At 44.4% G+C, this 57,671-nt stretch carries 52 protein-coding genes, 1 pseudogene and 1 riboswitch (2 of these 54 running past the window's edge); of the genes and pseudogenes, 33 read left to right on the top strand and 20 right to left on the bottom strand.

What is annotated here, in order from left to right; all coding sequences use genetic code 11:
• The 6 genes and pseudogenes from ACFP56_RS04725 to ACFP56_RS21765 all read left to right on the top strand — a co-directional run.
• Window positions 1-123, top strand: partial view of an ABC transporter substrate-binding protein gene (locus tag ACFP56_RS04725; RefSeq protein ID WP_379231644.1) — the end only. It extends 1,161 nt beyond the left edge of the window; 123 of the gene's 1,284 nt are visible here — the last part of the coding sequence; the start codon falls outside the window, past its left edge; the stop codon is at window positions 121-123.
• 119 nt (window positions 124-242) lie between these two features.
• Window positions 243-2,234, top strand: coding sequence for a beta-galactosidase (locus ACFP56_RS04720; RefSeq protein ID WP_379231642.1), 1,992 nt, complete (start codon window positions 243-245; stop codon window positions 2,232-2,234).
• Window positions 2,235-2,459: 225 nt separating this feature from the next.
• Entirely contained in the window at window positions 2,460-3,968 is a 1,509-nt protein-coding gene (locus ACFP56_RS04715; RefSeq protein WP_379231640.1) for a glycoside hydrolase family 43 protein, read from the top strand.
• Window positions 3,965-6,346, top strand: a complete 2,382-nt coding sequence (locus tag ACFP56_RS04710; RefSeq protein ID WP_379231638.1) for a GH36-type glycosyl hydrolase domain-containing protein — start codon at window positions 3,965-3,967, stop codon at window positions 6,344-6,346. The genes ACFP56_RS04715 and ACFP56_RS04710 overlap by 4 nt, the downstream gene beginning before the upstream one ends.
• Before the next feature lie 71 nt (window positions 6,347-6,417).
• On the top strand, window positions 6,418-8,745 hold the full coding sequence (gene yicI / locus ACFP56_RS04705) for an alpha-xylosidase (RefSeq protein WP_379231636.1): 2,328 nt from the start codon (window positions 6,418-6,420) through the stop codon (window positions 8,743-8,745).
• Between the two features lie 251 nt (window positions 8,746-8,996).
• Window positions 8,997-9,699: pseudogene (locus ACFP56_RS21765) on the top strand (Fic family protein).
• A 138-nt stretch (window positions 9,700-9,837) separates the two neighbouring features.
• Here the strand turns inward: ACFP56_RS21765 and ACFP56_RS04690 are convergent.
• The gene (locus tag ACFP56_RS04690; RefSeq protein WP_379231629.1) at window positions 9,838-10,119 is read right to left on the bottom strand and encodes a hypothetical protein; all 282 of its coding nucleotides are present in this window, start codon (window positions 10,117-10,119) and stop codon (window positions 9,838-9,840) included.
• A gap of 247 nt (window positions 10,120-10,366) precedes the next feature.
• Here ACFP56_RS04690 and ACFP56_RS04685 point away from each other — a divergent pair, with 247 nt between their 5' ends.
• A complete protein-coding gene (locus ACFP56_RS04685; RefSeq protein ID WP_379231627.1) occupies window positions 10,367-12,241 on the top strand; it encodes a glycosyl hydrolase family 18 protein in 1,875 nt (624 codons plus the stop codon).
• A gap of 175 nt (window positions 12,242-12,416) precedes the next feature.
• On the opposite strand, the gene ACFP56_RS04680 is transcribed toward ACFP56_RS04685, so the two are convergent.
• Complete coding sequence (locus ACFP56_RS04680) at window positions 12,417-13,127, bottom strand: DNA alkylation repair protein (RefSeq protein ID WP_379231624.1); 711 nt, start codon at window positions 13,125-13,127, stop codon at window positions 12,417-12,419.
• Between ACFP56_RS04680 and ACFP56_RS04675 the strand changes: the two genes are divergently transcribed.
• A complete protein-coding gene (locus ACFP56_RS04675; protein ID WP_379231622.1) occupies window positions 13,126-13,332 on the top strand; it encodes a hypothetical protein in 207 nt (68 codons plus the stop codon). The genes ACFP56_RS04680 and ACFP56_RS04675 overlap by 2 nt on opposite strands.
• Here the strand turns inward: ACFP56_RS04675 and ACFP56_RS04670 are convergent.
• Together ACFP56_RS04670 and ACFP56_RS04665 are read right to left on the bottom strand one after the other, a co-directional pair.
• The gene (locus ACFP56_RS04670) at window positions 13,311-14,153 is read right to left on the bottom strand and encodes a CPBP family glutamic-type intramembrane protease (protein WP_379231620.1); all 843 of its coding nucleotides are present in this window, start codon (window positions 14,151-14,153) and stop codon (window positions 13,311-13,313) included. The genes ACFP56_RS04675 and ACFP56_RS04670 overlap by 22 nt on opposite strands.
• Window positions 14,154-14,174: 21 nt before the next feature.
• Complete coding sequence (locus ACFP56_RS04665) at window positions 14,175-14,747, bottom strand: TetR/AcrR family transcriptional regulator (protein ID WP_379231618.1); 573 nt, start codon at window positions 14,745-14,747, stop codon at window positions 14,175-14,177.
• 226 nt (window positions 14,748-14,973) lie between these two features.
• A riboswitch (TPP riboswitch) is annotated at window positions 14,974-15,080 on the top strand.
• Between the two features lie 35 nt (window positions 15,081-15,115).
• Between ACFP56_RS04665 and ACFP56_RS04660 the strand changes: the two genes are divergently transcribed.
• Window positions 15,116-15,280 carry a hypothetical protein gene (locus ACFP56_RS04660; protein ID WP_379231616.1) on the top strand — a complete coding sequence of 55 codons (165 nt, stop codon included), beginning with the start codon at window positions 15,116-15,118 and terminating at the stop codon, window positions 15,278-15,280.
• A 17-nt stretch (window positions 15,281-15,297) separates the two neighbouring features.
• Complete coding sequence (thiC, locus tag ACFP56_RS04655) at window positions 15,298-17,058, top strand: phosphomethylpyrimidine synthase ThiC (RefSeq protein ID WP_379231614.1); 1,761 nt, start codon at window positions 15,298-15,300, stop codon at window positions 17,056-17,058.
• 108 nt (window positions 17,059-17,166) lie between these two features.
• On the opposite strand, the gene ACFP56_RS04650 is transcribed toward thiC, so the two are convergent.
• Window positions 17,167-17,652 (bottom strand): carboxymuconolactone decarboxylase family protein, encoded by a 486-nt coding sequence (locus ACFP56_RS04650; protein WP_379231612.1) that lies wholly within the window; start codon window positions 17,650-17,652, stop codon window positions 17,167-17,169.
• 173 nt (window positions 17,653-17,825) lie between these two features.
• Here ACFP56_RS04650 and ACFP56_RS04645 point away from each other — a divergent pair, with 173 nt between their 5' ends.
• Window positions 17,826-18,692, top strand: coding sequence for a sigma-70 family RNA polymerase sigma factor (locus ACFP56_RS04645; RefSeq protein WP_379231610.1), 867 nt, complete (start codon window positions 17,826-17,828; stop codon window positions 18,690-18,692).
• Window positions 18,693-18,768: 76 nt separating this feature from the next.
• Here ACFP56_RS04645 and ACFP56_RS04640 read toward each other — a convergent pair whose 3' ends face one another.
• Entirely contained in the window at window positions 18,769-19,443 is a 675-nt protein-coding gene (locus ACFP56_RS04640) for a DUF1129 family protein (RefSeq protein ID WP_379231608.1), read from the bottom strand.
• Entirely contained in the window at window positions 19,440-19,772 is a 333-nt protein-coding gene (locus ACFP56_RS04635) for a PadR family transcriptional regulator (RefSeq protein WP_379231606.1), read from the bottom strand. Before ACFP56_RS04635 ends, ACFP56_RS04640 begins: the two co-directional genes overlap by 4 nt.
• Window positions 19,773-20,040: 268 nt before the next feature.
• Between ACFP56_RS04635 and ACFP56_RS04630 the strand changes: the two genes are divergently transcribed.
• The 11 genes from ACFP56_RS04630 to ACFP56_RS04580 all read left to right on the top strand — a co-directional run bounded on the left by ACFP56_RS04630 (window position 20,041) and on the right by ACFP56_RS04580 (window position 31,406).
• A complete protein-coding gene (locus tag ACFP56_RS04630; RefSeq protein WP_379231604.1) occupies window positions 20,041-20,772 on the top strand; it encodes a LytR/AlgR family response regulator transcription factor in 732 nt (243 codons plus the stop codon).
• A gap of 2 nt (window positions 20,773-20,774) precedes the next feature.
• Window positions 20,775-22,100: a GHKL domain-containing protein gene (locus ACFP56_RS04625; RefSeq protein ID WP_379231602.1), complete on the top strand. Its 1,326-nt coding sequence runs from the start codon at window positions 20,775-20,777 to the stop codon at window positions 22,098-22,100.
• An 88-nt stretch (window positions 22,101-22,188) separates the two neighbouring features.
• Window positions 22,189-22,836: a YhfC family glutamic-type intramembrane protease gene (locus ACFP56_RS04620; RefSeq protein ID WP_379231792.1), complete on the top strand. Its 648-nt coding sequence runs from the start codon at window positions 22,189-22,191 to the stop codon at window positions 22,834-22,836.
• 28 nt (window positions 22,837-22,864) lie between these two features.
• Window positions 22,865-23,254, top strand: coding sequence for a DUF3887 domain-containing protein (locus tag ACFP56_RS04615; protein ID WP_379231600.1), 390 nt, complete (start codon window positions 22,865-22,867; stop codon window positions 23,252-23,254).
• A gap of 265 nt (window positions 23,255-23,519) precedes the next feature.
• Window positions 23,520-24,539 carry an SDR family NAD(P)-dependent oxidoreductase gene (locus tag ACFP56_RS04610; protein ID WP_379231598.1) on the top strand — a complete coding sequence of 340 codons (1,020 nt, stop codon included), beginning with the start codon at window positions 23,520-23,522 and terminating at the stop codon, window positions 24,537-24,539.
• Window positions 24,540-24,710: 171 nt separating this feature from the next.
• Complete coding sequence (locus tag ACFP56_RS04605; protein ID WP_379231596.1) at window positions 24,711-24,932, top strand: FAD-dependent oxidoreductase; 222 nt, start codon at window positions 24,711-24,713, stop codon at window positions 24,930-24,932.
• Window positions 24,933-24,948: 16 nt separating this feature from the next.
• Window positions 24,949-25,854 carry an FAD-dependent monooxygenase gene (locus tag ACFP56_RS04600; protein ID WP_379231594.1) on the top strand — a complete coding sequence of 302 codons (906 nt, stop codon included), beginning with the start codon at window positions 24,949-24,951 and terminating at the stop codon, window positions 25,852-25,854.
• A gap of 262 nt (window positions 25,855-26,116) precedes the next feature.
• Window positions 26,117-28,555, top strand: a complete 2,439-nt coding sequence (locus ACFP56_RS04595) for an EAL domain-containing protein (RefSeq protein ID WP_379231592.1) — start codon at window positions 26,117-26,119, stop codon at window positions 28,553-28,555.
• 297 nt (window positions 28,556-28,852) lie between these two features.
• Entirely contained in the window at window positions 28,853-29,248 is a 396-nt protein-coding gene (locus ACFP56_RS04590; RefSeq protein ID WP_379231590.1) for a hypothetical protein, read from the top strand.
• A 119-nt stretch (window positions 29,249-29,367) separates the two neighbouring features.
• Window positions 29,368-29,637 (top strand): 30S ribosomal protein S14, encoded by a 270-nt coding sequence (rpsN, locus tag ACFP56_RS04585; protein ID WP_379231588.1) that lies wholly within the window; start codon window positions 29,368-29,370, stop codon window positions 29,635-29,637.
• 632 nt (window positions 29,638-30,269) lie between these two features.
• Window positions 30,270-31,406: a DUF2264 domain-containing protein gene (locus ACFP56_RS04580; RefSeq protein WP_379231586.1), complete on the top strand. Its 1,137-nt coding sequence runs from the start codon at window positions 30,270-30,272 to the stop codon at window positions 31,404-31,406.
• Between the two features lie 189 nt (window positions 31,407-31,595).
• Here ACFP56_RS04580 and ACFP56_RS04575 read toward each other — a convergent pair whose 3' ends face one another.
• Window positions 31,596-33,293 (bottom strand): SGNH/GDSL hydrolase family protein, encoded by a 1,698-nt coding sequence (locus ACFP56_RS04575; RefSeq protein WP_379231584.1) that lies wholly within the window; start codon window positions 33,291-33,293, stop codon window positions 31,596-31,598.
• Window positions 33,294-33,530: 237 nt separating this feature from the next.
• Here ACFP56_RS04575 and ACFP56_RS04570 point away from each other — a divergent pair, with 237 nt between their 5' ends.
• Entirely contained in the window at window positions 33,531-34,703 is a 1,173-nt protein-coding gene (locus ACFP56_RS04570; protein ID WP_379231582.1) for a Gfo/Idh/MocA family protein, read from the top strand.
• Window positions 34,696-35,769: a Gfo/Idh/MocA family protein gene (locus ACFP56_RS04565; protein ID WP_379231580.1), complete on the top strand. Its 1,074-nt coding sequence runs from the start codon at window positions 34,696-34,698 to the stop codon at window positions 35,767-35,769. Before ACFP56_RS04570 ends, ACFP56_RS04565 begins: the two co-directional genes overlap by 8 nt.
• Window positions 35,770-35,847: 78 nt before the next feature.
• Here the strand turns inward: ACFP56_RS04565 and ACFP56_RS04560 are convergent, their stop codons facing one another.
• Window positions 35,848-36,720, bottom strand: coding sequence for a helix-turn-helix domain-containing protein (locus ACFP56_RS04560; protein ID WP_379231578.1), 873 nt, complete (start codon window positions 36,718-36,720; stop codon window positions 35,848-35,850).
• A gap of 386 nt (window positions 36,721-37,106) precedes the next feature.
• Here ACFP56_RS04560 and ACFP56_RS04555 point away from each other — a divergent pair, with 386 nt between their 5' ends.
• Window positions 37,107-38,021, top strand: coding sequence for an SDR family oxidoreductase (locus tag ACFP56_RS04555; protein ID WP_379231576.1), 915 nt, complete (start codon window positions 37,107-37,109; stop codon window positions 38,019-38,021).
• An 86-nt stretch (window positions 38,022-38,107) separates the two neighbouring features.
• Here ACFP56_RS04555 and ssuD read toward each other — a convergent pair whose 3' ends face one another.
• From ssuD to ACFP56_RS04530, 5 genes are all read right to left on the bottom strand, one after another.
• Window positions 38,108-39,235: an FMNH2-dependent alkanesulfonate monooxygenase gene (gene ssuD / locus ACFP56_RS04550; RefSeq protein ID WP_379231573.1), complete on the bottom strand. Its 1,128-nt coding sequence runs from the start codon at window positions 39,233-39,235 to the stop codon at window positions 38,108-38,110.
• Between the two features lie 23 nt (window positions 39,236-39,258).
• Window positions 39,259-40,101 carry an ABC transporter ATP-binding protein gene (locus ACFP56_RS04545; RefSeq protein WP_379231571.1) on the bottom strand — a complete coding sequence of 281 codons (843 nt, stop codon included), beginning with the start codon at window positions 40,099-40,101 and terminating at the stop codon, window positions 39,259-39,261.
• Between the two features lie 41 nt (window positions 40,102-40,142).
• The gene (locus ACFP56_RS04540) at window positions 40,143-41,222 is read right to left on the bottom strand and encodes a taurine ABC transporter substrate-binding protein (RefSeq protein ID WP_379231569.1); all 1,080 of its coding nucleotides are present in this window, start codon (window positions 41,220-41,222) and stop codon (window positions 40,143-40,145) included.
• Window positions 41,223-41,245: 23 nt separating this feature from the next.
• Window positions 41,246-42,052 carry an ABC transporter permease subunit gene (locus tag ACFP56_RS04535; protein ID WP_379231567.1) on the bottom strand — a complete coding sequence of 269 codons (807 nt, stop codon included), beginning with the start codon at window positions 42,050-42,052 and terminating at the stop codon, window positions 41,246-41,248.
• A gap of 147 nt (window positions 42,053-42,199) precedes the next feature.
• Window positions 42,200-42,745 (bottom strand): TetR/AcrR family transcriptional regulator, encoded by a 546-nt coding sequence (locus ACFP56_RS04530; RefSeq protein WP_379231565.1) that lies wholly within the window; start codon window positions 42,743-42,745, stop codon window positions 42,200-42,202.
• Window positions 42,746-43,013: 268 nt separating this feature from the next.
• Between ACFP56_RS04530 and ACFP56_RS04525 the strand changes: the two genes are divergently transcribed.
• A complete protein-coding gene (locus ACFP56_RS04525) occupies window positions 43,014-43,643 on the top strand; it encodes a TVP38/TMEM64 family protein (protein WP_379231563.1) in 630 nt (209 codons plus the stop codon).
• Between the two features lie 261 nt (window positions 43,644-43,904).
• Window positions 43,905-44,645 (top strand): aminoglycoside N(3)-acetyltransferase, encoded by a 741-nt coding sequence (locus ACFP56_RS04520; protein ID WP_379231561.1) that lies wholly within the window; start codon window positions 43,905-43,907, stop codon window positions 44,643-44,645.
• Between the two features lie 23 nt (window positions 44,646-44,668).
• Here the strand turns inward: ACFP56_RS04520 and ACFP56_RS04515 are convergent, their stop codons facing one another.
• Entirely contained in the window at window positions 44,669-45,091 is a 423-nt protein-coding gene (locus ACFP56_RS04515; protein ID WP_379231559.1) for a collagen-like protein, read from the bottom strand.
• Between the two features lie 240 nt (window positions 45,092-45,331).
• On the bottom strand, window positions 45,332-46,204 hold the full coding sequence (locus tag ACFP56_RS04510) for an AraC family transcriptional regulator (RefSeq protein ID WP_379231557.1): 873 nt from the start codon (window positions 46,202-46,204) through the stop codon (window positions 45,332-45,334).
• Window positions 46,205-46,363: 159 nt separating this feature from the next.
• Between ACFP56_RS04510 and ACFP56_RS04505 the strand changes: the two genes are divergently transcribed.
• From ACFP56_RS04505 to ACFP56_RS04495, 3 genes are all read left to right on the top strand, one after another.
• Window positions 46,364-47,875, top strand: coding sequence for a tagaturonate reductase (locus ACFP56_RS04505; RefSeq protein ID WP_379231555.1), 1,512 nt, complete (start codon window positions 46,364-46,366; stop codon window positions 47,873-47,875).
• Window positions 47,872-49,386 (top strand): UxaA family hydrolase, encoded by a 1,515-nt coding sequence (locus tag ACFP56_RS04500; protein WP_379231553.1) that lies wholly within the window; start codon window positions 47,872-47,874, stop codon window positions 49,384-49,386. Before ACFP56_RS04505 ends, ACFP56_RS04500 begins: the two co-directional genes overlap by 4 nt.
• A gap of 227 nt (window positions 49,387-49,613) precedes the next feature.
• On the top strand, window positions 49,614-49,781 hold the full coding sequence (locus ACFP56_RS04495; RefSeq protein WP_379231551.1) for a hypothetical protein: 168 nt from the start codon (window positions 49,614-49,616) through the stop codon (window positions 49,779-49,781).
• Between the two features lie 30 nt (window positions 49,782-49,811).
• On the opposite strand, the gene ACFP56_RS04490 is transcribed toward ACFP56_RS04495, so the two are convergent.
• Window positions 49,812-50,630 (bottom strand): helix-turn-helix transcriptional regulator, encoded by an 819-nt coding sequence (locus ACFP56_RS04490; RefSeq protein WP_379231549.1) that lies wholly within the window; start codon window positions 50,628-50,630, stop codon window positions 49,812-49,814.
• A gap of 211 nt (window positions 50,631-50,841) precedes the next feature.
• Between ACFP56_RS04490 and ACFP56_RS04485 the strand changes: the two genes are divergently transcribed.
• Both ACFP56_RS04485 and ACFP56_RS04480 read left to right on the top strand, forming a co-directional pair.
• Window positions 50,842-51,954: a rhamnogalacturonan acetylesterase gene (locus ACFP56_RS04485; protein ID WP_379231547.1), complete on the top strand. Its 1,113-nt coding sequence runs from the start codon at window positions 50,842-50,844 to the stop codon at window positions 51,952-51,954.
• An 83-nt stretch (window positions 51,955-52,037) separates the two neighbouring features.
• Entirely contained in the window at window positions 52,038-53,720 is a 1,683-nt protein-coding gene (locus ACFP56_RS04480; RefSeq protein WP_379231545.1) for an alpha-L-rhamnosidase-related protein, read from the top strand.
• A 221-nt stretch (window positions 53,721-53,941) separates the two neighbouring features.
• On the opposite strand, the gene ACFP56_RS04475 is transcribed toward ACFP56_RS04480, so the two are convergent.
• The 3 genes from ACFP56_RS04475 to ACFP56_RS04465 all read right to left on the bottom strand — a co-directional run bounded on the left by ACFP56_RS04475 (window position 53,942) and on the right by ACFP56_RS04465 (window position 56,524).
• The gene (locus ACFP56_RS04475) at window positions 53,942-55,015 is read right to left on the bottom strand and encodes a serine hydrolase domain-containing protein (protein ID WP_379231790.1); all 1,074 of its coding nucleotides are present in this window, start codon (window positions 55,013-55,015) and stop codon (window positions 53,942-53,944) included.
• A 139-nt stretch (window positions 55,016-55,154) separates the two neighbouring features.
• Window positions 55,155-55,424 carry a CD3324 family protein gene (locus ACFP56_RS04470; protein ID WP_379231543.1) on the bottom strand — a complete coding sequence of 90 codons (270 nt, stop codon included), beginning with the start codon at window positions 55,422-55,424 and terminating at the stop codon, window positions 55,155-55,157.
• Between the two features lie 230 nt (window positions 55,425-55,654).
• Window positions 55,655-56,524: a helix-turn-helix domain-containing protein gene (locus ACFP56_RS04465; protein WP_379231541.1), complete on the bottom strand. Its 870-nt coding sequence runs from the start codon at window positions 56,522-56,524 to the stop codon at window positions 55,655-55,657.
• 135 nt (window positions 56,525-56,659) lie between these two features.
• On the opposite strand from ACFP56_RS04465, the gene ACFP56_RS04460 reads away from it, so the two are divergent.
• Window positions 56,660-57,671: the 5' portion of a Gfo/Idh/MocA family protein gene (locus tag ACFP56_RS04460; protein ID WP_379231539.1), read on the top strand. It continues 281 nt past the right edge of the window; only the first 1,012 of its 1,293 coding nucleotides appear in the window; its start codon is at window positions 56,660-56,662; its stop codon lies beyond the right edge, outside the window.

Genomic DNA, 57,671 nt, shown 5'->3' with positions numbered 1-57,671 from the left:
GGTAAATACCCGGATGGCGTGACTCAAGAATTTGGTAGCGTGATTCAAGAGTTCTTGGCAGGTCAAGTAGATGCACAGAAATGGACAGAAAATATGCAAGCTGCTTGGGATAAACTTAAATAATTAATTTTATAGTTAGGTTACATTAGGCTGTTCCAACGAAATCATTCGATTCTTAGGAACAGCCTTTATGTAAGTAATGATAGCCATTGGTGAACAGTCAGAAATGGAGGGCTTAGGTGATGAACAATCAGATGCAGGTAGGCGTCGTTTACTATCCAGAGCAATGGGATGCAGCTAGATGGGAAGCAGATATTAAGCAAATGGCGGAAGCCGGTGTAACCGTTGTACGATTGGCTGAATTCGCATGGTGTCGAATGGAGCCAGCACCAGGTCAATTTACATTCGAATGGTTGGATGAAGTCATCGACTTGTTTGCTCAGCATAAGATAGCCGTTATTCTCTGTACACCGACCAATACACCTCCTCGTTGGCTGACAGATCAGCATCCGGATGTTCTCCCGATTCAAGCAAATGGGATGACGACGCATGCTGGTGTCAGAGGTCATCGCTGCTTCAATAGTGCGTCCTTAAATTATTATGCATCAGTAATTATTCATCAGATGGCTATGCGTTATGGCACGCATCCAGCAGTGATCGGTTGGCAACTCGATAATGAATATTGGATGCTGGATTGTCACTGTCCTAGCTGCAATACGTTATTCAGGCAATGGTTAATCCAAAAATACGAAACCGTCAGCAGGCTAAATGAAGAGTGGGGGACAATTGTCTGGAGCGGAGAATACAGCGATTGGCAGCAAGTTACGGTTCCATATGGGGGCTCTCGCTTTCAAAACCCATCCTATCTACTAGACTTTGCTAGGTTTCAATGGGATATGATGGAGCTGTTTCAGAGGGAACAAATCAATCATATACGTCAATATAGCAAGCATCAGTTTATTACTCATAATTTTCACACCTACCCACAACGAGTAAATCTACACCAGCTTGGGCGTGAACTGGATGTTGCCTCTTTTGATTATTATCCGAATACAGATCCTCAAAAGCAAGCAACCGGTCCGTATAGCGGAGCGTTGGCGCTGGATGTAACGCGAGGGATCAAAAGAAAAAATTTTTATATTATGGAACAGCTTAGCGGCTCACCAGGCTGCTGGTTTCCATCATGGCGAGCACCTTATCCAGGGTTTATTCGGGCTTTTGCTTGGCAGGCAATCGCAAAAGGGGCGGATAAGGTATTGCATTTTCGCTGGCGTTCTGCAACGGTTGGAGCGGAGCAGTTTTGGCAAGGGTTAATTGATCCTAGTAATGTGCCAGGACGAAGATTGCGAGAGTTTTCGCAATTCGCACAAGAAGTGAATCGCTTGTCAGCTAAGTTAATCGATACGACCTTTAAGCATCAGGTCGCGATAGTAATGTCGCATGAAAATATGGAAGCCATGCGCATACAGCATCAATCGGATTATTATGAACATATAAAGGATTATCACCGCACATTGACCAAACTAGGTATTGGCTGTGATGTGATAGAAGCGGGAGTATCACTAGAACAATATAAGCTAGTCATCGTTCCTAGTTTATATATTACACACGAAGAGACCGCGAATAGGCTGGAGCAGTTTGCACAAGCTGGAGGTACAGTGGTATTAACCTTCCGTTCTGGAGTGAAATTGGTGAATAACCAGCATGTTGAAACGATGCTGCCCGGATATTTGCAGAAAAGCTCAGGTATTTATGTCGAAGAGTATGATGCGATTGGACAAAGTACCCAGACGATTCGGGATGAAGATGGAGAGACCTATAGCAGCTCCATCTGGTGCGATATTGTCAGCTTACAGGGTGCAGAAGCGATTGCTTGGTACGAGGATGAATTTTATAGCGGCACACCAGCGGTAACCTGCAATCAAGTAGGCAAAGGAAAGGTGTATTATGTAGCAACGCACCCAGAGGAAGCTTATCTTCGTAAGCTTATGTCTCGATTGGCTATGGAGCAGCATATTAACTACAACGCTAACCTGCCAGAGGGAGTGCAGGTGATCGAACGTTTTGGCAAAAGCAGCAGGTACCTCTTTATTCTGAATCTTAGTAGAGCGAGTGTAACCTTGCCGCTTGATTGTGCTGGCTACAGCCTGCTACGTGAAGAGACGAATGAGCAGCAGCTAGAGCTCGCGCCTTATGAATTAGATATTGTGGAAATTCCTTTATCGGTTGGCTGATGCTACAAAAAAGTTTTAGTATGCTTTCGAAGCAACTTTTTTGTTTTTTTCAAAGTCTATATATGAAGCAACAAAAAAGTTTTAGTATATGCTTTCGAAGTAACTTTTTTGTTTTTTTTCAAAGTCTAAACAAAAAAGTTTTAGTATATGCTTTCGAAGTAACTTTTTTGTTTTTTTTTCAAAGTCTATATATGAAGCAACAAAAAAGTTTTTAAGAGGTGTAAAATGAATTTTCAAAATCCCATTATTCCGGGCTTTTATCCGGATCCTAGCATTTGTCGTGCTGGTGATGACTATTATATTGTAACGAGCTCTTTTGGATATTACCCGGGGATTCCAATCTGGCATAGTAAAGATCTCGTGCATTGGCGGCAAATTGGTCATTGCTTAACGAGAGAAAGTCAACTGCAGCTAGAGGAAGCGAGAATTTCAGAAGGTGTTTGGGCACCAACCATTCGTTATCATGAAGGACGCTTTTACATGGTTACGACAAATGAAAAGAAATGTGGCCATTTCTATGTGTGGACAGATGATCCTGCGGGCGAGTGGTCAGAACCGATCTATGTCGATCAGTCAGGTATCGATCCATCTCTCTTTTTCGATGATGGCAAGGTTTATTTTACAAGTACGGGTACAGAAGAAGGTATTGGGATTTATCAATGCGAAATTGATATTGAGACAGGTGAGAAACTAACGGATACGAAATTTATTTGGCAAGGAACTGGGGGGAAATTTACAGAGGCTCCTCATTTATATAAAATCAACGATTACTATTATTTAATGTGTGCGGAAGGCGGAACAGAGTACGGTCATACTGAGGTTATCGCACGTAGTAAATCACCGTATGGGCCATTTGAGTCATGTCCGTATAATCCGATTCTTACACATCGCAGCTCAGGTCGAAACATTCAATCTACCGGACATGCTGATCTTGTCCAAGCAGCAGATGGTAGCTGGTGGGCGGTGTTCCTAGGTGTTCGTCCAGTCTCTTATCCGTATCGTCATCACATTGGTAGAGAAACATTTTTAGCACCTGTCCACTGGACGGATGATGGGTGGCCAATTATAGGAAATCAAGGCACGGTTGAGCTAGAGGAGCTAGCTCCGAATCTACCATTTGTAAAATGGGAGCAAAGCTCTAAGCGAGATGATTTTATAAGTACGTCCCTCGATGATTGCTGGACATTTATCCGTAGTGGCGTACACACAACATGGTCCTTATCGGAGAGAGAAAGCTATCTGACGATTACGGGCTCTTCCGATCGTTTAACAAGTAGAGGGTATCCTGCATTTATTGGACGCCGGCAACAGCATCATCATTGCGAGGTTACGGTGAGTATGGAATATAATCCGCGTGATGACGATGAAGCGGGACTAACTGTATTTATGGATGATCGGCATCATTATGATCTTGCATTGACGAAGATTAATGGTCACATGCAGCTCGTCTTGCGCAGGCAAATTGGCAGCTTAATCGATGAAAAATATTCGGAACCACTTGCTGCAACAGATGTGGAGCTAAGAATAGAAGCAACACCGACAGACTATTTCTTTTATTATCGGGAAGGCAATGAGCAGTGGAACAAGATAGGTGAAGGGGAAACTCGCTTACTATCTACAGAGGTTGCTGGCGGATTTACAGGCGTATTTATCGCGATGTACAACTACTCACGTTATAACACAAATGCATATTTTGATTGGTTTGAATATGACAGTAAGGAGCAGATCACATGATAGAAACAACAAAAGATGAGCAGTACATTATTTTGAACAGCCCGGTCGTGATGCCAAAAGCATCAGGCTTCCTATGGAACGACCATATGATGATGGATGTTAATTGTAGAGGGTATACGGTTTCACAATTTATGCAGCCTGAACCAGCGAAATATTCGCATGCCCCTAATCTGGAAGCAAAAACATTTATGCAGCCAGAGCAGCCTTATTATGCTCACCATCCAGGGCGCTTTGTGTATATCAAGGATGAGGAAAGCAATGAGCTGTTTTCGGCTCCGTATGAGCCTGTACGCGCTAAGCCAGACGAATATCAATTTATTGTTGGAAAGCATGATATCTCCTGGAAGGTCGTATTTAACGAGATCGAGCTAAATATGTCGCTTTCCTTATCACCAGATGAGCCGATTGAAATGTGGAAGGTGACGGTTAAGAACAACTCGAATAGACCGCGTAAAATTAGCATATATCCATCCTTTACGATTGGATATATGTCATGGATGAATCAGGCTGGTCAATACGAAGCGGATCTACAGGGGATCGTTTGCACTTCGATTACGCCTTATCAGAAATATACGGACTACGAAAAAATTAAAACCTTAAAAGATATGACGTTCTTATTAGCAGATAAAGCGCCACTTAGCTGGGAAGCGAATTGGGAGGTGTTCGAGGGAGAAGGAGGCATCCATGCTCCATCGGCGATTGAAGGTGAAACGTTAAGCAATAGTGACGCTCGCTATGAAACACCTGCTGCTGTGATGCAATACCGCTTATCCTTTGAGGCGGGAGACGAGGAGCAGCTTCGCTTCCTATTCGGTCCTGCGCATAACAAACAAGATATTGCGGCGATACGCGAGAAATATTTTGTACAAAGAAATGCAGCAGGAGAGGACGGTTTTGCTGTTGCACAGCAAGCCTATAAGCAGTATATCGAGCGTGGTGCAGGTAATATCACGATTCAAACGCCAGATTCTTCCTTTGATCAATTTGTGAATCATTGGTTGCCGAGACAAATTTATTATCATGGTCAGACGAATCGTCTAACGACAGATCCGCAAACTCGAAACTATTTGCAGGATAATATGGGAATGAGCTACATCGATCCTGCGACGGCACGACAAGCTTTTCTAACTGCGATGAAGCAGCAGGCTGCAAGCGGTGCGATGCCAGATGGAATTATTTTGCACAAGGATGCAGAGCTGAAATATATCAATCAAGTGCCGCATACGGATCATTGTATTTGGCTGCCGCTTAGCCTAGTAACGTATTTAGATGAAACAAACGACTATTCGATATTAGAGGAGCTTATTCCATTTCAGGATGATCCAAAGCCAGTCAGCGTGTTTGAGCATATCGTGCGCGCAATGAATTGGTTAATCCAGACAAGGGATGAACGCGGACTCAATTACATCGAGCAAGGCGATTGGTGCGATCCGATGAATATGGTTGGCTACAAAGGTAAGGGCGTATCGGGGTGGCTAACGATCGCTTCCGCGTATGCATTCCAAGTATGGGCAGAGATCTGTGACAATGCTGGACAGCCAGCTGTTGCAGAGCAGTTCAGAACAGAAGCAAACAAAACAAATGAAATTGTGAATGAACATTTGTGGGACGGAAATTGGTATGCCAGAGGGATAACCGACGATAATGTTAAGTTCGGCATTCATACCGATGTTGAAGGGAAAATTTATATCAATCCTCAGGGCTGGTCGCTGATGAGCGGAGCAGCTGATGCAGAAAAACAGCCGAAAATCTTAAAAGCGGTTGAGGAGCTGTTAGAAACGCCTTATGGTGTCGAGAAATTAGCACCGTCCTTTACAAAAATGCGTGAGGATGTAGGGCGTGTAACACAAAAACATCCGGGTAGCGCGGAAAATGGTGCGGTGTATAATCATGCGGCAGCATTTTATATTTTTGCTTTATACCAAGTGGATCAACAGGATAATGCATACCGACTGTTAAGAAAAATGATTCCTGGTCCAGATCTGGCTGATATTATTCATCGTGGTCAGCTGCCAGCCTTTATTCCTAACTATTATCGCGGAGCTTATCGTCAAATTCCTCGAACTGCTGGTAGATCGAGTCACTTGTTCAATACAGGTACAGCAGCCTGGGTTTATCGCTGTATTATTGATGGACTATTCGGGGTGAAGGGAAGTAAGGATGGACTATCGATTCAACCTCAGCTTCCATCTGACTGGCAAACGGCATCGATTCAGCGCCAATTTAGAGGTGCGGCGTTTAATATCGTAATCGAGCGCCATACGGATGTACGGGAAATGGCGATTTATGTGGATGAGCAAATGATAGAGGGCCACACTGTTCGAAATATTCAAGCTGGTGAAAAATATGAAGTGCTTGTAAAGCTACCGCAAAAATAATTAAGTAGTTCGATAAAGAAATACAGCTTCGTTTATAGCTGTAACAACGTAGATAAAGGTGGAGAGACACTATGAAGTTTACTGATGGGAACTGGATGATTCGTGAACAATATGAGGTAATCAGTGCAGTAGAGCCCTATGATCATATTATTGAAAATAATAAGCTGACTGTTCATGCTTCTCCTCGACAGATACTCATTCGCTCGAATACATTGAATACACCGCTGTTAACCGTTCAATTTCATTCGCCAAGACCTGGAATTATCGGTGTGAAGCTGATTCATTTTGACGGAATAGAACCACGTGGACCACACTATATATTGACTCCGGAGACGGGCGATTACGTACAAATCGAAGAAACGGACAATGAGCTTATCTTTACGAGTGGTTCGTTACGTGCTCATGTACAAAAGGGTGAAGAGTGGAATATTTCCTTCTATCGAGGAACAAAGCGTCTGACAGGCAGCCGTGTGAAGTCGATGGCCTACATTAAAGAAGGTAACGCAAAGACCTATATGCGTGAGGAATTAGACTTAGGCGTAGGTGAGCTGGTTTACGGATTAGGGGAGCGTTTTACTTCTTTTGTGAAAAATGGTCAAGTGGTTGATATGTGGAACAAGGACGGTGGCACAAGCTCTGAGCAAGCCTACAAAAATGTTCCGTTCTATATAAGCAATGAAGGCTATGGGGTTTTTGTTAATCATCCTGAGCTGGTTTCCTTTGAGGTTGCATCGGAAAAAGTGAAAAAGGTGCAGTTTGCTGTAGAAGGGGAATCGCTGGAATACTTTGTGATTGATGGTCCAGAAATGAAGGATGTATTAGTGAAATATACAGACTTAACTGGCAAACCAGCTTTGCCTCCAGCGTGGTCTTTTGGCTTATGGCTGACCACCTCATTTACGACTAGCTATGATGAAGAAACGGTTAATTCATTTATTGATGGGATGGCAGAAAGAGATTTGCCGTTAAGTGTATTTCACTTTGACTGTTTCTGGATGAGCGGTTTTCACTGGACAGATTTTACGTGGGATAAACAAACGTTCCCTGATCCAGTAGGGATGCTGCAGCGCTTGAAGGAAAAAGGGGTTAAAATCAGCGTATGGATTAACCCTTATATTGCTCAGCGCTCTAAGCTGTTCGCTGAAGGTAAGAAGCATGGTTATTTGCTTAAAAAACCGGATGGCAACGTGTGGCAGACAGATATGTGGCAAGCTGGAATGGGAATTGTCGATTTTACGAATCCAGCCGCTTGTGAATGGTTTGCCCAATATTTACGCGATCTAATCGATCAAGGCGTCGATAGCTTTAAAACGGATTTTGGCGAACGCATTCCAACTGAGGTTATGTACTACGATGGCTCAGATCCGCAAAAAATGCACAACTACTATGCGTATTTGTACAATAAAGTTGTCTTTGACGTATTGGAGGAAAAGCTTGGCAAGGGGCAAGCGGTAGTATTCGCTCGATCTGCAACAGCGGGTGGTCAGCAGTTCCCTGTTCATTGGGGAGGGGATTGTAACTCCGATTATGAGTCGATGGCAGAAAGCTTGCGTGGCGGCTTGTCATTAGGATTATCTGGATTTGCCTATTGGAGCCATGATATCGGTGGTTTTGAAAATAAGCCGCAAGAGGATGTATTTAAACGCTGGTTGGCGTTTGGCTTACTTTCAAGTCATAGTCGTCTTCATGGAAGCAAATCGTACCGCGTGCCATGGGTATATGATGAGGAAGCAGTAGACGTGACACGTTATTTCACGAATTTGAAATGTAGACTGATGCCTTATTTGTATCAATCTGCAGCACAGGCGCATGAACAGGGGATTCCGATGATGCGTGCAATGGTGCTAGAATTCCCTAATGATCCTGCAGTAGAGTATATTGATCGTCAATATATGCTGGGAGACCATTTACTAGTAGCCCCAGTCTTAAGCGCAGATCATACTGTAAAATATTATTTGCCGGATGGAAAGTGGACTCACCTACTAACTGGTGAAGTGGTTGTGGGTGGAAAGTGGTTTAAAGGAGAGTATGACTTCTTTAGTTTGCCTCTATATGTCCGTCAAAATGCAATCGTGGTGCATGGAGCGAATGAAACCCGTCCAGATTATGACTTTGCATATGATGCGACGATCGCGATCTATCAGCTAGAGGATGGAAAAAACATCGCAACGACGATTCATAACGTAAACGGAGAAGTAGAAGTTAACGTGAAAGCGACGAGAGAGCAGGATACAATAAAGCTCGACATTGCTAGCAGCGGCAAGCCGTTCTCGATTCGAGTTTATGATGATAAGCAGGTTACAGCGATCACTGGAGAAGCAGGAGAACTAATCGACGGGATTGTTCGCATTCCAGCTGGAAGACAACAAGTAAGCTTAACGCTGCAATTATCTAGCTAGCTCTTAAATTTACCTTCAACATGTAGTTAATAAAGAAGGCCCATATAGCTTGGAACTGACCACGTCTGTCAGTTCCATCGTCTATTGGGCTTTTTTTGTTGAATTTAATTAAATATGCGATGAATGATGGAGCTGGATCAGGCTTAGTCGTTTTGTATGCCTAAACTTAAAAATGGAGATCATGATTAACGTACATGTAATAGTAAGATGATATATAATGAGGTATGATTGTAGTTATGGGGGTGTGAGCGTTGTTTAGTAAAATAGATGCGAAAAAGTTGTTGCTAGATAACAAAAGACCGTTACCTGAATATACTTTAAAAAGTTTGCGAGAAAAAATTTACTAGAGTGGACGTATAACACGAATGCGATCGAAGGTAATACGTTGACATTGAGTGAAACTAAGGTTGTATTGGAAGATGTAACTGTTGGTGGCAAAACTCTACGTGAGCACTTGGAGGTTATTAATCATCAACAAGCTATTTCTTATGTAGAGGACATCGTCCGTAAAGAAGAACCAATGTCTCAATGGCAAATAAAGAACATACATCGACTTATACTAAAAGGAATTAATGATGACTATGCGGGTGTGCATCGCGATCAACAGGTGCTTATAGCAGTTATCAACTTAATAGTGAAATGGAAGCATTAATGAATTGGTATAAGAATGAAGCTAGTACGCTTCATCCAATTGTACGGGCAGCTATGCTGCACGCTATTTTTGTAGGCATACATCCCTTTATCGATGGAAACGGACGAACATCCCGATTATTATTGAACCTAGAGCTGATGAAGGATGGATATCCTCCTATTATAATAGAAGTAAAGCATCGTTTAGCTTACTATGAGTCATTAGATGAGGCAATTGCTAAAAAGAACTATACGGATTTCATAGATCTTGTTGCTTTAGCTACAGAAAATTCTTTGGATCTATATCTGAGTGTATTAGATTAAATGGATACTATTGCTTGAAACTATTAGTCGTTAACATTGAGCTTATAAAAATATCCCTCCTAATCGTTAAAATCGGGAGGGATATTCTTTCTGTAGCTCTAGAACGTTTGGAACAAAAGCTGTCTAATGGTAATAAACCTAACCCCTCCTCCGCAATTTCCGAACAAGACGATTTACAAACCGATCAAGCAAAAAGCCAGCTAAAAACCATGTGAGGAAATTGCATACATAAAAAAACAGCATCGCATACTTCCCCCAAACACTCCAGTTCGAATAAAACCACTCATTTATAATGATTATCGGTGGTGTCGTGAAGTAGAGCAGCAGGTTTTTATCGTCCCAGCCTAGCATATTTTGCGTAATGATCAAGATTGATAGTAGAGCAAACCAAAAACGAAATGATTTTATTAGTTTTATCATTGATTCACCACTCCTAACATTCCTATTCTATCATCCTGTCTATGAAATAAATTTATCCCTGACAAGCGAATATTCCCCCTGTTCAATACTAGTAAGAATAAAGCAAAATAGATTTATAGACAAGAAACAAATGTATAGTAATCCAGTTATATACATGTTGGTTCTGTCTTATGCATTTGAAACCATTCACTACATCTTAGAGGTCTCTTTAGAAATGCTTTGTCAAATCGAAGGGAGAGATGTTTGTATGAATTTGGTTAATCGAAGAAGAAAATGGTCTGCTCGCATGATGCTGATGTCGGTGCTGCTACTGATTGTTGGCGCTTTTGGACCGACGGCATTTGCCTCGAGCGCAACCACACAGCAAGACAATGGCTACAAGATCGTTGGTTACTTTCCTTCCTGGGGAGCCTATGGTCGCAATTTCAACGTTGCGGATATAGACGCTTCCAAACTAACCCACATTAACTACGCATTCGCAGATATTTGCTGGAACGGCATACACGGCAATCCTGACCCAACCGGTCCTAACCCACAAACTTGGCCATGCCAAAATGAAGCTGGTCAAACAATCAATGTTCCTAACGGCACGATTGTGCTTGGCGATCCGTGGATTGACGCACAAAAATCATTTCCCGGAGACACATGGGATCAGCCAATTCGCGGAAACCTGAACGAACTGATAAAGCTAAAGCAGCAGCATCCTCATTTGAAAACGATTATTTCAGTAGGCGGCTGGTCGTGGTCGAATCGCTTTTCTGATGTAGCGGCATCTGATGCAACGCGAAAAGCATTTGCCCAATCGGCAGTTGATTTCATCCGCAAGTACCAAATGGACGGCGTCGATCTTGATTGGGAGTACCCGGTAAGCGGCGGCCTTCCTGGCAATAGCTATCGTCCAGAGGATAAGCAAAATCATACGCTTCTACTGCAGGAAGTACGAAATTACTTGGATGCGGCGGAAATTGCAGACGGCAAAGAATACACGTTAACGATTGCTTCTTCTGCTTCGCCAACCTATGCACAGAACAATGAGCTGGCTGCGATTGCCAACATCGTCGATTGGATCAACATTATGACCTATGATTTTAATGGCGGTTGGAGCAATCAAAGTGCGCATAACGCGCCACTGTATCTTGATCCCGCAGCCGTTGCAGCAAATGTGGAAAATGCAACGACGTTCAACGCTGACAGTGGAGTACAGGGGCATCTGAATGCAGGTGTTCCAGCTGAAAAAATCGTGCTCGGTCTTCCATTCTATGGCCGTGCATGGGCAGGATGTGCGCCTGGGGCAGCTGGTGATGGTCAGTATCAGCAATGTTCAGGCATCCCTGCTGGAACATGGGAAGGCGGCGTATTTGATTACGGTGATCTAGCTGCCAACTATGTCAATAAGAACGGTTTTGTTCGATACTGGAACGACGTGGCGAAGGTTCCATATCTATATAACGCGACTTCCAGAGTATTCATCAGCTATGACGATCCAGATTCGTTCACGCATAAGGTTGATTACATCAAATCAAGAGGCCTCGGTGGCGGCATGTTCTGGGAGCTCTCCTCCGATTGTCGCGTGAGTCCGCAGTATAGCTGCAGTGGAACGAAGCTGCTCGATGTGTTAGCGGAGCAGCTGAACAATGGTGAAGGCCCAGGCCCTGGCGGTCCTGGTACGGGTGATCCAGACACAACACCGCCAACTGTTCCGACAGGCTTGACGCTTACAGGTAAAACGGCTAATTCCGTATCTCTAAGCTGGACAGCTTCAACAGACAACAGAGGAGTAACAGGCTATCAGGTGTTTAGAGATGGCGTGCTAGCATCAAGTGTGGCTGGTACCAGCACAACGGTTACGGGTCTGAGCAGCAATACGACCTATGTATTTACAGTAAAAGCACGTGATGCGGCAGGCAATCTATCGGACGCAAGTGCTCCGTTAAGCGTTACGACAGAAGAAGCAGTAACGCCAGCTTGTCCAGTAGCGGAATGGGGAGCAGCTAATGTTTATACCAGTGGCAACCGAGTTGTCTACAACGGTATCATCTATGAAGCGAAATGGTGGACGCAAGGCGATCGTCCTGATCTTTCCGGCGAGTGGGATGTATGGAGAGTGATCGGGCCTTGCTAAATAAGGTGGCAATATTGGCATAGCTGTGGCTGTGAACCGGGACTATTCTAGCTAAAAGGACCCTGAAAGTTAAAAGTGAAAAAACGGGATAAGCAAAGCTAAACCTTGCTTATCCCGTTTTTTGTTGTTTAAGATGTGCCAGAAGATGCAGCTTTCGTTGGCTGATTTCTCGGTGTTACCTGCTTTTTAAACTTAAATAATACTCTTTTGTGCTTTTATCAAACTTCTCGATTGCATATCTTAAAGTGACTCTTGGCATAGTAGCGGCATATTTGTCTAGGAAAGCCTTTAATTTCTCTTCATCTTTTTTTCCAGCTTCACGAATAAAACTGCCAACGGCCTTGTTAATTAAATCCTCTTGATCATTTATTAGCAACTCAGCAATGGCATATGTATCTTCTATGTTGCCTTTTCGAATAAAGCTATGTGTACTAACGATAGCTGTTCTTCGTTCCCATATGTTAGAGGATTTTGCCAACATGTATAACTTATCCTTAGGTTTATCCAGCAAATACGTTCCGATAACAGAAGGAGCAGCGCGATCGACGAAATCCCAGTTGTTGATTCGATCATGTCTTCGGATATATAGCTCATACAGTGCCTGTCTATGTTCGCCAGTTATCTTATTGCTCTTGGCCTGAAAATCCATTATGCTTACGGCACCCATTCTCACTTCATAATACTTACTCTCTAAAAGTTGTTCGATTTCATCTAAAGGCATATTCGAGTAGAGTTTGGCAGTTCGGAATACAGTTTGCATGTTTAGACCTAAGCACTCCGTGCTTTCATCTGAATCTTTAAAGAATTTCTTCATTTTTTCTATGTCCGCTTCATTCTGATGCTGCTGTAATTCAAGTACAAAACGTTCAGCGGTATGATTATCCATGATTATTTTCTCCTTTCGGTTGATTAAGTATCGTGTTGCTGTTATCGTGGTCTATTTCATTCATTTTCTCCCAGATACGATAGAAAGTACAGATCAGCAAGCAGCTTTCGAGGACATGATCAGCTTTTTTGATGATACCGCCTCATTATCATATCCGGCGCAAGAGAAATCAAAGCTGGATAATCAGCAGGCGTTTTTCGGATAGTCTCGCCGCAAACGAACAGCACGAATGAGCAAGCCAACCACCACATACAGCAAAGTAGCTGCAATTCCAGTTATAGGGGAAATCCATATTTCTTTTCCGCTGGCAATCGTAATGTATCCGTCAATAACGAGCGGGTTAAGCAGCGAATCCTCGACTGCGTGCATCAGCACTCCCGGCCAGATCGAGTTCGTTACGCGGAACAGCTCGACAAACATAATTGACCATGCAATCATCGACACAATCGCAACTAGCGCAAATAGCAGCTTGTCTACTGGCAGAACGCTGTACATCATATGCTTAGGCAAGAAAAATAAATAGTAAGGCAAATGCCACAATCCCCATACCAATCCGGCAATCAGATAAATGCTCCAGTCCTTCATTCCTTTCTGCACCAGCTTGGCAGTCAAGTAGCCGCGCCACACAAACTCTTCGAATATATTTTTTATAAATTGCCCAAATAGCAAGCTGATAAATACTCCCGCTAATGCTTCTATGCGCAAATTAGTTAGTTCGACCCAGCCCGCAGCATAGCCGATCAGCAGTACTAGTGCTGTAACAACCGGGTAGACAAGCACTGCTACAATATACCACTGCCAGCCTTGCTTAAGGCGCGGTGTCAAGCCTGCCGCTTTCCAGCCTTCCCCGGCAAATACACGCAACGCGACTACGGTCAGCAGCGGAAATAGCAGCCATAGCCCCATGCCGAGCGTATTGCCCTCCGGCTGGTCGTCCAGAAAGCTGTCTACGAGCACACCGAGCCAGCCGCTAGCAAGCACGGCTGCAACGAATACCGTTAAATTTCTTACGCTCTTTCTTTCCATTCCCGACACCTGCCCTCTCGTTTACTTTCTTAAAATATCAATTATCCATGCAGCCTGCGGTTTCGGATGCTGAGGCTGTAGTGCCAAATGCTGGGCAATTCCTTGTATCGAATTCCAGAACGTTAGTGACAACGCAATGGGGTCACCATCCTTAAATTGACCTAACTGCTGCCCTTGCACAATGACGTCTTTACTTAATTCCACGATATTGCGGGCATCGAGCAGCTTATTAACCTTTTCAGAAATATCGCGTTGAAAGAAGGCATTTTCCATTAAGATAAACATTTTGGCTGAAAATGTGCTCTGCTCCAGCATGGACAGCAATTCCTCCACCAAAGCTTGCAGAAATGGAAGTGGCTGCTTCATCGCCGCAGCAAAATCAATATCCATTCGCTGACAGCCAATCATAATCAACTCCTCATAGATGTGCTGCTTGGAAGTAAAATAATGAAACATCAGCCCGGAGCTAATGCCTGCCGCCTTGGAAATTTCACGCGTCGATGTCCCGTAATAGCCTCTTGCAACAAATAAATCAAGTGCTGTTTGCAAGATTTGCAGGCGGCGCTGATTGTATTGCTCTTGCTTGCTAACCAAGTTCCATCCTCCTTCGCCAAAACGTTTCAAGTTTTATCATTAACCAACAAAGCTGTATATGATGAAAATCCATAAACAGCACGAAGCTTGACCCTATATTAAGCAAATGCTCAACATTAAGCATTTGCTTAATATCATAATTGGAGTTTCGCTTACTGTCAATCATTTCCGTAAAAAATCTAGAAACAGTTGACAGTGTAGGATAAGAGTAGGTAAAATTTAATGAGGAAACCACTAGGGGCGCCCGTCAGGGCTGAGATTAAGCGAGTAGGCTTTTGTCCCTTTGAACCTGATCTGGACAATACCAGCGTAGGAAAGTGGAATGGTACAGCATGCAGAACATACTGAACGGATGGTGGTCATAGCTCTTGATGGGCTTATTTCATGCTATTTCTGTTTGGCTATGTTTAGCTGTTGTTGATGTAACCATTTGCTGCCGCCCGAGCTGGGCGGCTTTTTTTATGCTGCCTGGAGCGGAGCGTGCTGCTGCGTATATTTTCTTGTCAGAGCCTTCTGGTGGAGCTTCCATCTAATTATAGGAGGTAATATTATGGCAATTATGACTAATCCGTTACCAGGCAGCCGTAAAGTGTATGTGACTGGTTCCCGTGAGGACATTCGCGTTCCGATGCGAGAAATTAAACTTGAAGACACTGTGCGTGGTGAGCTTCGCGAATCCAATGATCCGGTGCTTGTGTATGATGCCAGCGGCCCTTATACCGATCCAGATTGCGTGATTGACATTGAAGCAGGTCTTCCCGCTGTGCGTCAGGCATGGATTGAGGAGCGTGGAGATACGGAGCGATACGAAGGACGTGAACTAAAGCCAGAAGACAATGGATTTACAACAGCTGAGCGTGCCAAGGAAAGAGGAGCTGCAATCGCTCAGGGACTGGTACGACAGCCGCTGCGAGCAAAACAGGAAAGCAATGTGACGCAGCTGCATTATGCGCGAAAAGGCATCATTACGCCAGAGATGGAGTTTATTGCATTACGTGAGGGCATGTCCCCTGAATTTGTTCGCGATGAAGTAGCAGCGGGGAGAGCAATTATCCCAGCTAATATTAACCATCCAGAAAGCGAACCGATGATTATAGGTCGTCATTTTCATGTGAAGATCAATGCTAATATTGGAAATTCTGCAGTCGCTTCGTCGATTGATGAAGAAGTGGAGAAAATGACGTGGGCTACCCGCTGGGGCGCAGATACGATTATGGACCTGTCTACGGGGAAAAATATCCACACAACACGCGAATGGATTATCCGCAACTCGCCTGTTCCAGTAGGGACGGTTCCACTCTATCAAGCACTGGAAAAGGTCAATGGAGTAGCAGAGGATTTAAGCTGGGAAATTTATCGCGATACGTTGATTGAGCAAGCCGAACAAGGCGTTGACTATTTTACGATACATGCAGGCGTATTATTGCGTTACATACCGCTAACGGCTAAGCGCGTGACAGGGATTGTATCGCGCGGCGGCTCGATAATGGCTGCATGGTGTCTTGCGCATCATCAAGAAAACTTCTTGTACACGCATTTCGAGGAAATATGTGAAATTATGAAGATGTATGATGTTGCCTTCTCTCTAGGAGATGGGCTTCGCCCAGGTTCAATTGCAGATGCGAACGATGAAGCACAGTTCGCTGAGCTGGAAACACTTGGTGAGCTAACGAAAATCGCTTGGAAGCATGATGTACAGGTGATGATCGAAGGGCCTGGACATGTGCCAATGCATATGATTAAAGAGAATGTTGATCGGCAGATGGCTGTATGTGATGAAGCGCCGTTCTATACATTAGGACCGCTAACAACAGATATTGCACCAGGATATGATCATATTACGTCAGCGATTGGTGCGGCGATGATTGGTTGGTTTGGCACGGCAATGCTATGCTACGTGACACCGAAGGAGCATCTGGGGCTGCCTGATAAAAATGATGTGAAGGAAGGCGTTATTGCTTATAAAATTGCTGCTCATGCTGCGGATTTGGCCAAAGGTCATCCAAGAGCCAAACAGCGGGATGATGCATTATCGAAGGCTCGCTTCGAGTTTCGTTGGCGTGATCAGTTTCATTTGTCATTGGACCCTGAACGGGCGATGTCGTACCATGATGAGACACTTCCGGCAGAGGCAGCTAAGTCAGCTCACTTCTGCTCGATGTGCGGTCCGAAATTTTGCAGTATGAGAATTACGCAGGATATTCGCGACTATGCAGAGGCGAAAGGATTGAATACAAAGGAAGCATTGGAAGAAGGAATGAAAGAAAAAGCGGGTCAATTCCGTACGGCAGGCTCTTCTATCTATGTATAAATAAGGCTAAGCAAGCCTGTAGATGTACCATTTCTACAGGCTTTTATTTTAGGTTAATAGGGGTGGGAGAGCTTTTCCCATTCCTCCAATTGGATAAAGCTTACTACTTTACTTTGCTGGTTCGCCTGTAGAACCAAGGGGTGCAAGCTGTCCTGTAGAGACATTCAGCCGGTTAAAGAGATTAACAGTTGCAAGTCCAGCGATCAGTGTTGCTAATTGCTGGCTGTCAAAGTGTTTGGCTGCCTGATCGAAGATCTCATTCGGTACGGGATGCTCTCGGTCATTAATCCGTGTCACAGCTTCACAAAGTGCGAGTGCGGCACGTTCAGCTTCATCGAAAAGCTGAGTGTTACGCCATGCCGCTATAGCAGTTACACGAGCAGTTGTTTCACCAGCTGAAAGAGCATTTTGCGAGTGGAGCTGTACGCATACACTGTCGCCATTCATTTGACTCGATCTCAAGTAACATAGAAACAGCAGACCTTTCGAAAGATTATGCTGTGCAGCAGAAGCGAATAATGCACTGCCCAAAGAAGTTAGAGCCTGACCCATTTCAGGTATAAGCACAACAGGATTGTCCATTCTTGATTTCATAAATTAGCACTCCTCTTATTTTAAATTCAGCCCTTGCTTGGGCGCTCAAAAGGTTGACGAATGGAAAGCATTACAATGTGACAGTTTTTATTAGGTGAATACATACATGTCACAATTGATATATTTCATCCGTCAGTATGTATAGTTAGCTAGGTTCGATAAGGAGTCGAAAAATGAGTGATCAGGTTTGGTTGGCAACTATATTTGAAACGTATCGAAAGCAGCTTTTTACTGTGGCTTACCGTATGCTTGGTTCAATTAGTGAAGCTGAAGATGCTGTACAAGAAACCTGGCTGCGGCTTAGTCGGATAGATGTGAGCACTATTCAAAATATCGGAGGGTGGCTGACTACGGTCGTATCCCGAATATGTCTGGATATGCTAAGATCACGAAAATCGAGGAAGGAAGAAACGCTCGAGGCTCAGTTGTCTGACACGTTGACGGATCATCAGCAAGTTGACCCTGAGCAAGAAGCATTAATTGCAGATTCAGTTGGCGCTGCAATGCTGGTGGTGTTAGCCCAATTGAAGCCTGCAGAACGCATCGCATTTGTTTTGCATGATGTGTTTCATCTACCGTTTCAAGAAATTGCTCCTATCATTGGCAAGTCCGAGGATGCGACTAGGCAGATAGCAAGTAGGGCAAGACGGCGAGTTCGCGGAGAAAAAGCCGCACGAACGACTAATGCTGATGACCAGCATGAAGCCGTTAAGGCATTTCTCGCCGCTGCTCATGCAGGAGATTTTGATCGGTTAATTGCAGCACTTGATCCTGAGGTCGTTCTGCGAGATGATCGTGAATCCGAAGCAGCTATCACAAGAGGAGCCGTAGCGTTGGCGAAAAAAGTAGCTGGACGTGCACAAAAATCTGCTCAGCTTGCACTTGTAGACGGTACGGTTGGAATTATAGCTGCACCTCGCGGCAAGCTGCTTTACGTGTTGAAATTCAACGTAACCAGCGGCAAAATTACGGAGATTGATCTTATCTCTCACCCTGAACGATTAGCTAAGACGGAATTGGCAGTACTAGCTGCAGATTAGGCTAACAAGTTAGATAGACTGACTGAAGCGTAAGCCCCGATGATCATTCGAGGTTCGTCGGGGCTTACGCTTTATACTACTTCTTATGCTCAAGCCATTTCCCTGCACCATACAATACTGCACCAATCATGATTAGCCAGTAAACAGGAAACCCGAAAGATGGTCCAAACGAAGGCATGAAGTATAGACCAGCCAAGAAGAGCCCGATAACAGCTCCATTAATGAAAAACGCAATGATAAATTCCTTTACTTTATTAGTCTTGCGGAAAGCGGACCAGCGAATATAGGTTAGTGCTCCATAAATTAATAAATAGACAAAGAGAAGGGAAGCAGCAATTCCTACAGCTAGACTGCCCAAGTGGAATTGATAGACCGTATGTCCAAGATTAAATCCATAGCTTAAAATCGTAGTCAGCACCCCTGATGTAAGAGCGAACACACCTAGAAAGCTAAAGCCTGCCATGATCATAAGCTTTATAACCTCTGTAGGCATCGCTGTTGGCAGTTCACCGACAATTTCCTGTGCATAGGCTTTGGGGTCATCTCCAAATACCTCTTCGGCTTTACGACCTTCTTCCTGCGCCTGCAACAGATGATCCAGCACTTCCATTAAGATTTCTTCTGTTTCTTGCTCAGGTTTATTAAAGGATGTTCGGATATATAGAAGTAGTCCGCTATAGTATTGTTCATTTTCCTTGTTTAACAGCTCGCGCTTTCTATTGTTTTCTTCAATTAGCTCTTTGACGTTCATGATGTTTGGCCTCCTTTTTTTAATAGCTCATCGACAGGCTCCTTTAAGTTCTCCCAATGCTTTATAAATTCTTGCAGCGCTTCCTCACCTTTTTCTGTCAGGGTGTAGTATTTACGGTTCGGTCCGCTTGGCGATTTTTTCGTTTCCCCTATGATCAGCTTCTCCTTTTGAAGTCGAAGGAGAATGGGGTAGATTGATCCTTCGCTTACTTCAATGCGCATAGCATGAAGCTTAACCGTTAGCTCATAGCCGTATATTGTTTCGTTTGCGATCACGGCCAAGATGCAGCCTTCTAATATGCCTTTCAATAACTGGCTTCGCACTGACAAGTTTTTCACCTACCTTGTATAACCATATAGTGGTGTAATAATAAACTACCTTGCATAGCAAAGTAGCTTGTGTTTACTTTATCAAATGATTGATCATCTTGCAAGTCATTATGATCATTTTGTGATACAACTAGATTTAATCCTCTAAATCCTGAGGGTCTTTCTCATATAAGCATCAGATGCTTGCTTTGGGATAGGTGCTTGCTTGCCTTTTATACAATGATGATGTATCTTTCTAGTAACTTGGAGCTGTGAATTGAGGTGCAACGTGAGTATTTTTATATTAGAAGACGATGTTATTCAAGCGCAAAGCTTGAAACAATCTATTGAGGAGATCTGCTTGGCACAACATATTCCATACGATTTCATTGAAGCAACGAGCCGCTATGAGCACATTATTAGTAAAGTTCCAGCTTGTACATATTTGCCAATCTATTTTTTAGACATCGAAATTAAGAATGAAGAACGCAAAGGCTTGGAGGTTGCGCAGGAGATTCGCAAAGTCGATCCTCATGGCATAATCGTATTTGTAACAACGCATTCTGAATTAGCATCCATCTCCTATCAATACATGGTGTCTGCTTTAACCTTTATTGAAAAGGATCTTTCTAGACCTGAGCGACTGCAAAAAATTGAAGCTTGCTTGCAGCACTATGTGCAAAAAAATAAAGTGGAGCATAAAGAGGATTACTTCTTCGTAGAAAACGTTCATACTACGGTAAAGGTCCCCTTTCACACCATCGAATACATCATGACGGACGAGCCTCACCGCTTAAAGCTCATTACAACGAATCAATTTATTCAATTGTACGGAAGCCTGAAGGAGATCGAGCAAATCGACTCACGATTAATCCGCTGTCATCAGTCCTATGTTGTAAATGAGCAGCAAATTCAAGGGCTGGATGTCGCTGGACAGCACGTTATTCTAAAAAGCGGAAAACAGGTACCCGTCTCCAGAAGAATGATGAAAAAAATGAAAGTACGATTAAAGGATCGGTGACGATGATTTTTTATGATATTGCTGCGTTGGCGTTGATTGGAATTGGACATCTCTACTTGTTCAGTTTGCTTATTGACTATAAGAAGTTTTCTATCGGCTTTATTGCCATAATTGGAGTACTATTAACGTCTTTTTTAAGTCTTAGCATCATGTTAACAGGCTTCATTGAATTAAATGTCATTCTTCTTTCGCTGTTTCTCGTGTTGTTTGGACGTATGGATAGAACATTAAAGCTATGGCCTATTATATATTTTTCATTATGCAGTGTAATTATTTTTACAGTTATAAAGAACGGGGCATTTTCACTTAGCAGGCATCTGTACCTTGAAAGTCCATTCAGCTATTACTACTGGACAGATAGTGCAATTCACTTTTGGACATTAGCTGTAATTCTAACAGGGATGTACATGATCAGAAGAAAAATAGAAATGATCGGTCGATTTATGGTTGCCAGCAGGTGGTATATTCCAACATTTATCCTTGCTGTAGTGTGCACGTTATTAATGATCGTTGTTAATTATCCAACTGTTCCGGTTTTGGCGGAAATTCATGCTTTATATGGCGAGCAAATTTATATGATTGTACTTTTGCTATCCGTATTACTGATGCTGATTGTTACGATGAATGTCTATCTGTCTAAGGAACGTTTAATTGAAGAGCATGAAAGAATGCTTCATAACGAACTAATGGATTATGTCCATAAATTAGAGCTCATGCATGATGATCTGGCGTCCTTCCGACACGACTATATGAACCTGTTGCTTTCACTGGAGGAAGGAATAAGATCGAGAAATATCGATCAAATCCAGCAGGTCTATGACAATACGGTTGCTCCTACTACAGCAATCATTAACGATCAGCAGCTGGAGCTGGTCAAGCTGTCTCGTGTCAAAGCTCCCGAGATTAAAAGTGTACTTAGTGTGAAAATATTAACGGCTCAGCATAAACAGCTGCAGTGTAGCGTGGACATTCCTCATGACATTACAAAGGTGTTTATTCCTTCCCATGATTTTATTCGCATGATTTCCATTTTAATTGATAATGCGATCGAAGAAGCAATCAGGTCCACGGACAAGCTGATCCAAATTGCTTTATTTGAAACAGATGAGCATACTCAATACTGCATCGTAAAAAATAGCACCGATGCTGAGACAGTCGATCTGCAAGGCATGTATAGCAAAAGCTACTCGACTAAAGGCGGCCAAAGGGGATATGGCTTATTCTCTATAAAACGGATGCTTGCACAGCATGCTAATGTTACATTATCGACTTCCCTTGAATCACAACTGTTTACCCAAACCGTATTAATGAAACGATACCAATCATGAAGAAGAAACGACCGAATATGCAGCAGACGTTCACCTCGCAGGTTTTATTCCTTACAATAAAACTACGAGGTGATTCATTGTGGGGAATATGTTTCTAGTCATCGTAACGATCGTCATTCCAGCATTAGGCGCCGTATATGCCCTATATAAAAAACGGCTGATTCCGTTTATTTTAGGTGTTCTGGCGTTCACGATATCTCAAATGCTCATTCGGCTGCCGCTTTTGAATTGGATAGCAGAAAACAGCAGCACCTATCATCTATGGACGGTTACGATGCCATTTGTAGTAGTTATGCTGTTGGCATTTTCAGCAGGGGTATTCGAGGAAATAGCAAGATGGCTGGCCATGAGATATGGAATGAAGCAGCGAGATCTTAGTGCTGGTTTGGCCTTTGGTATTGGGCATGGCGGCATAGAGGCGTTTCTAATTGTTGGGATTCCCGTGCTGTTTACATCGCCCATTATGATGAGCGATATCGATTATTTTATTAGCGGCTTTGAAAGAATGTGCGCAATGACCGTGCATATATGCTTCTCATTGCTTGTGCTGGTAGGCGTTAAGAAAAGGAAGTGCGTGTATGTAGTGATTTCGATTGTGCTCCACGGAATCGTTAATTTCGCAGTAAGCAGCGTATCGATGGTTTCGACAATGATAATGGCAGAGATCACCATGCTTATCGCTGCGATTATACTGGTGATTGTCACGATCTATGTGGTACGCGCAAATAGAATATAAAGTGTTATATCAGAAAGGATGATTGTGAATGAAGCTTAAAAACATGGTTCTCATTTTAATTAGCATTTGTATGGTAGCGTTATTGGCAGGGTGCGGGAACAAAGTGGATGATGTAACCGCTCAAAAATATGCAGGCAAGGCGGAAGAGGTTATTCAACTGCTTAACGCTGGAGAGTACGACAGCATCATGGAGCAATTTGATGAAACGATGAAAGCCAATTTGACAGCGGAGCAGCTCGCACAGATCGAACCAGTACTGACGGCATCAGGTGAATTTAAGGGGATTGGAAAGCAAACGGTTGAAGAAAAAGACGGTATGAAAATTGTCGTACTTGTCGCCAATTATAGTGAGGACAAGCGTATCTTTACGATTACGTATGATGCCAACGATAAAATTGCAGGATTTTTTGTGAAGTAAGTGATTGTGATACTTTCAGCTGTGCCCAATAAAGCAGCGCTTTGGAGATATCTCTTAAGCGCCGCTTTATTTTTTTATCTTGGCTGCTGACAGCACAATAGTGTTTATGGGTGCAGTTCAGGTTTGGGCATATCGCTGAAATGGAATGGTTTGGTTTTTGCTACCTTAGTTGATAGAATAAAAAAGAATCGAAATTATATAAAGAGCTCTCGAAGTGTAGGTGTCCAGCAATGTTAGCTGGCGCGAGATGATGGGAGGATGAGCGATGAAAGTACTAGTGGTCGGAGCATCCGGGGTATTAGGACGATATGTTTGTAAAGCGTTGATAGAGCAACGATGTGAAGTAGTCGTTGGTGATTATAAGGCAGAGCGTGGGCGGCAAACCGCAGCTGCTCTACCCCTGGCAACATTTAAGGAAGTAGATGTAACGGACAGCGCCTCTCTATACGCAGCGCTACAGCATATCGAAGCAGTCATTGTTGTCGTCAAACAAGAGTATCCGCTCGTTCAAAAGGTTTGTATCGAAAAGAATATTCCCTGTATTGATGTTACGGTTGATGAAGCTTTCATAGAAAAAGTTCAAGACCTTAAAGCAGAGCACACCGCTTCCATTCTAATGGCTGGATTCTTTCCTGGGCTTTCAGGCATTCTGATACAAGAAGCGATCTCAACGTTTGATAGCCTAGAGTCTGTGAGTATTGGCCTTTTACAGAGTACCAATGCAAACGCAGGGATCACAGGAATAACGGATATGCTTCGTATTGTGAACCATGATGTGGATGGAACCCCCGGATTTTCTGAAAAACGCAACATGAAGTTTGGAGAATTTGCAAGCTCACACGTTGTTCGCAAGATTGAGCATGTCGAACTGAAGCGGCTTCTACAAAACAAAAAACTCCCCCGCATTAATTACTATACCGCATGGGAGAAAAAATCATTTAATATCATCATTCGTCTGCTGCAAAAGACTGGTTTACTAGGCCACTTAACGAATCAAAAAGGGCTGCTGGAAAAGCTCGTTCGCCACAATCCTACACAGCCAGAACAGGCTTATTTGACGATAGAAGCAACGGGTCTTCTTCGGGAAAAGAAACAGAAAAAAGAGTGGCGGGTTCGTGTACGCTCCGATTACGAAACAACTGCTGCTGTTACCGTTGCCTTGGTAAAGATCGTTCTAGAGAATCATATTACAGGTATTCATTTTCCATATGAGATAACTTCCACTCACGAAATTTTGAAAAATATAGATGAAAGCAAGGTACGGCTAATTAGGGTGGATCTCTAATGATCTCTCTTCTACATAGTGAAGGTCTGCACTTGTTGCCGTTACACGGTTGTCGTATAGTTGAAATAGCCAAGTATTTATAGCATGTCGATAAGTCTTGAAAATGATTAGCGGATAAATCCTACAGGGACATAGCTCACACACTCAACAGAGGATTGGGGATGAAGGCAGATGGTGAAGGATATTATTGTGATCGGCGGTGGTATCGGAGGCTTGACTGCAGCGCTTCTGCTGCAAAAGAAAGGCTTTTCTGTTCGTCTCTATGAAGCTGGTTCTGCTATAAAAGGAGAAGGAGCGGGAATTGGCATTGGCTCCAATGCCATTAAGGTGTTACAGGAAGCTGGAGTAGTGAAAGAGCTGTTCCAGCAGGTTAGAGAAGCAATTGTTTCTTAATGAATCTGGCAAAATCATGATGGAAATAAATTTTTCATTAACCAGTAAACGAACTAACGCTGAAAACATTACCATTCATCGTGGAGAGCTGATCCGAATCTTACAGCAGGCACTTCCTGCAGATAGTATGTATGTCAATAAAAAATGTATAGATTTTCAACTGCAAGACAAGCGCGTTGACGTTATATTTGAGGATGGCTCGCTAGATCGAGCAGACTTGGTCATTGCAGCGGACGGCATTCATTCCAAGTTTCGTCAACAGCTAGTGCCTGGATCCTTACCCAGATATGCTGGGTATACGTGTTGGCGCGGAGTCGTTAACAATAACAGGCGATTAGATGAGCAAAACGCCGCAGAATTTATGGGTAGAGCTAGAAGATTCGGCATCGTACCGATGAAAGAAAATAAACTTTACTGGTTTGCTTGTATGAATGCTGCGTCCAAGGAACCAACCTACAGAAATGCACGCAGTGAGGATGTCGCCGAATTGTTTCAACAGTTTCCATCTCCTGTAGCTAATCTTATTCGCGAAACACCTGATGACCAGTTGCTTCACCATGACATTCTTGATATTAAACCTTTGAAGTCGTTTAGTTTTGATCGGATCGTATTATTGGGGGATGCTGCCCATGCAACAACACCGAATATGGGGCAAGGAGCTGGACAAGCAATAGAAGATGCGATCGTTCTTGCAAACGTTTTAGCCAAGTACAATAAACTTGAACAAGCACTTCACATCTACGATGAAAAGCGGGTCAAGCGAACGGCAAAAATCATTACGATGTCCCGTCTTATCGGGATTGCAGCTCAAGTAGACAATCCGCTTCTTGTGAAATTGCGGAATGCCGCTTTTTCAATTGCTCCCACGCAGCTGCTTCATAAGCGGCTTCACTTTTTACACGATGTTGAGTTTGAGGTGTAAATCGTTGATGCATTTTCCGCTTGGGAAGGAGGCTAGTCCGTTTACATTATATGGTCGATTAGATGGGGAAGGACTATTGTCCTCTATCAAAGGATGCATCCGCGAATTTTTTAAATATGATAGGATTAGGAATAAGTAACCATCATAATATCTTTAATTTAAGATAATTAAATTGCAAAGTAAATAGAGTACATAGCGTTATAGATGTTCAGCACATCACCTACATGACCATTCTTTTATCTTATACTTAAAGGAGCATACTATGGAACATCATCATTTAGAGCATATGCACGGCTCCTATGATTGGGCGCTTGTCGCTTTTTCTTATATTGTGGCTGTGCTATCATCTTATACCGTACTTGAGTTTACCGGGTTGAATATTAGGGCTGGGAAGAGACGCTGGAACTGGCTGCTTTGCGGTGCAGCAGCATTAGGAATGGGTGTGTGGTCGATGCATTTTGTCGGCATGCTAGCATTCTCGCTACCAGTACCTATTCTTTATGATCTTAACAAGGTGATTATTTCGGTCGTTGCCGTCATTGCTGCTTCGTTTGCCGCTCTCTATATTATTGCGCGCGAGCGTTTGTCGCATTGGCAGCTGCTCGGCAGCGCAATGCTGCTGGCAATTGGCATATCGGCTATGCATTATATTGGTATGGAAGCGATAGAACTGCAAATTACGTATAAACCAGTTTATGTTATATTATCGATTGTGATTGCACTTTTAGCTTCCTATGCGGCGTTGTGGCTAACCATCTATTTTCGAGAGGAAAATGGAAGAGGACACAACTGGAAAAAATTGCTTAGCGGACTTGTTATGGGGACTGCGGTAGCTGGCATGCATTATACAGGCATGGTCGCAGCTGAGTTTCAAATGGATAGTGAGTTGCTGCTGAAAGAAGGGGACCTGGATCCTAAGCAGCTTGCTTATTTAATTGCAGTCGGTACGTTGTTAACTCTTGGCGTGTCCTTAGTCATTAATTACTATTCTCGCCGTTTCATGCGTCAAGAGAAAGTGATTCAGGAAGGTGAAAGCTGGTACAAGTCACTGTTTATGAATAATCATGATGCTATTTTTGCAGTGGGGGACGATTATCGCATTAAGAGCTTCAACGCAGCAGCATGTGAGCTTACAGGACTTTCTGAGGACGAGCTTGAAAACATTTCGACGGATCAGCTTATTTCGCTTGTTACGGAAGATTCACGTCAAAATATTCGAAAGCTGTTCGGCAATTCCTTGTCTGCTGAATTACAGCAATATGAGGTAACTATTCGACATCGCGAAGGTCATCTTGTAAATTTGAGTATTAAAAATATTCCGGTAGATATTCATGGCAAAGTTGTTGGCAGTTATATTATTGCTCGTGATGTGACGGAAGAAAAAAGGACGAAGGAGCATATTCAGCACTTGGCACTGCACGATGAATTGACAGATCTGCCGAATCGCAGACAGTTCAAGCAGCTGCTTGCGAATCAGATTGAGCGCGCAGGAAACGAGCAATTCGCTGTGATGCTGCTAGATATAGACCGGTTCAAAATGATCAACGATTCGCTCGGACATACATTCGGTGATCTATTTCTGAAAGAGATGGGTCAAAGAATAAGCAAAGCGATTCAACATAATGGTGTCACATTGGCAAGACTTGGTGGAGATGAATTTACACTGTTAACCAATTACGGCATGACAGAAAGCGAAATTGTGTACATGGCACAACATATTATTCGTGCAATCAGCCTGCCGTATCGAATTAACGATAGCGAATTTTATGTAACAGCCAGCATTGGGATTGCGCTATTTCCAATGGATGGTGTGGACGGCAACCAATTGCTGCAAAACGCAGATACTGCCATGTACGAAGTAAAGAAAAACGGTAAAAACGGCTATCAGTTTTTCTCCAGTGTATTGAATGAACAGCTGCAGGAGAAAATCGAAATGGAAGCGGACTTGCGTAAGGCAATCGATGAGAAGCAGTTCATTCTGCATTATCAGCCGCAAATTCGCACCGAAGATAGCCAAATGATTGGTGTGGAGGCACTTGTACGCTGGAAGCATCCGACAAAAGGCATGATTTCTCCAGGATTGTTTATTCCGCTTGCAGAAGAAACAGGGCTCATTTACTCATTAGGTACGTATGTTCTTAAAGAAGCCTGTCGCCAGATGAAGGAATGGCACGAAGAAGGCGGACCGCTTATCCCGATTTCGGTAAATTTAAGCTCTCAGCAGTTCCATCAATCTAATTTGGTTCAAGTAATTAATGACATTTTGGAAAAGACGGGCTTGGCTCCGCAATATTTGGAGCTTGAAATTACAGAAAGCATGATGATGGATGCTGAGATATCCGGTTCTATTCTTAATGATCTCAAGGAATTAGGTGTACGCATCAGCCTGGATGATTTCGGAACGGGTTATAGTTCGCTTAGCTATCTCAAGCTGCTTCCGATACACAAGCTGAAGATTGACCGGTCCTTTATCCAGGATATTACTAGCAATACGAATGATCGAGCAATTGTCGCGACCATTATTGCAATGGCACAGCATCTTCATATGGATGTCGTAGCAGAGGGGATTGAAACAAGAGAGCAGCTTGATATCTTGACTGAAAATGACTGTCATAAAATTCAGGGCTATTATTTCAGTAAGCCGCTTCCAGCGGAGGAAGTGGAGAAGGCATTCTTTGTTCCGAACCGAGTATTAAAATAAAGGCTATCAGAAATTGCAATAATTTATCGTAATTGATTTTAATTATATGTAAATTGTAATGAAAGCTCATTTGCGCAGCTCAATGCGACAAATGAGCTTTTTTGTGCTTCATATCTAACCAACAATAAAATCTTATCCCGATTTGTGATTGACAGAGTAAAGTATGGCAGTTACAATCTCATTATCCGTAATCGTAACGATTACGAACAAACACAACAAGCTTAGCCTACTCGCAACTAAGATATTCTTCATATTTGGTAATCAGAATGGTTGGATGGAAATTTGAAGGAGGATGTTATGGCACATTTACGAATGATTGAGAGCTGGGTAGGAGCTAGCGGGAGTCTTCTGCCGCCGTTGCTAAAAAAGATGGGGCATACGTTTACCTTTGTTACACGCAAGCTTGAGCATTATCAGCAAGCTCATGGCACGGACCAGCATCCGGTTAGTTACCATGCTTCTGAGGTACTTGTTACGGAAACGAATGACAGCTCTGATTTAATCGAATTTCTTAGACCTTATCAATTTGATGGTGTAATAACAGTGTGTGATTACTATATCGAGACTGTTCAAAGGAGTTATTGTAGAGGAAGGGGCTACCTCGGCGATTTTGTCCAAACCGAAAGCGGCCTATACGCGCAGCTTGCTCGCTTCACGTGCTTTGTCGGCTGCTTACACAGCAGAAGAGCATGATGCTGCTTTAGACGCAACAGTTGTCTTCATGAAAAGGCTGCATAATTGGAAAACAACACAAGTTTACAAACGGTTGTTTATAGGGTTATAATAATTCGTAACAGTTACGATTGGAGATATTGGCTAAAAAATCTAAAGTCGTGAAAGAGCTTAAAAGACAGGCTACAGTAGCAAAGTATGCTGAGCTTAGAAAGCAGCTGAAGGATAACAATGACTATGCAGCACTTAGCAAGCTGCCAAGGGATGCTTCACCGACCAGACTGCATTCGCGCTGTGAAGTCACAGGCAGACCGCATGGATATTTGAGCAAGTTTAAAGTATCGCGTATTGTATTTCGTGAGCTTGCCTATAAAGGCCAAATCCCTGGCTTGAAAAAAGCAAGCTGGTAACTAGACACCGTTAGCCTTTGAAAAATTATGGATGAACGCATACCGGTGGTGGCGATGCAACGATTTTCGGCTCACCGCCTACTTTCTTCATCCAGCTCACAGAATGGTACTTTGTAATATTCTATAATCTTTCATATACACGCGAAGCTCTCGTGTTATCTTTTCTTGAAAATGTGAAAATCAAAAGAGGAATAAGCAACACCAAGTTCATAGATATGAAATAGTACGTTATTCTATCTCGTAGTCTCCAAGAGTCGACAATATAGCCACTCACTGTATGCTTTTCAACGTATTGAAGTACCGATTGATTGTTATTCAAAGTAGAAATGTTGTTTTCAAGTACTGGAAATTCGTGATATCCTACAGCAGAATCAGGGAAATATTTCATCCATAATTGATTAGTGAATCGATCAATAGAGTACAGGTGCGCATCTTGAATAACACGTTCTTCTTCCCATCTAAAAATCCAAATGGTATTAAAGTGCCTGTGAGAAGCTAGCTTTCTCAGGCACTTGTTTTGTTAGAGAGAGGCTTACGGATTTAGGATTAAGGCTCGGAGACTCTTGCGGTTAAGCAAGCTAACCGATATATTAGCAATGTAAATACTTTCTACATAAAAGGAGAGTACAGTGATGACAGCAGACAGAACGTACTGGGTTGATACATTAGTGAGAATTGCTTATCCCGTGCTTCATGCATCATCTGAGCGCAGGCTTTGTATTGAAATGCCAGTTGAAGCATGGACTAAAGATCGCTTGCTCTATACACATTTGGAAGCGCTATCGCGAACGCTGGCAGGGATTGCTCCGTGGCTTGAAGCGGGTCCACGTACGGGAGAGGAAGAAGAGACTCGTGTCCGCATGGCAGAGCTGGCAAGACAGGCGATTGATGCAGCAACCGATCCGGCTTCACCTGACTATATGAATTTTGACAAGGGAGGTCAGCCGTTAGTTGATGCTGCTTTTTTAGCAAACGCGATATTAAGGTCTCCTCATGAGCTATATGAGAAGCTCGACCCCAAAGTGCAAGAGAATCTGGCAGCTGCACTAATGGCAACGCGAGTCATTCGTCCTGTATTTAGCAATTGGCTGTTGTTCAGTGCGATGATTGAAGCTGCACTGTACAGAATGGGTAAAGATTGGGATCGGATGCGAGTTGATTATGCGCTGCGGCAGCACGAGCAATGGTATGTGGGTGATGGCGCCTACGGAGACGGGCCGCACTTTCATTGGGATTATTATAATAGCTTTGTCATTCAACCGATGCTGATTGATGTCCTGGATCTATTAAGTGATCAATTTGCCGATTGGGAAGCAATGCGAGATAAGGTACTGTTTAGAGGACAGCGGTACGCTAGTGTACTGGAACGACTAATTTCACCCGAGGGTTCTTATCCGCCACTCGGTCGTTCACTTGCTTATAGATTCGGAGCATTTCAGCATTTATCTCTTATGGCACTTAAGCAACAACTCCCAGAAGAACTCGAGCCTGCTCAGGTTCGCTGTGCCTTAACAGCGGTCATCAAGCGGCAAATTGAAATGCCAGGTACGTTCGATGAGAAGGGCTGGTTAACAATTGGGTTTGCCGGCAGCCAGAAGGAGCTAGGTGAGGGGTACATCTCAACAGGCAGTCTGTATCTATGCAGCACCGTTTTTCTACCGCTAGGACTATCTCCTAACAATGCGTTCTGGCAGGGAGAGGCTGACTGGACAGCTCGCAAAGTATGGCGGGGTGAATCGGTTCCGATTGATAAGGCCATATCAGAGTAAACCATATCCGATTCAATCATCTCAAATTTAACCAAACTATAGTAACGAGCAAGAGCCGTCCCCTTTGTAGAGATTCTACGTGGGGATGGCTCTTGCTCGTTAAGCGAGATTGTTGCGCAATTCATATTTATATAACCTGCATCAAGGTTTACTATCAAGGATTTCTTTGGCCATTAGGAACAATAGCAATTACTTGACATAGCCGAAGCCAAGGATTGTAAACTTCTTCTGCTCATGACCATCCGTCATTCGAATTTCTATATGATGCTCGCGAGCCTCCTGCTCATTGAACAAAATCGAAGCATGGCAGTGCGTCCATTGAATTGCTCGTGCATCAGCCTGCTTAATAAGCTGACCATTGTCCCATATATCAATCGTTCCGAAGTCGGTGCTTCCCGAATCTTTATATACAATGACGAGTTTTTTACAGGTGATCATCATGCTGAAGCTATCATTTCCCGATTCAGCCGTATGCATCCAGTTGTGTGGAAACTGCGGCGTGCCGTGCGACTGATCATCCATCTCTACCATCTGCAGCTCTGTATCCGTTTCAGAGAAGCCGCCTTCATTAATGTGGGCAGCATTTATGTTAGTGACACGATCCAGCAATTGAATATCAATGAAGTCATTGCCGATAACAGGAGGCTTATGAAGATCGATATCCTCCGTATGGCTAGCCGCTTGATCCGTTTCGGCAAACAGCAGGGCGAGACAGTCTGCCATAATGCGATGACCGATATTGGTAGGGTGATAGGTATCATAAAAATATTGCCGCTTCGTTACAAGATTGCCTTCTTCCTGCGACAAGTAGAACTGCTCTACGACTGCATCCTTTACGCTTACCATAGGCAGATCATAGTGCAAGCCTACAGGTGAAAGTCTGTCCTGCAAATTCCAATCGTTCATAAATACACTGAACAGCAAAATAACAGCAGGCTTGTTGTCAGCGGCAAGCGCTTTCAACGCAAGACTTTCATAGCAGCGTCCTTCAGTTTCATCATCCGCATCGTTGACGGCAAATTCGATAATAACAATATCAGGCTGAACGCTGTCGTTTTTCAGCACATCGCGCTCATAACGGATCATGCCAAGCTCTGACGGCGTGCCGCCGACCCCCGCCTTGACGAAATGAATATGCTCGCCTCCGTTTTGACCGAATAACTGCTTGAACAACGAATAAGATTGATAGGCATAGCACGTGCTGTGAATAGGCTTGGCACCAGCACCCTGCGTAATGGAGCCGCCGATATAGGCAATCGTAACATCCTGTCCTCGCTTTGCCTTCTCAATCGCTTTTTTTAAGCGATAATTGTTGCCCGCATGCAGCAGTGAACGGCGGATCATATCGCGATAAGCCTCCGACTCAAAAGCTACTGGAGCATCGGGCTTCAGCTCAGGCGCATCATAACCGTCATTTAAGTAGAAAATGATGTTGACTGTGGCAAGCGCACCTGCGCGATGAAATTCGAAGGTGAATTTACCAGGAACATCATCCTCTGCCGTTAAGTTGAAATCGCTTAGCTTTAAAATCGTCTCAGAGCCATCTGCAGGACAGACTGCCTCGATACGTGAGCCTGATGTATATTTGTTCGTCTTGCCCCAGTTTTCCAATGCAAACCTCACGCTCGAGATATCCTCTTCTTCGGAGTGAATCGAAACGCCAATGCTGTGCACCAATTGACGGAAGCCTTCACAGCTTTTTAGCAGCTCCAGCATGCGGTCGTCGTCGATCCCGCCTGTATTTCTAGCCTGATCAGCGAGACGGCCTTCCAAATAGATTTCCTGCATACATGTACCGTCAGGTCGAGGTGATGCCTCAATCATAGCTTCAAGCATAATATAAAAACCTTTTCGCTTTTCAGTCGTTTGCGATGAATGGCCCATCATATCAGATCTCCCTTTCTAAGTCGTTTATCTGCACAGCTTACCGCAATTTGAAAGAAATATAAACCTCACAAAGCATGGTTGTTACTATTAAAATTAAAGGATATTGGCAGTACGGGATTAAATTTTCCGCAATATAGCGTTATTTTTATAACAATAGAGAAGGACAAAAAAATGGGAGAGTTCTTTATGATGATAGATGAAGTAGGAAATTGGGGTTAAATAATTGGAGGGTTGAATATGTTAAAGGTTGCAATTATCGGTGCTGGGGCCATTTCTTCCGCTCATGTTACAGGCTATTTGCAGTTCGCGGATCGATGCAAAATCGTTGCTGTTTGTGATATTTATCCTGAAAAGGCTCAAAAGCTGGTCGAAACGTATGGACTCGATTCAAAGGTTGTTAAGGATTACAAAGAGCTTCTTTTTGAAGAAATTGATCTTGTATCCGTTTGCACGCCACCATATGTGCATGCGGAAATTGCGATAAACTTTTTAAATGCAGGCAGCCATGTTCTGATTGAAAAGCCGATGGCATCATCACTAAAGGAATGCGACGAGATCAATGAGGCGGCACAGAACAATGGTAAGCTTGTGTCCGTTATTGCGCAAAACCGTTTTACTAACCCTATGATGAAATTAAAATCTGTTCTGGCCAGTGGATTGGCAGGGAAAATTTTGCATGCTCAGGTGGACTCCTATTGGTGGCGAGGTCATTGCTACTATGATTTGTGGTGGCGAGGAACATGGGAGAAGGAAGGCGGAGGCCCAACCTTGAACCATGCCGTACATCATATTGATGCATTGCTGTGGATGCAGGGCCGTCCGAGTCAGGTTCAAGCGTTTATGAGCAATGTAGCGCATGATAATGCAGAGATAGAGGATATTTCAATTGCAATGCTGCGTTACGCAGATGGCGCTTTGGGTCAGGTAACAAGCTCGGTCATTCATCACGGAGAAGAGCAGCAGCTCGTTTTTCAAGGATTAAATGCGAGAGTTTCCGCACCTTGGAAGCTCACGGCATCGGTTTCCAAGCAAAATGGATTTCCTGAGCCAGATACCGAGCTGGAAGCAAAAATTCAACACTACTATGACCAGTTGCCTGAACTGCAATATTATGGACATACGGGGCAAATCGATAATGTGCTAACAGCTGTTGAGACTGGTGAAAACGTCCTGGTTAATGGTGTGAATGGACGAGATACCTTGGAATTGATAATGGCGATTTACAAATCAGCAAGCACAGGACAATGTGTAGAGCTTCCGCTGCAGCCAAGCGATCCATTCTATACAAGAGAAGGGGTCTTGAAAAACGCGACTCACTTTTATGAAAAAAGCAGTCATATTGAAAATTTTAATGACTCCTCCATTACACTGGGAAGAAATCTTGAGGAAAGGAGTCATTCAAATGGATAAAAAGAGCGGAATGTTTTATGTCCCCCAAGGGAAGCCTGCTCCGGTGTGTTCACCGGGAGAATTTAAATTTGCGGCAATCGGACTTGATCACGGGCATATTTATGGCATGTGTCAGGGGCTAATAGAAGCAGGAGGTCAACTGGTTTGGGTGTACGATCCAGATCCAGCGAAGATCGCAGCCTTCCAGCGCAGCTTTCCTGATGTTAAGGTTGCGCGTTCGGAACAGGAAATTTTGCAGGATGAAGCGATCCGCCTCGTTGCTGGAGCTGCGATCCCTTCGGAGCGTTGTGCGTTGGGAATTCGCGTGATGTCTCATGGGAAAGACTATTTTACGGATAAGGCACCGCTTACGACACTGGAGCAGCTGGAGCAAGCGAAGCAAAAGGTTGCTGAAACGAAGCAAAAATATGCCGTTTATTACAGCGAACGTCTTCATGTGGAAAGTGCAGTTTATGCAGGACAACTAATCGAGCAGGGAGCTATTGGACGCGTCGTGCAAGTGTTGGGTTTAGGGCCGCATCGCATCAATATAAACAATCGCCCCGAGTGGTTTTTTGACAGAGACCGATTTGGCGGAATTCTTTGCGATATTGGCAGTCATCAAATTGAACAGTTTTTATTTTACACAGGCGCCCGGAATGCAGAAGTTGTTCACAGCAAGAAGGCGAACTATCATCATAAGCAATATGGCAAATTTGAGGATTTCGGAGATGCTACGCTAGTTGCAGATAACGGAGCCACAGGATATTTCAGAGTAGACTGGTTTACGCCAGACGGACTTTCCACTTGGGGGGATGGTCGTACAACGATACTTGGCACGGAAGGGTACATCGAATTGCGAAAATATGTTGATATCGGTAGAGCTCAAGGTGGTAACCACGTTTATCTCGTTAATGCTGAAGGCGAGCACTACATGAATGTGTCTGGACAAGTGGGTCATCCTTACTTTGGTCAGCTAATTCTCGATTGCATCAATCGAACGGAGAACGCAATGACACAAGAGCATGCGTTCAAGGCAGCAGAGCTGAGCGTGATCGCTCAACGGAATGCGACACATATTGAATAGTAGCAAAGCGCGGATGCAGTAAAGACTATCCGCGCTTTTTTTTGATAGGGCGCTTCATCGTTAATGAGTAGTCTAATGTTATCTCCTCCATCTTTTCCGATATTGATGGGGGGTCGTGCCCATACGGGATTTGAAAAATTTGCAGAAGTATGAGCAGTTTGTAATCCCGATTTCTTGAGCGATCCACGTAATTGGTTTATCTGTCGTAGTTAACAGTCGAAGAGCCTGATGCGTTCTTCGCGTAGCAATATATTCAGTTATACTAATTCCTACCGTTTCCTTAAACATATGAGATAAATGATAAGTCGACAAGTGAAGGTCCTTAGCCATTTCATCCAAATGGAAGGGGTTCGTATAATGCTGTTCAATCCATTTTAATATTTGTTCAACATGATGATTTTTACGAGTGCGGAATAGTATCGGTTGCTTTTGCTGTTGTTGCCATATTGGCTTCATGCTGCGGAAAAGTAAAATGAGAAAAAGTGAAATTTCTTCGAGTTGTTCTGCTTCTGAAAGGGTAGGAAGCTTTTGCTGCATGCTTTGAAACAACCCCGTAATGTCGTGATTGTCTTCAATTCCATAGATGCAAGGGGATGGTAGTCTGCCTACATTCATATAGTTGTAAAACGCATGGAGAGCAGGCCATTTATCAAAATAAGAATCAAACAACGTTGGTTCAAAAGTCGCTATCGAACGTTCGAAGGTTTGATCATTAGAATAATCAAGCTGGAGATGATGCAACTGATAAGGTTGGAAGATACAAAGCATTCCTGGTCTAATTTCATAGCTGACATTGTTGACGATCATCGTTCCGTTTCCTTGATGAATCAATAAAATTTCTGTACCTCGATGAGAGTGAAACGTTTCTTTTAACTGGTTATGTACACTAATTCGTTTATAGGCAAAATATAAGGGCTCTTCATTTAGATCTGTCACTCCTTGGAAACTCAAATGCACCCACTCCTATTGAACAAATATTGTCTTCACTGCTTTCTTTGTTAATAGCTAGTTTCTTATGCTGTGCGAACGTCATGCCTGTCAATGCCGTGAATTTCGATGCAGGCTAGTACTTTCCCCATTTTATCGCAAATATTGGAAAGGAAAAACCCGTTGAAGTATCACTGTACCTGAAGTCCATATCGACGGCCGATTGCTTTAACCTCGCTGATTATTTTTTCGCGCAGCTCCGTCGGCTCAAGCACCTCATTAAGTGAACCATAGCTATGCCGGTTAGGTTGGTTTCATAGATGAGGATTTGTTTAAATATGACGATAGAAGACATATTTGCCCAACTATAATGAGGATATGAATGAGAACAAACGGAGGGAGAACGAATAATGAATAAACCTTTAAGTGGAAAAGTAGCACTAGTAGCGGGTGGAACACGTGGTGCAGGCAGAGGGATTGCAGTAGAGCTGGGGGCTGCTGGCGCTACCGTATATGTGACAGGTCGTACGACTCGTACACAACGTTCAGAATACGATCGTCCAGAGACGATTGAGGAAACGGCAGAATTGGTGAATGAAGCGGGTGGGAAGGGGATTGCGGTTCAAGTCGATCATCTTGTGCCTGAACAAGTACAAGCGCTTGTTGCTCGTATTGAAAAGGAACAGGGCAGGCTGGATCTTCTCGTGAACGATATATGGGGTGGCGAGAAATTAACTGAGTGGAATGTACCGGTATGGGAGCACGCCTTGGATCGAGGTATGCGCCTGCTGCGATTGGCCATTGATACGCATATCATTACGAATCACTACGCCTTGCCGCTATTGATAAAAAATCCAAATGGTCTTGTGATCGAAATGACAGATGGAACGGCAGAATACAATGATCAGCATTATCGCTTGTCCTTGTTTTATGATCTTGCTAAAAATTCAGTCCTTCGTATCGCTAAAGCACTGGCACATGAACTGTCCCCATACCACTGTTCCGCTGTTGCCGTAACACCTGGATGGATGCGCTCTGAGCTGATGCTGGATCATTTTGGCGTAAAGGAGGAGAACTGGCGTGATGCGACGGAGAGTGAACCGCACTTCATCATATCTGAATCACCCCGCTTTGTTGGCAGAGCAATAGCAGCATTGGCTGGTGATCAGAATGCAGTACGGTGGAACGGGCAATCGACCTCAAGCTATCAGCTTGCACGAGAGTATGGGGTTTACGATATTGATGGGTCACAGCCAGATTGCTGGACCTATATAAAGGAGGTACAGGAAGCTGGGAAGCCAGCCAATGCTGACGGCTATCGTTAAACAGTGCTATGTGCACGCCTTCCAAGCGTTGGAAGAGCCAGAGAGAGGCTTCCACGCTTGTAGGGCGGTAGTGCATGTAATTGTTATTATCGAGTCGGCTTGCGATTTTCGGCGATTAGCTCGCCCATTGCCTCCCATTTTGTTTCAGCTGGTCGCTTGGAAAATTCGACTGGCAGCTTTGGAAACAAAAGCTCCGCAACGTGGTAGGCCTCTTCTAAATGAGGGTAGCCCGATAAAATAAAGGTATCAATTCCAAGGGCCGAATATTCCAGCAGCCGTTCTGCTACCTCATCGGGACTGCCGACTAGCGCTGTGCCGACACCGCCTCTAACCTGCCCGATGCCTGCCCATAGATTAGGGCTAATTTCAAGTGAATTCTGGTGCTCCCTTACCAGCTGGGTCATTCTCCGCTGTCCTACGGAATCGAAACGATCCAGTACTTGCTTTGCCGCTTGAACTTCCTCGTTCGTAATATGCTGAATAAGCTTATGTGCTGCTTCCCATGCTTCTGCTGCCGTTTCCCGTACAATAATTTGTACTCGCAGTCCGATTTTTATGGAACGCCCATATCGCTGTGCGCGTGCTCGTACATCTGCGACTTTCTCAGCTACCATCGCAGGGGTTTCAGCCCAGGTCAAGTATGTGTCAATATGCTTGCCTGCAACCTCGTGCCCGGCTTCAGAGGAAGCTCCGATAAAAAGTGGGGGAGACTGCTGCTCAAATGGCGGATATTGTAGGCGTGCTCCTTCTACTTGAACGTGTTTTCCATGGAAAGTGACACTTTCACCAATCATAAGCTGCTTCCATACTTGCAGAAATTCATCAGTTGCCTCATAACGATCGCCATGTGAGAGATAAATGCCGTCTCCTTTCATTTCAACAGGGTCGCCGCCAGCTACGACATTAATAAGTAATCTTCCTGAGGACAGGCGGGAAAACGATGCAGCCATTCTAGCTGCAATGCTCACCGACATCCCTCCGGGACGAACAGCCACAAGAAATTTTAATCGTTCTGTTGCCTGAATAAGCGCTGATGCAACAACCCAGCCATCCTCGCACGCATGTCCAGTTGGTACAAGCATTCCAGTATATCCGAGTCGATCGACTGCTTGAGCAATCTGTCTGAAATAATGAAGATCCGTAATTTTAGCTCCATAATTAGTACCCAAATATCTTCCGTCGCCCATTGTGGGCAAGTACCAAAACATCTCCATATCGTTAACACTCCTTTTTATTTTCAAACGTTCGCTGCTGCAATAAGCGACAGCAATTGATAGCGCATATTAATAAACGCTTTACTGCTGCGTACATCATGGAAAGTCGATTCATTAATGCTGTCAAAAAGCGGGTTGGCTATATCCTGGACAATTCTGCCCGGATTCGGATGCATGACAATAATTCTTCGTCCCAACAGCAGCGCTTCATCTACATCATGCGTAATAAGAAAAAAACAGCGGCGAGTATGCTGCCATATTTTTCGTATATGCAGCTGCATTGCTTCTCTCGTCAAGGCATCCAAAGCACTGAATGGTTCGTCCATCAATACAATCCTTGGCTCTGTCGCGAGAGTTCTGGCTAGAGCGGTACGCTGCTTCATTCCACCTGACAGCTGGTGAGGCAGACGCTTCGCTGCTGCTTCAAGACCCACCAGTTCAATATATTGAGCCGCAATCTCTTTACGTTTTTGCTTGGAAACCCCGGCCATTCGCAATCCAAACTCCACATTTCCTGCTGCTGACAGCCAAGGAAAGAGATTGGCATGCTGAAACACAACGCCGACCTGTGATGTCGGTTTTGTATGCACGTTTCCGTCAATGGCAACATAGCCGCTGGACGGCTTGGTGTACCCTGCCATAATATTCAACAGCGAGGACTTGCCGCATCCAGACGGACCAAGTATACAAATGAATTCATCCAAGGAAAGCGACAGCTCGATCTGGTGCAAAACTTGAAACTCGGATTTGCCCTTACCATAGGAAAGTGATAGATCGACAAGCTGAATGCCAGGCGATGCAGCGGATGAGTTACGTACAGCAGCATCGGCAGCGATTACTTTGGGAATATGTGTTGTTGCGTACATCGTTATTTCCGCCTTTCTCTTCACTCGCGATGCTTGCGTTGTTAATCAACATACAGCTCATTTAGCATTGCTTCCTCAAAAACACTCAGTTCAGGCGCGCTTTTGATTGACTGCTGTTCTACTAGAAAATCTGCAGTTTGCTTTAATAGCGCTGCGAATTGACCTGGTTCCTCAGGTGTACCCAAATATTTCGGATCCGATTGGGCTGCGGCATCAAGCACAGTAATTTCGCTCATAGCCTTTAATGTTTCTTCTACAGACAATCCAAGCTCATGAGACAGCGCTTCAGCTGCTTGCTCAGGCTGCTCGCGGTAGAATTTAGTCCCTTCATCGAGCACTTCGATATAGAGCTTGACTGCTTTCGGGTATTTGGCAATAAAGTCATTATGAACAACGCCAAACTCGCCTGTTAATGCCCCCTTCTCGGCAACTTCTTTGGAAGTAATGATGATTCTTCCGTTTTCGGCAAGAAGTCTGGATTGTACAGGCTGCCATGTATAAGCGCCGTCAATATCGCCACGCTGCCAAGCTGCTAGCAAATCAGGAGCTTGCATATCGATGATTTTGATGTCAGTGGCATTTATACTTTCCTGCTTGAGCGCGGACAAAAGGCTGAAATGAGATGTCGAGCCATACGTCGTAGCAACCGTTTTTCCCTTCAAATCTTGCAGCGATTGAATGTCCGATGTATCTTGAACAACGAGCGCTTCACTTTCTCCAATTACGTCATGAATATAGTAAATTTTGTTCGGCAAGCCCTGAGATATGCCCGAAGCGCCTGGCGGCGTGCCCACTAAACCGAAGTCGATGCTTCCGCTAGCGATTGCTGTATTCACGTCACGACCTGAATCGAATTTAAGCCATGAAATTTTAACATTAGGGAATTTTTGTTCAGCGAGGCCAAGCGCTTTTGCTACAAGCTCGCCGTTAGGAGAAACTTGATAACCAATTCGGATTTCTTGAGGCAGCTCATCACCTGTCGATTCAGCGGTGGAGCGATCTGCATCAGTCTGATTCGTTGTCGTGGTAGATGAGTTCCCGCAAGCCGAAACAATGAGAACAATAACCGATAATAAAATTGCTGCGAAAATCGGAGATAACTTAATAGAATATTGCTTCATAATGAATAACTTCCTTTCATAATTTAATGCTCAATCCAAGGTGAAACTCGTTGAATAAGCTGTCTGATGACCATGTCGATGCCAATTGCAATAATCCCCATAATAATGATCGCCACATAAATAATGTCACTGCGCAAATATTTGCTTGCATCAAGCACCATCCAGCCAATGCCGGAAACAGCAGCGATCATTTCGGCTGCTACCAGCGTTGCATATGTTACGCCAACAGCTGTGCGAAGCCCTGTCAGCAGATCTGGCAAGCAAGAAGGAAGGATGACGAAAAGGTAGAGCTTGTATCGACTTGCCCCCAATGATTTAGCTCCATTGATGCGATCGATTGGAATGCGTCTTGCGCTGTAAACGGCGGCTATAAACATCGGTGCAAAGCCTCCGAGAAACAGCAGCACAATTTTTGAGGTATCTTCGATTCCGAACCAAAGCACAAGTAAGGAATAATAGGCAAGCGGCGGTAATGGACGATAAAATTCTATAAATGGATCAAAGATTGCCCGCAGCAGTCTACTTCTCCCGCAAAGAATGCCAAGCGGGACAGCCGTTACAAGAACGAGCGATAAAGCAATGGCAATCCGCTGCAGGCTTGCGCCAATATGGGCCAGTAAACTGCTTCCTTTGTAGCCGTCTTGGACAATCGTCATAAATGCAGCCCAGACATCAGCTGGAGAAGGCAAAAACAGAGGATTGATCCATTCATGACGGCTAGCGATCCACCATAAGAAAAGCACAATGCTGACAGATACGACAGACACGGCTGCATATAATCCGTTTTTAGGATCGAAACGGTTTGACGATGATCGTTGAATAAGAGCCATTTTTTCACATCCTTTTTAGCGGTATGCAGGTACAAAAAAAGAGAGTACCTTCGAGATGCATGGCTTTTCTATTAGCCAGAGCACCCGAGAGTCTCTCCTGTTGTCAGGTTGAGGAATTTGAAATTATACATTACAGCATAGCTAAGCTCATTGCTTTCTGCTCTCCACGCGTGTCAATAAATTCGAGAGCACATCAGCCCGCAGCTTGCCTTCAAGTGGTGCAAAACCGAAAAGCTCACAAAAGAATAAGCCATCTGCAGCAAGTCTGACGACCGTTGCTTCTACAGGATCGCTGCATTCAGCTGTCATTCGGTTTTGCCATAATAAATATCGCTGCCTCATCGGTTCAAGCAAAGCAGGATTATTGGCTGCAGCGGCCAAGATACCAAAGCTCATTTCCAGATCATCCTTGCTAATCTCGAACGTTTTAATAATGTAGGCTTGAGCCCAGTCGTTGTGCAGGGCAGTATTGCTGGCAGCTTCTTTATCGGTGTCCGAATCGAATCGGTCCAGAAAATCTTCCAGTGCAGCTTGAATAAGAGCTTCCTTCGTCGGAAAGTGATACAAGAGCCCACCTTTGCTAATTCCGGCTTCTCTAGCAACAGCATCCAACGTAAGATGGGAAGCGCCCATTGTTCTAACTAGCCTGCACGCTACTTGCAATATAGCGTCTCGTCTAGAATTTCGGTTCATTTCTGCACCTCCAAATATACTATACGGTCTGGACGGTATAGTAGTCAATATTAAAATACATAAAACCAATAGGTAAAGTTGGAATTATTGGAATGAGTAAGCGTGGAGAACTAGTAGCTCTCTAACACTTACTCATTTTTTTGTTGTATGCTTTAAGTAGTCTATTATTTTAAGACTGACTATATTTTATTGAGGAAGCCTGTAATCACATAAAGAGGAAGGCGCTTGCCATCACGATGATAAACCGTTAGGAGCGAATAAGCAGGACATGAAGAAATGGCTGATTGGTTCGGGATATGTTAGTGCGATTATATTGATTATTGTATATAAAGAAGCGATAATGTCGTGGATTTATAAGGATAGCAGTAATGATTTTCTGCTGTTGTTTGGAGCTGCGGTGCTACTTGGTTTAGTACCGGGATTTCCTTACGGTATCGTTGCTGGGGTGATTGGGGCGCGCTATGGCTCGTTGTTGGGTGGAATTATTAATGTTGTCAGCTCGACTTTGGCAGCGGCGCTGCTATTTTGCTTAGTAAGAGTTTTATTTCAGGATAAGGCAAATCAAATATTAAGGAAATCAAGGCACATTGACCGCTTGACTACACTTATGGAGCAAAATGCATTTTTCGCCGTGTTATTCGCTCGCTTGATTCCCATAGTGCCAGCAGCGCTGATCAATATTTACGCCGCTGTCAGTCGAATTCGATTTCGCACCTTTGCAGCCGCTACCTTGATCGGGAAAATACCAGTAATGTTAGTTTTTGCAGCGATTGGCGATCAGCTGCTTTCCAGTATTCGAAACGTGCTTTGGATATCGTTTGTTTATATCATATTTTTGTGTCTGGTATTTTTCATATACCGTTGGTTTCGAAGCAACAAACGCAATCAATCAGAGTAACCGAATCCGTCAGACAGGTGGAAAGCGTGATATTGCCGAATAAAAAAAGATTGGTATAATATAGATAGGAATGTAATTTAAGGGCACTGATTTCCTAGTATTTCTAGAGACAACCCCGCTACTTGTAGCGGGGTTGTTTTGTATTTAAATGAAAAGGTGGAGATTCCAAAAATGAATAAGCATGAAACAAGAGCGATCCTTACCAAAAAAGACCTTGTCGACAGGTTTAAAGAATGTGGACTGTTGGAAGGACAAACCATTATGGTTCATACTTCGTTAAGCAAGCTTGGTTTCGTTGTTGGCGGAGCCGAGACGTTTATACGAGCCCTTCTTGAAATAGTCGGAGAACAAGGAACTCTCATTATGCCATCCCAAACATGGAAGAATCTCGACCCCTCCACAGGCGTTCACTGGGAGGAGCCTATAGAGTGGTGGCCTGCCATTAGAGAGCACTGGCCAGCATATGACAAAGAGGTTACCCCGTCAATTGGTATGGGTGTGGTAGCTGAGATGTTTCGCAAGTGGCCGGGCGCACAAAGGTCCAATCACCCTGCGCGTTCCATAGCGGCATTAGGCAAACATGCGTCACACATAACGAGAAACCATGATTTAAGCAACATTTTTGGGGAAGGCTCTCCGCTGGATAAGCTGTATCATCTAAATGGTTATATCTTATTGGTGGGCGTCGGCTACGATAAAAACACGTCGCTGCACTTGGCGGAAACGCGAGCGAATTTCCCGGACAAGAAGTTTTCTGATGAAAGCAGCGCGATGATGATTAATGGCAAGCGCGAATGGGTTACTTACAAGACCCAGGCTGTGGATGACGGAGATTTTATTCGATTAGGGCAGGAATACGATATCGAAAGAAACGTGCAGGTTCATAAAATCGGAAATGCTGATGTCCGATTCTTGGAGCAACGTCCGTTGGTCGATTGGGCTACGGCTTGGATGGAGCGGAATAGGGTGTTACGTATGGAATACAAAAGAGAACAGCGGTAAGCTGTTCTCTTTTGCCTGCTGGGCTAGAAGCACGTGAACGAGCGAATCTGATTCAAATCAGTGCCGAAATAGCCCCAGTTGAATCCAAACCATCTAAATCCTGCAACGGAAGTACGTCCGACGAATACTGGGAAAAACCAGAATTGCTGGCCATTGTTCAGCCAAACGTAAGTGTTGCGAAATAAGCAACCTCTGATTGCTCCGGGGTCGACGGCAAACGTGCTGGCCTGCATTTGAGGCACGAATTGAGGTGGAGGAGCTGTTGGCGCTTGAACGCCGCCCGGTGCACCACCTGGAACTCCTGGAAAACCGCCTGGAAATCCCCCAGATCCGCCAGGACCACCTGGGAATCCCGGAAAACCGCCTGGAAATCCCCCAGATCCGCCAGGTCCGCCCGGGAATCCTGGAAATCCCCCGCCAGTTATCGGGGGTGGAAAAATTCGCATATATGATCGCTCCTTAGAATGAGTAGACATAATCATCATATGCACCCGCGGAAACAATGCTTGGGTTAAAAGCCTAAAAAAAACTTCCAGCTTCACTTTTAAATCATCTATTCCACCGGATTAAAATTTCTCGTCTGAATTAACAACACTGAAAGATCAGATAACAAATCAGAATATTAGATAATAATAATCTACTAAAATTAAGGCTCAAAAATTAAGGTGAAAGCGATGTATCATATTCTAGTAGCTTCGATCATTACGCTTATACTGCGCAGGGGTCATCCCTGTTAATGCTTTGAATTTGCGATGAAAGTGCGTCATACTGCCAAACCCGCAGCCTTCGGCAATTTCCAGCATGCTAAGATCAGCACGCTGCAGCAGCTCCTTGGCCCGCATAACCCGCTTGGCCGTTACATAATCGGTTACATTCATTCCGGTCAAGCGCTTGAAAATACGAGAAAAATGAGCAGGCGTTACAGCCGCGTGGCGGGCAAGCGTGGAAAGACCAAGCTCCTCCTCCAAATGTGAGTCGATATGCAGCAGGACATGCTCAATCCAGTGCGGCATAGTCGGAATGGCATGTCGCTGCTGCGTTCCCCAAGTCTCAACCGCATGTCGGCTAAGCAATAACAGCATGTGCTGGATATGCAGCCGAACCGCCTGGCGATACCCAAGCTTAGCTTCCGTGAATTCCTGATGCACCTGTTCAATGAGATCGGTGATCTGCACGCGATATTGATCGGGTACATGGAGTCGAAATGCTTGCTTTTGCTTTGCTGTTTCGAACGGCTGCAAGTAATGAAAGGCATCACCTATCGCAGTATCATGAACGAAGGCCGCGCTAAAGTAAAAGGCGCTTGAGCGCTTCGGGTCCTCTTCGAGTGGAAATGAACGATGAATCGTGTTGCCCGGTATTAAAAAAATATCGCCTGCTTCCGCTGCATAAAAGGAATGATCAATAAAAAAAGTGCCTCGCCCCTTATGAATATAGACAAGCTCATACCAGTCATGCACATGATTTGGCAATTCCGTTTGCGCGCTTCTTACATCATGGTACACATATTCAAATGGAAAATTGGCATCGAACGTAAACGTTTTTCGATATGGATTCATCGCAACCTCACACCAGCAAGATATTTATTTTTAGTATAATCAATTAGACAAGTCGAGATCAATATTGAGTATAAAAAAGTTATGATTAGACATATGAACGTTTACATTTGTTTTTTATAATGAAGGAAATACATGATAGAGGAAGGAGCATGTTTCGATATGACGTTGCATGTACTCGATAAAAACCAGCTGCATACTGAGCAAAAGCAGCAGTTTGAGGCTTTGCAGGAGGCCCCGATTAAGGTACTGCAAATTGGAGAAGGCAATTTCCTGAGAGGTTTTGTAGATTGGATGCTGCATGAAACGCGCAAGCAAGGTCTGTATGATGGAGCTGTTGCCGTTGTTCAGCCTCGTCCAAGCGGGAAAGCGAAAATAGAGGCATTAGCCGCGCAGGACGGAATTTATACGCTAGTAACAAGAGGGCTTGAGAACGGAAAGGCGATTGAGCGAACAGAGCAAATCAGTGTATTCCGACAGGCATTCGATCCGTACGAGCATTGGCAGCAATTTCTCGCACTTGCAGAGCAGCCTGAACTTAGAGTCGTTGTATCGAATACGACCGAGGCAGGCTTGGCCTATCTGCCTGAGTCCTACAAGGAAGATGAGCCAATCGTATCCTTTCCTGGTAAGCTGACCTTGCTGCTATACCGTAGATATCAAGCCTTTCAAGGGGATGCGAATCGAGGTTTAATTCTACTGCCGTGCGAGCTGCTGGAGCGCAACGGCGATACGTTGCGCGCGTGCATACTACGATATTGCGAGGACTGGCAGCTGCCACAAGCCTTTATAAGCTGGGTTAATGAGCATAATCATTTCCTGAATTCTCTTGTAGATCGGATCGTAACCGGCTATCCGAAGCAGGAGCAGGCGGAGGCATGGTTTCAGCATTGGGGCTATCGCGATCCGATGCTGACCACGGCTGAGCCTTATCATCTATGGGCAATTGAAGGGGATAAGAGCTTGGCGGAGGAGCTACCGCTGCATAAGGCCGGTCTCAATGTACTGTGGGTTGAGGAGCTCAAGCCGTATCAGCAGCGCAAGGTTAGCATATTGAATGGTGCTCATACGTTTATGGCGCTGTATGGACTGCTGCATGGTCTGCAGGAGGTGCGGGCAGCAATGGAGCACGAGCCGACCAGCAAGCTGATTAGGCAGACGATTGAGCAGGAAGTGATTCCAGCATTGCCGTATCCTGCCGAGGAGCTGCGGGCTTATGCGGAGCAGGTATATCAGCGCTTCCTGAATCCTTATATCCAGCATCGCTTGTCCGACATTGCCATGAACAGCTTAAGCAAATTCAAAACCAGACTGCTGCCTGCCATCGAGTTTCATTTGCAGCGTAATGCTGAAGCCTCGCTTCCTCAAGGTCTGGCAACAGCATTTGCCGCCTTGCTGCGTTATTACCGAGTTGAGCAATCGGATGACGGCTATGTGGGTAAAACCTTCGAGCGGGATAGTTATGTAGTCCAGGATGATCCAGCAATGCTTGCTGCCATCGCTCAAGTATGGCAGAAGCAAGCGGGGGTTCATGATGCTGCCTCGATGCATCAGATTGTCGTTCACATATTAGAGCTGGAGCAGCTGTGGGGAATCAATATGCATCATCGCTATCCAACTTTGGCAGATCAGTTAGCGGCAATTTTGCTGCGTTGGGAGGAGTATAAAGGATGAATGAGTGGATCAGGCTGCATGAGAAGGACAGTGTCATCATTGCTCTGCGCGCATTTGCCCGAGGCGAGCAATTAACATTAGATACAGGCAACACAATCGAGCTGCTTGATGATGTGCCGTTCGGTCATAAAATCGCCGTTCAACCAATTGCTGAAGGTGAGCATGTGCTGAAGTTCGGCTATTCCATTGGTGTAGCCTCCACCTTGATTGGAACGGGAGCATGGGTGCACACGCATAATATGGGTACTGGATTAAAGGGCATTCTCAGCTATGAATATATGCCTAATCTTGCTGCGCTTGAGCAGGCGGCTGCGATTCAAGCACAGGATCACGAACGCAATCGCACATTTAAGGGGTACATCCGGGAGGACGGCGAGGTAGGCATTCGCAATGAAATATGGATTATCAATACGGTCGGCTGCATTAATAAAACGTGTGAGATCGTTGCCCGCCAAGCTTCATCGATGTATGCTGGTCGAGTGGATGGCATCTACCACTTTGCACACCCATACGGCTGCTCACAGCTAGGGGATGATCTGACCTATACGCAGAAGCTGCTTGCTTCCTTAGTACGCCATCCGAATGCTGCTGGCATATTAGTTATTGGTCTGGGCTGCGAAAACAACCAAATTGAACTGTTTCAGCAGGTCATTGGCGAGTACGATCCACGCCGCATCAAATTCGTAAAGGCTCAGCAGGCAGAGGATGAAATCGAGGAATCGCTTGAGCTAATTGAGCAATTAGTAGATTATGCGGAAACGTTCAAACGAGAGGAAGTACCGATATCCCGCTTAAAGCTTGGCTTGAAATGCGGAGGATCAGATGGTCTGTCTGGCATTACAGCCAATCCGCTTGCTGGCGCAATGGCAGATCGTTTAATTGCTGCTGGAGGCTCTGCGATATTGACGGAGGTTCCAGAAATGTTTGGAGCAGAGCAAATTTTAATGGAGCGGGCTGCAAGCGAAGAGGTGTTCAGCGGCGTAGTTAACCTCATTAATGGATTTAAGGAATACTTTATTCGTCATGGACAGGAAATCTATGAAAATCCTTCACCGGGCAATAAGGCAGGAGGCATTACGACGCTGGAAGAAAAATCACTAGGCTGCACGCAAAAAGGCGGTCATGCGATCGTGACTGACGTAATTAGCTATGGTGAGCGAGTGGACAAAAGAGGATTGACCTTGCTGGAGGCGCCGGGCAATGATCTTGTGTCGGTTACCGCATTAAGCGCGGCAGGCGCACATATTGTACTGTTTACAACGGGCAGAGGAACACCTTTCGGTGGACCTGTTCCAACGGTGAAAATAGCGACGAATAATGAGCTGGCTGAACGAAAAAAGAATTGGATTGATTTTAATGCGGGGCGTCTTCTAAGTAATCGAACGATGGAGCAATTAAGTGACGAGCTGTGGGAGCAGCTTATTGCTCTTGCATCGGGTGAGCTGCAAACGCATAATGAGCGCAACGGCTTCAAGGAAATTGCTATTTTTAAAGACGGTGTCACGTTGTAGCGGCTTCAACTTTATATGCCGTAATGTTATCGATATAATATGCAATTACAAAAGGACCACAGCTATATTGGCGAGAAGCTACATATAGGCTGTGATCCTTTTGTTTAGAGGTTGTAGGCGGAGTGCGCATGACTGATGTAATTGATAGTGGTAATATGATGTAGTAAGTTAGCAGGCTGTTAGAGATAGTGCAAATTGCTATGATCAGACAACAAGGGGGTTGTTTCATGAGTGATAACAACAAAAAGAATACGTCAATAGCTTCAGGTATAGCCATAGGTGTTGCGTTAGGAATTGTTTTCGGGCTTGCTATTGATAACATTGGTATGGGACTTGCAATCGGTATTGCACTTGGAGCAGCTATCGGCGCTAGAAATCGTTCCCCTCGCGAATAGAGGCGTTTGGGAATAATAAACGACGTCCATTTACTGCATCAGGTTTGCTTGCTGACGCTTGCGATATTGCAACGGTGAGCAGCCTGTTGTTGCTTTAAACAGCTTATAGAAATTGGCAACCGCCTCAATTCCAATTTGCTCAGCGATTTCAATCATCTTCAGATCAGTTTCCCGCAGCAGCCGCTGTGCCTCACGAATGCGCACAAGCTGTACATATTCAGAAAAACCAAAACCCGTACATGCTTTGAACTTTCTACTTAAGTAATAGGGACTGATGAAAAACAAGCTTGCGACATCATGTAGTCGAAGTGGATCACGATAGTGCGTTCCGACATAAGCAGCAACCTCTGAAATGGTTTTGTGAACCGTGGAGGCTTCAGCCTCAATCTCAGGTTGATCCTTCTGCGCTCGAAACAGCAGCAGCAACAGCTGCTTAATTAGCGACTCCAGCATAATGTCGCGTCCTTCCGCCTTGCCTTGTGCCTCGGCGATAATTTCCCGCACAAGTGCCTCTCCTTTAAACTGATCCTGCGGCGGCAGCATAATAACACCGCTTCGTCCACGCAGAGGAAAGTCTGCGAGCAGCGCTGTTCCGAAGTTAATAACGAGCCGTTCATGGTCAGGCACCTCAGTATCGATCGTTTTGTGAAGCTCATTTTTCTCAACGAATACAAAGCCGCCTCGCTTAATCCGATAAGAACGATCGCGAATAAAAAAGTTACGCTCACCTCTGAACAAGTAATACAGCTCATAGTCATCATGTGCATGATGGCTTTGCATCGTATAGAAGCCTTTACGTTTATAATGATCGACTAATATAGTACCGGAAGAATTGTAATGCATGCCCATAGCTAACCTCCATATCAAGTGCAAGAATTGCAACTTTTTCATGAATTGAGCAATTAATATAGTCGATTATAACGGATACGTCCGCTACAGTAAAAGGGATAATTATATAAATCGTTTTGAGGTTTTTTTTCCGCAATATAGCTCCCGCATATCTTGTATGCGGTTTCAAGAGAATTCCATTCAGGCAGAAGTTTAAGGAGGGAAGCTCAGGATGACATGGCGTTTTGATTTTGGCCCGGAAGGGGACTTCCAGGAAGGATATGAGAAGGTTAGCAGAGCTGCATTATATGATGACAAGCTTGGCTACGGCTTTGTTTCATTGGGAAAGGTATCGGTTAAAAAGCGGACGAATGATCTGCTTACAGGGGATTTCTGCATCCCCTTCGATGCAACGTTCATAGTTGATGTTCCCAACGGCAATTATATCGTATCTCTATTAATAGGCGATGCGATTGCTGCTACCGATACCACTTTAAAAACGAATGGCGAGCATCTTGTCCTTAACCATTATAAGACAGTAGCGGGGCAATTTGCCCGTGAGCAATTCGGCGTTAATGTAAGGGATGGAAAGCTAAAGCTAAGCTTTGGCGGGTTGGCGCCTCGGATAAATGCGCTGGAGATCACGGCATCCTCGCAGCAAGTCACGATTTATTTGGCAGGAGATTCAACGGTTACCGATCCAGTTCCCGGCAACTTTCCATTTTCAGGCTGGGGACAAATGCTGAACTACTACTTTAAGCATGATGTCGTAGTAGCCAATCATGCGATCGGTGGGCGCAGCACGAAAAGCTTTATCGATGAAGGTAGACTTGACCGCATTCGGGAAGAGATGAAGGAAGGAGATTTCTTATTTATTCAGTTCGGTCATAACGATCAGAAAAAGGATGAGGCTAGATATACCGATCCGACAACCACCTACCCCGAGTATTTGAAGCGATACATTGATGCCGCTCGCTCTGTGAAGGCTATACCCGTCCTGCTAACTTCAGTACACCGTCGTTATTATGATCAGGCAGGCAAGCTGATTGATACGCATAAGGCTTATTTGGAAGCGGTCAGACAGCTGGCAGCAGAAGAGCAAGTAGCGTTAATAGACTTGGCTGAGAAAAGCAGACAGCTGTTCGAGCAGCTAGGACCAGAAGGTACCACAGCCCTCTTTCTATGGGGCGAGCCTGGAGAGTGGCTCAACTATTCCAACGGCATTCGTGACAATACACATTTTCAAGAGCAAGGCGGCTTAAGTATTGCCAAGCTTGTTGTGTGGGGCATACAAGAGCTTCAGTTGATGCCGCTGACGATGTTCTTAAAGGCTGCTGACGTTTAGACGCATTTAATGAATGGAGCAAACGAGGCACGTTAAGCCGGATAGGTAAGCTGATGAGTCAATAAGCAATGGAGGGATAGAGGATGATGAATCATGTCAAGCAGCGAATGAGCTCAATTGACCCGAGGACAAGAGCATATGTGGAGCCAACTCGCATTGTATGGACTAGTGGTGTAAATCAGTATTCCGAAGTGCTGCATGCTGAAAGGCTGCTGGAGGGCAACAGTGGCCAAATTACGAAGGAAGCACCTAATGCTTGTCTATTAACGAACAAGGGAGTGCCTGCGTCTATATTGCTGGATTACGGCACAGAGCTTCATGGAGGCGTTCGCATTGCGGTCGTTGAGGGAACGGTACCAGATCGAAATGCCAGAATCCGCGTTAGATTTGGCGAATCAGCTATGGAAGCGATGAGTGAATTGGGAGGAGAACAGAATGCGACCAATCATCATGCGGCGCGTGATAGTGTAATAGATGTCAGCTTGCTAGGCGCAACTGAATTTGGTACAACAGGCTTTCGCTTTGTCAGGATTGATCTGCTTAGTGAGGGAACCTTGCAGCTGCAGGCGGTTCAAGCGATATTTGTATACCGTGATCTGGAATATAAGGGGAGCTTTCAATGCAGTGACCCTCTGCTCAACCAAATATGGGAGACAGGCGCCTATACCGTTCACCTGAATATGCAGGAGTTTTTATGGGATGGGATTAAACGGGACCGAATGGTATGGACGGGCGACATGCATCCGGAGGTTGCTACCATTTGTGCTGTTTTTGGAGAGCAAGAGGTGGTGCCTGACAGTATGGATTTCAAGCGTGATCGCTCGCCATTGCCTATGTTTATGGATATGCCCACCTATTCAATCTGGTGGCTGCTTGTTCAGCATGACTGGTATATGCAGCATGGAAATCTAGCTTATTTAATGGAGCAGCAAGATTATATAACAGGCTTGCTGAAGGAGCTTTCAACGAAAGTAGCGGAGGACGGCACGATTGATGTATTTCGACCGTTTTTGGATTGGCCAGCTTCTTCTAACCCGGAAGGAGTGACAGCAGGCGTACATGCCTTGTTCGTATTAGCGATGCAGGCTGGGGCACGGTTATGCAGCATTTTTGACGAGCAGGAAAGCGTTGCGTTGTGCAAGCAGCTAGAGAACAGGCTGCGTGCGCATATCCCGCATCATGCATACAGCAAACAAGCAGCAGCGCTGCAGGCGTTAGCTGGTTTAATAGATGCCAAGACCGCTAATGAAGAGGTAATTGCGCCGAATGCCCCTAGCGGCTATTCTACCTTTTATGGCTACTATATGCTGCAAGCAAGAGCTCTTGCTGGCGATATTCAAGGCTGCATAGACAGCATTAGATCGTATTGGGGAGGCATGCTGTCTCTTGGCGCGACCACCTTCTGGGAGGATTTTGATATCGCCTGGCTGGAAAATGCAGCTCGCATAGACGAGTTGACACCGCCTGATAAAGTAGACGTCCATGGTACGTATGGCGGCTATTGCTATCAAGGCTATCGCCATAGTCTGTGCCATGGCTGGGCGTCTGGGCCGACAGCATGGCTTTCTGAGTTTGTGCTTGGGATCTCATCTGCTGAACCGGGCTTTGGTAAAGTGAAGATCAAGCCAAATTTGGGAGATCTGCAGTGGGCAGAAGGCAGCTATCCGACTCCACACGGCCCTATCCACGTTCGGCATGAACTGCTGCCAAGCGGCGAAGTCCAATCCACCTATAATGTGCCAGAGGGGATAGAGGTAGTTGGGTAATGACAAGCTGTATAACCCGAAGTTAACACAGCTGGCATGTAGTGAACGCCACGCAGCAGGATTGATATATTATGAAGATTTGATGAAGATGGTCATCTGAGGTTTCAAGCTCTATAGTCAGCCAGTAAGCTGTTTCTGCTGCCTATGCTTCGACATTTATTGCGCGGGAAATAACGGAAGCATTTGCAGCAGAAGCACGTACATAATTGCTGATGAAAAGCTTACTCAAATAGATTTGCATCAATTTGGGATGCAATAAAGCTAGCGCCGCTATTAGCATTTGCTATAACATGTGCCTGTGTTTTAGATGCCGGGTAATAGGAGGATTGCATAACCACTCCAGGATCGCTTCCCATGACGAAAAACTTAAAAACTTTATTATGGTCGATTATCATCCACACTCCATAGCCATAATGGATATATTCGCTTTCCCTAGCATGGGGATATAGCATTTTCTCCGTTAGCTCTTTGGATAATAGTCGGTTTTCCATTAGTGCGTTCCAAAATTTATCCAAATCATGTACCGTCGTATAAGCACCACCATCTGGCCCGCCTACAATTGGTATAGCGTATATATTCGTTTTCCAGTTACCATCTGGCCCGCCTACAATTGGTATAGCGTATATATTCGTTTTCCAGTTACCATCGTTGCCTACATAGCCGATTGCTGTACGTTCAGGTAGCTGATCCATACTAAAATATCCTGAATCATGCATTCCGCAAGGTAAGAAGATATGCTCTTGAACATAATGGTTGAAGCTTAGCCCAGATAGTTTTTCCACGATTAATCCTAACACGATGAAGCCTGCATTATTATATGAAAATTGAGTTCCTGGAGCAAACTTCGAGGGGCTATGTTTAAACATCGGTAGAAAACACTTTGGTGATGTCATCGTGTACATCGGCATTGTTTTCCATAGACCTTCATAGTCTGTCATGAATTCTTCATCGAAGTAATCTGCAATACCTGAAGTGTGAGCAAGTAAATGATGTACGGTAATTGCTGAATCAAGTTGCCCCAAATCAATTCCTATGTCACCTAATGAGGTGTTAAAGTCTAGCAGTCCTTTTTCGACAAGCTGGCAAATCGCGATTGCAGTAAAGATTTTACAGCCTGAAGCTATGCCAAATCTTGTATTTGTCGTATTTTTAATCTTGTCACTGCGATTGGAAAATCCACAGCTATTCTCATAGTTGATTTCACCTTTAGTGCTTATTAAAATAGCTCCAGAAAACTGAATTCTTCCTTGTTCTTCTTGGTTATGCTTTTTAATAATTTCATCTATCCATTGCATATTCATCATACTTCCTCACTTTCTGCTTTTGAGTAGAGTATAAGAAAGATCTGGATGCATTGATATAGATAGAACAATTGCATAGGTTTTAGACATACATAAAAAGGCCCGACAGTAGGAATAACTGCGGGCCAGTAAGTTAACATTTATTCGAATAGACGATTTTCTTTATCGTTTCGTGAGACAAATGATAGGTCATCGTAAGCTGTTCAATCGCAACTCCATTTTTGAACCTAGCTCGAATTTCTGCGTTTCTGCGGGCCAAGCGTTCTCTTTGCCCCGACTTCACGCCCCATTTTTTACGTGCTCCTTCGATTTGTGGAATGTATACATATTCACCTTGAATATACGTTTGGATTTCCCGCAGCAATTTATCAGGAAAAATACGATTACCCTTTACATACTTCAATTTGAGTTCCGCTCCTTATCATAATCTTTAAGGCGAATCAGAACCCATCATTTTTTATTAACACAATATGTACAACATCATACCGCCCCCTTACAGTGCATATTATAGAAGCTTTATAGCAAAAGCTTAACATCACAACATTATGAAAACAACCTTATTTTTCCAAAAAAACCTCACTCCCGAGCAGCTAATTTCGCTATAAAACTTGCTTCCTGCTAACAGATATTATGTTAGTTCGGTAAGCTGCTGCGAAACTGGGAGCGATAATCGCGAGGTGATAATGACGTCATGTCCTTGAACACCTTCTGAAAGTGCGCGAAGCTGCCAAAGCCAACCTCTTCTGATATATCGGTGATCCGCTTGTTCGTTTCGCGCAGCAGCTTCTGCGCTTCCTTTACTCTAGTCATTCCGACATACTCCGTAAAGGCGAAGCCAGTAAGCTTTTTGAACGTTCGGCTTAAGTAGCTTTCGCTCAAGTAAAATTTGCTGCTCAGCATCTCTAGTGTCAGAGGCTCGTGAAAATGCGCATTAATATATTGGGCAATCTCCATCATTTTCGCTTCTGTTGGCGACAGCTCGTCTTCTGCTGGAGTGGCCCCATTTTCGAGCATACTGCGCGCAACATAAATCAGCATACTCGCTGCAGTATGCTGTACGGTTAGCTTATAGCCAGGAGGCTGCTCTTGAATTTCACGCAGCATCATGTAAAATTGCTGCTCCATGTGGCGTCTTTCTTGATGTGCAATTTTTACGATATGACGAGAGCTGTGGAAGGGGGATAGCAGAAGCTCTGCTTCCTCGGGAGCATATTGTTTAAAGTAGCTGTCGTTGAAATACAGCACCATTCGTTCATGATCGGGTATGCCGCTATCGGATGTTCGATGAACGACATCGCTTGGAATAATGACGAAGTCGCCAGCCTGTATGGTGTAGGAGCGGTCCTTAATGAAATACACACGCTGACCCTCGAATAAATAATAGAGCTCATAGTGGCTGTGCATATGGCTGCTTGACATGGAAAAATGACCTTTTCGGCGATCATACTCTACATACAATGAATCTAGCGGATTGCCATACTGCAGCTTGCTTTTTATATTCATAAGGCCTCCACAAAGACAAAATATAAGATGTTTTATTAATATTAACATAATTTACGAGGAATGTGATTATATTTTGTGCTAACTTTAGGGTAATGAAATCACAATATCATTTATCGTATAAGGAGAGAAAAGCTCATGGCTAAAAAGAAGTATGTACAGGTTGGTGTTGGCGGTCGTGCTGAATTCTTTTATTCTGCAATTGCTACAACATATCGTGAGACTTCAGAACTGCTAGCGGTTTGCGATATTAATCAGACTCGAATGAATTATGCGAATAAGCTTTTGCAGGAGAAATATGATTATCCTGCCGTTCGCACATACAAGTCAGATGAGTTCGATAAAATGATTGAGATTGAGAAGCCTGATGCAGTCATTGTAACAAGTGTTGACCGTACTCATCATACGTATATCATTCGTGCACTAGAGCTTGGCTGCGATGTAATCACTGAGAAGCCGATGACAGTGGATGAAGAGAAATGCCAAGAGATTCTGGATGTGGTTGAGCGCACTGGCAAGCAGGTTCGTGTTACGTTCAACTACCGCTATGCGCCGCATCACACGAAAGCGCGTGAGTTAATTGCAAGCGGTATCATTGGTGATGTCACATCGATCCATTTTGAATGGCTGCTTAATACGCAGCATGGTGCGGATTATTTCCGCAGATGGCATCGTGACAAGCGCAATAGTGGCGGATTGCTCGTTCACAAATCAACGCATCACTTTGATCTCGTAAACTTCTGGATTGGCTCTCAGCCAGATACGGTATTTGCGATGGGTGATCTGTTGTTCTATGGTCGTGAAAATGCAGAGAACCGCGGTGTCACAAAGTTTTATGATCGTGCAACAGGGCATCCCAATGCGCAGGATGATCCATTTGCCTTACCGCTGGACCAAAATGAGCATTTGAAGGCGATGTATCTGGATGCAGAAGCTGAGGATGGCTATAAACGTGATCAAAGCGTGTTTGGCGAGGGCATCTCTATTGAAGATACGATGAGCGTGCTTGTGAAATATAAAAACAAGGCTCAGCTTACGTATTCCTTAAACGCGTATTTGCCGTGGGAAGGCTACAATATTGCATTTAACGGAACGAAGGGTCGTATAGAGATGAAAATTGTAGAGCAGTCTTATGTCAACTCTGGTGGAG

This window comes from Paenibacillus septentrionalis (assembly GCF_042659865.1).
GTDB lineage: Bacteria > Bacillota > Bacilli > Paenibacillales > Paenibacillaceae > Pristimantibacillus > Pristimantibacillus septentrionalis.
The sequence above is the reverse complement of the archived record's forward strand: the minus strand, read 5'-3'. Positions and strand labels throughout refer to the sequence as shown.

Coding starts and splice junctions, on each gene's coding strand:
- ACFP56_RS04720 (WP_379231642.1), top strand. CDS start 243: ATGAACAATCAGATGCAGGTAGGCGTCGTTTACTATCCAGAGCAATGG.
- ACFP56_RS04715 (WP_379231640.1), top strand. CDS start 2,460: ATGAATTTTCAAAATCCCATTATTCCGGGCTTTTATCCGGATCCTAGC.
- ACFP56_RS04710 (WP_379231638.1), top strand. CDS start 3,965: ATGATAGAAACAACAAAAGATGAGCAGTACATTATTTTGAACAGCCCG.
- yicI (WP_379231636.1), top strand. CDS start 6,418: ATGAAGTTTACTGATGGGAACTGGATGATTCGTGAACAATATGAGGTA.
- ACFP56_RS04690 (WP_379231629.1), bottom strand. CDS start 10,119: ATGATAAAACTAATAAAATCATTTCGTTTTTGGTTTGCTCTACTATCA.
- ACFP56_RS04685 (WP_379231627.1), top strand. CDS start 10,367: ATGAATTTGGTTAATCGAAGAAGAAAATGGTCTGCTCGCATGATGCTG.
- ACFP56_RS04675 (WP_379231622.1), top strand. CDS start 13,126: ATGATTATTTTCTCCTTTCGGTTGATTAAGTATCGTGTTGCTGTTATC.
- ACFP56_RS04680 (WP_379231624.1), bottom strand. CDS start 13,127: ATGGATAATCATACCGCTGAACGTTTTGTACTTGAATTACAGCAGCAT.
- ACFP56_RS04670 (WP_379231620.1), bottom strand. CDS start 14,153: ATGGAAAGAAAGAGCGTAAGAAATTTAACGGTATTCGTTGCAGCCGTG.
- thiC (WP_379231614.1), top strand. CDS start 15,298: ATGGCAATTATGACTAATCCGTTACCAGGCAGCCGTAAAGTGTATGTG.
- ACFP56_RS04650 (WP_379231612.1), bottom strand. CDS start 17,652: ATGAAATCAAGAATGGACAATCCTGTTGTGCTTATACCTGAAATGGGT.
- ACFP56_RS04645 (WP_379231610.1), top strand. CDS start 17,826: ATGAGTGATCAGGTTTGGTTGGCAACTATATTTGAAACGTATCGAAAG.
- ACFP56_RS04640 (WP_379231608.1), bottom strand. CDS start 19,443: ATGAACGTCAAAGAGCTAATTGAAGAAAACAATAGAAAGCGCGAGCTG.
- ACFP56_RS04625 (WP_379231602.1), top strand. CDS start 20,775: ATGATTTTTTATGATATTGCTGCGTTGGCGTTGATTGGAATTGGACAT.
- ACFP56_RS04620 (WP_379231792.1), top strand. CDS start 22,189: ATGTTTCTAGTCATCGTAACGATCGTCATTCCAGCATTAGGCGCCGTA.
- ACFP56_RS04615 (WP_379231600.1), top strand. CDS start 22,865: ATGAAGCTTAAAAACATGGTTCTCATTTTAATTAGCATTTGTATGGTA.
- ACFP56_RS04610 (WP_379231598.1), top strand. CDS start 23,520: ATGAAAGTACTAGTGGTCGGAGCATCCGGGGTATTAGGACGATATGTT.
- ACFP56_RS04605 (WP_379231596.1), top strand. CDS start 24,711: ATGGTGAAGGATATTATTGTGATCGGCGGTGGTATCGGAGGCTTGACT.
- ACFP56_RS04600 (WP_379231594.1), top strand. CDS start 24,949: ATGATGGAAATAAATTTTTCATTAACCAGTAAACGAACTAACGCTGAA.
- ACFP56_RS04595 (WP_379231592.1), top strand. CDS start 26,117: ATGGAACATCATCATTTAGAGCATATGCACGGCTCCTATGATTGGGCG.
- ACFP56_RS04590 (WP_379231590.1), top strand. CDS start 28,853: ATGGCACATTTACGAATGATTGAGAGCTGGGTAGGAGCTAGCGGGAGT.
- ACFP56_RS04580 (WP_379231586.1), top strand. CDS start 30,270: ATGACAGCAGACAGAACGTACTGGGTTGATACATTAGTGAGAATTGCT.
- ACFP56_RS04575 (WP_379231584.1), bottom strand. CDS start 33,293: ATGATGGGCCATTCATCGCAAACGACTGAAAAGCGAAAAGGTTTTTAT.
- ACFP56_RS04570 (WP_379231582.1), top strand. CDS start 33,531: ATGTTAAAGGTTGCAATTATCGGTGCTGGGGCCATTTCTTCCGCTCAT.
- ACFP56_RS04565 (WP_379231580.1), top strand. CDS start 34,696: ATGGATAAAAAGAGCGGAATGTTTTATGTCCCCCAAGGGAAGCCTGCT.
- ACFP56_RS04555 (WP_379231576.1), top strand. CDS start 37,107: ATGAATAAACCTTTAAGTGGAAAAGTAGCACTAGTAGCGGGTGGAACA.
- ssuD (WP_379231573.1), bottom strand. CDS start 39,235: ATGGAGATGTTTTGGTACTTGCCCACAATGGGCGACGGAAGATATTTG.
- ACFP56_RS04545 (WP_379231571.1), bottom strand. CDS start 40,101: ATGTACGCAACAACACATATTCCCAAAGTAATCGCTGCCGATGCTGCT.
- ACFP56_RS04540 (WP_379231569.1), bottom strand. CDS start 41,222: ATGAAGCAATATTCTATTAAGTTATCTCCGATTTTCGCAGCAATTTTA.
- ACFP56_RS04535 (WP_379231567.1), bottom strand. CDS start 42,052: ATGGCTCTTATTCAACGATCATCGTCAAACCGTTTCGATCCTAAAAAC.
- ACFP56_RS04530 (WP_379231565.1), bottom strand. CDS start 42,745: ATGAACCGAAATTCTAGACGAGACGCTATATTGCAAGTAGCGTGCAGG.
- ACFP56_RS04525 (WP_379231563.1), top strand. CDS start 43,014: ATGAAGAAATGGCTGATTGGTTCGGGATATGTTAGTGCGATTATATTG.
- ACFP56_RS04520 (WP_379231561.1), top strand. CDS start 43,905: ATGGTTCATACTTCGTTAAGCAAGCTTGGTTTCGTTGTTGGCGGAGCC.
- ACFP56_RS04515 (WP_379231559.1), bottom strand. CDS start 45,091: ATGCGAATTTTTCCACCCCCGATAACTGGCGGGGGATTTCCAGGATTC.
- ACFP56_RS04510 (WP_379231557.1), bottom strand. CDS start 46,204: ATGAATCCATATCGAAAAACGTTTACGTTCGATGCCAATTTTCCATTT.
- ACFP56_RS04505 (WP_379231555.1), top strand. CDS start 46,364: ATGACGTTGCATGTACTCGATAAAAACCAGCTGCATACTGAGCAAAAG.
- ACFP56_RS04500 (WP_379231553.1), top strand. CDS start 47,872: ATGAATGAGTGGATCAGGCTGCATGAGAAGGACAGTGTCATCATTGCT.
- ACFP56_RS04495 (WP_379231551.1), top strand. CDS start 49,614: ATGAGTGATAACAACAAAAAGAATACGTCAATAGCTTCAGGTATAGCC.
- ACFP56_RS04490 (WP_379231549.1), bottom strand. CDS start 50,630: ATGGGCATGCATTACAATTCTTCCGGTACTATATTAGTCGATCATTAT.
- ACFP56_RS04485 (WP_379231547.1), top strand. CDS start 50,842: ATGACATGGCGTTTTGATTTTGGCCCGGAAGGGGACTTCCAGGAAGGA.
- ACFP56_RS04480 (WP_379231545.1), top strand. CDS start 52,038: ATGATGAATCATGTCAAGCAGCGAATGAGCTCAATTGACCCGAGGACA.
- ACFP56_RS04475 (WP_379231790.1), bottom strand. CDS start 55,015: ATGCAATGGATAGATGAAATTATTAAAAAGCATAACCAAGAAGAACAA.
- ACFP56_RS04465 (WP_379231541.1), bottom strand. CDS start 56,524: ATGAATATAAAAAGCAAGCTGCAGTATGGCAATCCGCTAGATTCATTG.